The following is a 56,607-nucleotide window of genomic DNA, read 5'->3' as shown; positions in this document are numbered from 1 at the left end:
CGCAAAGGCGCGTGGCGCGAAGATCTATGCCGAGGTCTTGGGCTATGGACTGTCGGGCGATGCCTATCACATCACCGCGCCGTCCGAAGATGGTGAAGGCGGCGAGCGGTCCATGCGGGCGGCGTTGCGCTCTGCCGGGCTGGAGCCGAAAGACATCGACTATATCAACGCGCATGGCACCTCGACCATGGCCGACACCATCGAATTGGGCGCGGTTGAGCGGATGATGGGCGCGGATGCGGGCAAGGTCACGATGTCTTCGACCAAATCTGCAACGGGCCACCTTCTTGGTGCGGCGGGCGCAATTGAGGGGATTTTCTCGATCCTTGCGATCCGTGATCAGGTCGCACCGCCAACGATCAACCTTGATAACCCCGCGGTGGAAACGCCCATTGATCTGGCCCCGAACAAAAAGGTCGAGCGCGAGATCAATGTGGCGCTGAGCAACTCGTTCGGCTTTGGTGGCACCAACGCAAGCGTTCTGTTCGGGAAAGTCAAATAATGTGGCGACACATTGCGTCTAACGCGGTCACGTTCCTGTCAGTATTGCTGTTCCTTGTCGGGGGCGTGATCCTCTGGGGCAAGGGCCAGTATCAGGCCGAGGGTCCGTTGACGCAGGCCATCTGCCTGCAGGTCGAACGCGGATCGAACATGCGCAAAGTGAGCCGGAGCCTTGCGGAGCAAGGGGCGGTAAGTTCTGCGGCGATCTTTCGGATTGGTTCCGATTACCAAGAGAAAACTTCCCAGCTAAAGGCGGGCAGCTTTTTGGTGCAGCCGGGCACGTCGATGGCGGAGATTGTCGATGTGATCACCAAGGGCGGAGCCAGCACTTGCGGCACTGAAGTGGTGTACCGGATCGGCATCAACCGGGTATCGGTGCAGGTCCGCGAGTTGGATCCAAACACGAACCGGTTTGTGGAACGGGTGGAGTTCACGCCCGGCGCGGATGAGGTTCCTGAGCTGTTTACCCAGACCACTGCCAAGGGTGACACGCGGTTTCGCATTGCGATAGCCGAAGGTGTGACCAGCTGGCAGGTGGTTGAGGCGCTGAAGGGGATTGAGGTGCTGGATGGCGAGATTGCAACGCAGCCGCCTGAAGGATCGCTGGCACCCGACAGTTATGAGGTGCGGCCCGGCGATGATCGGGCTGAGGTGATTGCCCAGATGCAGGATGCGCAAGAGCTGTTGGTTTCTGCCGCATGGGAGGCGCGTGATCCGGATTTGCCGATTGAAACGCCTGAGGATCTGCTGATCCTTGCATCGATCGTGGAAAAGGAAACCGGCGTGCCAGAAGAGCGGCGGCAGGTGGCCAGTGTTTTTGTGAACCGTCTGAACCAGGGCATGCGTCTGCAAACCGACCCGACGGTCATTTATGGCATCACCAAGGGGCAGGGCATCTTGGGGCGCGGCTTGCGCCGGTCGGAGCTGCGCAAGGCAACCCCTTGGAATACCTATGTGATCGAAGGCTTGCCGCCGACGCCAATTGCCAATCCCGGACGGGCCAGCCTGATGGCGGCAGCGCAGCCGGATGAGAGCCCGTTCATCTTTTTCGTGGCTGATGGTACGGGTGGACACGCCTTTGCCGAGACCTTGGATGAGCACAACCGCAACGTTGCGAAGTGGCGCGAGATCGAAGCGGAGCGCGGTGCAGCGGCAGCGGGTAATGCCTCGACGGGTGGGAACTAGGCGCGTGCGACCGCTTTGGCGTGCGTTTGGGTAAGGTGTTGTTAACACTGTTATTCTTGACTTTGCGCACGGTCTGATCTATAGATTTTGTCACGCTAGCAGACGTGAATGAACGGCCCCGAGGGACACCTCGCGGGCCGTTTTGCGTTTGATTGGTCGGGAATTCCTTACAAGAGGTTTGCGCGACAATGACAGTAATCACCCCGGACGAAGAAATTGCGCATGGTGTTGAGATCCTTGACGCCTTGCGGGCCGCAATTCGGGTGTTGCGGCAAGAGATCGAAGGCCAGGCACAAACGGCCCGATCTGGGGAGGATATCGACAAAACACAGATGGCGAAGCACCTGCGCGACATGCAGGGGCTGGTGACGCAATGCACAAAGGCGGAGATGTTTCTGAATGACTGTAGAAATCGACAAGCGGGGATCGCAAGGGCAGGCCATGCCCTCGATCTGGAGCAAGCAAGGGCTGACATCGGGTGCAAGCTGGATCGCTTGCGCAGATGCGGCGGTGCAAGCCGAGTTTCTGGATGATCTGAACGCGGGGGAATTGATGGCGCTGCCCTATTTGTTTGAGTTCTGGGCGATGTCTCATCAATTGCCGCCAGAGGGCGCGTGGCGCACCTGGGTTGTGCTGGGCGGACGCGGTGCGGGCAAGACCCGCGCGGGCGCGGAATGGGTGCGCAGCATGGTTGAGGGGGCGCGGCCTTTGGATAAGGGGCGGTGCCGGCGCGTGGCCTTGGTGGGCGAAACGATCGAGCAGGTGCGTGAGGTGATGATCTTTGGTGACAGCGGCATTCTGGCCTGTTCGCCAGAGGATCGCAGGCCCGACTGGGAGGCCACGCGCAAGCGGTTGATCTGGCCGAATGGCGCGGTTGCCACGGTGCATACGGCGCATGACCCTGAAGGGCTGCGCGGACCGCAGTTTGATGCCGCCTGGGTGGATGAGCTGGCCAAGTGGAAGCGCGGGCAGGAGGCTTGGGACCAGTTGCAATTTGCGCTGCGGCTTGGGGATGATCCGCGGGTCTGCGTGACGACGACGCCGCGCAATGTGGATGTCTTGAAAAAGCTGCTCAAATCCCCGTCGACGGTACAGTCCCATGCGCCGACGGAGGCGAATGCAGCCAATCTGGCAAGTTCTTTCATGGAAGAGGTGCGGGCAAGGTATCGCGGCACGCGGATGGGACGGCAAGAGCTGGACGGGGTGTTGTTGTCTGATGCGGAAGGCGCGCTGTGGACCTGCGAGATGTTGGAGCAAGGCCGTCTTGAAGCCCCGCCTGAGTTTGACCGGATTGTTGTCGGGCTTGACCCCTCCATCAGCAGCGGTGCCAGCGCCGACGAATGCGGGATCGTCGTGGTCGGCGCGACAACACAGGGGCCAGTTCAGGATTGGCGGGCGGTTGTCTTGGCAGATTGTACGGTGCAGGGGGCCAGTCCGGGCGCATGGGCCAAGGCCGCCATTGCCGCGATGGAGCGGTTTGGCGCGGACCGTCTGGTGGTCGAGATCAACCAGGGCGGGCAGATGGTCAGCGAGGTTTTGCATGGCGTGGATCCGATGCTGCCCATCAAGGCGGTGCATGCCAGCCGCGGCAAGGCAGCGCGGGCGGAACCGGTGGCCGCCCTTTATGAGCAGGGGCGGGTGCGCCACCTGCGCGGGCTGGATGCCCTAGAGGACCAGATGTGCCGGATGACGGCGCGGGGCTATGAGGGTGGCGGCAGCCCGGACCGGGTGGATGCGCTGGTCTGGGCCATTCACGAGCTGATGATCGCGCCTGCGGCCAAGTGGCGGGCACCGGGGGTGCGGACCTTGTGAGGGCACTCTGTGCGGCGGGTGCCGCGCAGGAGTTTTTCTTGCCAAATGAAGTGGGGGGGGAGGCGCGAAACGAGGTGTTGCGCCAAGCGGCGCACGGTCTGGTTTCGCGGTCTTAACCTTTTGTTGGCAGGTTCTGTTTGCGCCGGTTGGGGCAGAGCGAATGAGGAGTGACGTGATGGTTTTGGATTTCCTGCGGCGCGGGGCGGCGGCAGAGGCACCGGCGCAGAAGGCATCGGCCACCGGACCGGTTGTGGCCTATCAGACCTCGGGCCGGGTTGCCTGGAGCCCGCGTGACACGGCGAGCCTGACGCGGACCGGGTTTTGCGGCAATCCTGTCGGGTTCCGGTCGGTCAAACTGATTGCGGAGGCGGCGGCGGCCTTGCCGTTGGCGGTGCAGGATAAAGCGCATCGCTACGAGGCGCATCCGATTGCCGACTTGCTGGCACGGCCCAATGGGGCGCAGGGGCGGGCCGAGCTGCTGGAGGCGCTATATGCGCAGTTGCTCTTGAGCGGCAATGGCTATGTTGAGGCGGCGGGGGATACCGGGGTTCCGGCAGAGCTGCATGTGTTACGCTCAGACCGTATGTCGGTGGTGCCGGGGGCGGATGGCTGGCCGATGGCCTATGAATATGCTGTTGGCGGGCGCAAGCACCGGTTTGATCTGCGGGGTGGCCGCGATGCGATATGCCATATCCGCAACTTCCATCCGCAGGACGATCACTATGGCTTTAGCCCGATGCAGGCCGCGGCGATGGCGCTGGATGTGCATAATGCTGCATCGCGTTGGTCAAAAGCCTTGTTGGACAATGCCGCCCGGCCATCGGGGGCGATTGTCTACAAGGGCGCGGAAGGTCAGGGCAAGCTGAGCGAAGATCAGTATGACCGGCTGGTGAGCGAGATGGAGAGCCATCATCAAGGCGCGCGCAATGCAGGGCGACCGATGTTGCTGGAGGGCGGTTTGGACTGGAAGCCCATGGGCTTTTCCCCCTCCGACATGGAATTTCAGAAGACCAAGGAGGCGGCAGCGCGGGAGATTGCTTTGGCCTACGGGGTGCCGCCGATGCTGATCGGGGTGCAGGGGGATGCGACCTATGCCAACTATCAGGAGGCCCATCGCGCGTTTTACCGTTTGACCGTACTGCCACTGGCGACGCGTGTCACAGCGGCCCTGGGGCATTGGTTGTCCGGCCTTTCCGGCGAGATCGTGGAGGTCAAGCCGGATCTGGATCAGGTGCCCGCCCTGTCAGCGGAGCGGGATGCGCAATGGGCGCGGGTGGCACAGGCGGAGTTTCTGAGCCAAGCTGAAAAGCGCCGGATGCTGGGGCTGCCTGCGGTGGTGGCCGATGAGTGAGCTTCCGGCATATGAGCGGTTTGAATGCGCACCGGGGCTGCGGTTGCAAGCGCATGAACGGGTGAGCGCGATCCATCATGAAAACCTGCTGCGCCGGCTGGACCGTCTGGAGGATATGATGGAACGGATGGAACGGCGGCTTTGGCTGACGGTTTACGGGGTGGTTGCGGTGATCCTGGCGCAGGCGGTGCAGAGCTTTCTGGTGGTCACGCCTTAAGGCGCAAAATTCTAAGGAGTTGTCATGGAATATGATGCAATGCGCTTTGGCTGCGGGCCAGAGCACGGGGAGATTTTGCCCGCTGAACGGTGCGGGCTTGAACGCAAGTTTGCGCGGTTTGGCAGCGCTGAGGTGGTTGAAGGCGGCGTGCAGGTCAGCGGATATGCCAGCCTGTTTGATGCGGCAGACCAAAGCGGCGATGTGGTGCAACGCGGCGCCTATGCGCAGAGCTTGAAGGGGCTGCGGGAGGCGGGGCGCAGCGTCAAGATGCTGTGGCAGCATGATCCGTCCGAGCCCATTGGCGTTTGGGATGAGGTGCGCGAGGACGCCCGCGGCCTCTGGGTCAAGGGGCGCATTCTGGACAGCGTGGCCAAGGGCCGCGAAGCCGCTGCACTGATTGCGGCGGGTGCGATTGACGGGCTGTCGATTGGTTATCGCACTGTAAAGTCCAGCAAGACGGCCAAGGGGCAGCGTCTGTTGGCGGAGTTGGAGCTTTGGGAGGTGTCATTGGTGACCTTTCCGATGCTGCCGAATGCGCGGGTCGCCGCGAAAGCGGAAGACAGGCAAAGCGCTGCGGAGATGCGGCAAATGGCGGGGATCTTTGAAGGGGCGCGGCAAGATCTGCGCCGGATGAGGCAACAAGGGATCGAGGGAAACAAATGAGCGAGAGCAAGACGATGGGCGGCGATCTGCCCCCGGCGGAGGAAGTGCGGCAGGCCGTGAATGGGTTTGTCACGGAATTCAAAGGCTTCCAGTCCGAAATCGAAACGAAACTGCAACAAACAGAAGAGCGAATGACCATGTTGGACCGCAAGATGACACTGCCTGCACGCACCCCGCTAAGCGCGGCGAATGACACTGCCGCGCCGCATCAGGTGGCCTTTCAGGCCTATCTGCGCAATGGCGATGATGATGGGCTGCGCGGGCTGGAACTGGAGGGCAAATCCATGTCCACCGCTGTCAACTCTGACGGGGGCTATCTGGTCGATCCGCAGACGTCGGACCGTGTGCAGTCGGTGTTGAACACCACGGCGTCGATCCGGGCGATTGCGGCGGTGGTTCAGGTTGAGGCGACATCCTATGACGTACTGGTGGATCATACGGATGTCGGCGCAGGATGGGCGACGGAGACAGATCCGACGGCAGAGACCAGCACGCCGCAAATCGACCGGATCACCATTGCGCTGCATGAACTGAGCGCCCTGCCGAAGGCGTCGCAGCGATTGCTGGATGACAGTGCATTTGACATCGAGGGCTGGCTGTCGGGGCGGATCGCGGACAAGTTTGCGCGGGCCGAGGCCGATGCCTTTATCAACGGCGATGGGATCGACAAGCCCAAGGGGATGCTCGCTCATACGGCGGTAGACAATGCCGCGTGGACCTGGGGCAATCTGGGTTATGTGCCGACGGGTCTGGACGGAGATCTGACAGCGGATGCGATCGTTGATCTGGTCTACGCCCTGGGGGCACAGTATCGGGCCAACGGGTCTTTCGTGATGAATTCCAAGACCGCCGGTCTGGTGCGCAAGCTGAAGGACGGCGATGGCCGGTTCATGTGGTCTGACGGTCTGGCGGCGGGGGAGCCTGCGCGGTTGATGGGCTATCCGGTGTTGGTGGCTGAGGATATGCCGGATGCCACAAGTGACCAGATGGCGATTGCCTTTGGTGATTTTAACGCAGGCTACACCGTGGCGGAGCGCCCTGACCTGCGCATTCTGCGTGATCCCTTTAGCGCCAAGCCGCATGTTCTGTTTTATGCGACAAAGCGTGTTGGCGGCGATGTGAGCGATTTTGCGGCCATCAAGCTGTTGAAATTTGGTCTGGTGTAAGCCGGAGCCAAAAGCGGGGCCGGGGCATTTGCCCCGGTCCGGGCGCGTGACCAATGGCCCTGCATTGCCTAGCTGTTCCCTTCCGACCAAGCGGTGCGGGCGGCCGCGCGTCCGGGCACCAGATCGGTTGTGCCAATTGCGATTTTTCGGAGAATTTCCATGATGTTGATCGAAGAGACACCTGTCGCGGATGCGGCCTTGCCGGTGGAGGCCTTCAAGGCGCATTTGCGGCTTGGCAGTGGCTTTGGTCAGGACGGGTTGCAAGATGTGGTGTTGCTATCCTTTTTGCGCGCTGCCTTGGCGGCGATTGAGGCCCGCACTGGCAAGGCATTGTTCACACGGGGGTTCGTGTGGACAGTGAGCCATTGGCGCGACGACGCGGCGCAACCGCTGCCGATTGCGCCGGTTTCTGCACTGTCCCAAGTGACGGTGATTGCGGGCAACGGGACCGAGATTGCGGTTGGTCCAGCGCTTTACTGGTTGGAGCAGGACATGCATCGCCCGCGTTTGCGCAGCACCGGAACGGCGTTGCCGGGTATTCCGACGGGCGGTTCGGTACGGCTGCGGTTCGAGGCGGGTATGGCCGCGGAATGGGCGGATTTGCCGCCGGACATGCAGCAGGCCGTCCTGATGTTGGCGGCACATTATTACGAGTATCGCAATGACACCGGGCTGAGCGAGGGCTGCATGCCCTTCGGCGTCAGCAGCTTGATCGAGCGTTACAAATCCATCCGCATCGGGGCAGGCGCATGAGCATGCCGGTTCTATCCCATGCCCTGATCCTTGAGGGGCCGGAGCGGGTGAGTGATGGCGCGGGAGGCTACACGGAGGGCTGGGTCGCCCTTGGCACGCTTTGGGCGCAAATCACCGCCCGCACGGGCCGGGAAACAGCGCAGGGCGGCGCACCGGTGAGCCGGGTGTCGCACAAGATCGTGGTGCGCGGTGCGCCCTATGGCAGCCCGGACCGGCCCAAGCCGCAGCAGCGTTTGCGCGATGGCGAGAGGATCTTTGTCATTCAGGCGGTGGCCGAGTGGGACGGCGCGGGGCGCTACCTGACCTGCTTTGCCGATGAGGAGGTGGTGGTATGAGCTTTGCACTTTCCGGGCCGTTGCAGGCCGCGATCTTCGACGCGTTGCGCGGTGATCCGGCGTTGACGGCGCTGGTGGGCGATGCGGTTTATGACGCGGTGCCCTCGGGTGCGTTGCCGGAGCTTTATGTTCGGCTGGGCAGTGAAACGGCTGAGGACGCCTCCGACTGCAGCGGCGCAGGCGCGGTGCATGTGGTCACGGTTTCGGTGATCACGACGCGGCCGGGATTTGCGGACGCCAAGGCGGCGGCGGGCGCGGTCAGCGATGCATTGCATGAGGCGGATCTGGCGCTGAGCCGGGGACGGTTGGTGGGCCTGTGGTTTGAAAAAGCAAAGGCGCACCGGATCGACGCGGTATCTGCACGGCAGATTGACATGCGGTTTCGGGCAAGGGTCGAAGACGGCTAGGGCCGCCCATCGGAAAATTCACGGAAAATCACAGGAGATACGACATGGCTGTTCAAGCAGGCAAAGACCTATTGGTCAAAATCGATATGACAAGTGACGGGCAGTTCGAGACCGTCGCAGGCCTGCGGGCCACACGGATCAGCTTCAACGCGGAAACGGTGGATGTGACCGCGCTTGATAGCGAAGGGGGTTGGCGCGAGTTGCTGGTCGGGGCGGGCGTGCGATCTGCAGCAATCAGCGGGTCAGGTGTGTTCCGCGATGCGGGTACGGATGAGCGGGCACGGCAATTGTTCTTTGATGGGCTGACGCCGGATTTTCAGATCATCATCCCCGATTTCGGCGTGGTGCAGGGCCCGTTTCAGGTGACGGCGCTGGAATATGCTGGGGCGTTGAACGGCGAGGCTACTTATGAGCTGAGCTTGCAATCGGCGGGCATGCTGACCTTTACCGCAGATGTGGTGGTGGTCTGAGCATGGCGAACCGGTGGCGCGGGGAAGTGGCCCTGACGGTCAATGGCCAGCGCCACCTGGCGCGGCTGTCTTTGGGCGCCTTGGCGGCGTTGGAGGAGACGCTGGAGGTCGGATCGCTTGTGGCGCTGGTCGAACGGTTCGAGACGCGGGCGTTCTCAAGCCGTGATGTGCTGGCGCTTTTGGGAGCTGGGTTGCGCGGCGGCGGCGCGGAGATCAGCGACGCGGAACTGGCTGGGGCCGAAATCGAAGGCGGTCCTGTTGCGGCGGCGAAGGCGGCAGCAGAGTTGCTGGCGCGCGCCTTTGTGGTGCCGGAGTGAGCGAGCCAGTGGCATGGCCTGCGTTGTTGCGGGCCGGGTTGCACCAACTGGGGTTGGCGCCGGATGTGTTCTGGAACCTGACCCCGGCAGAGCTGCAGGTGATGCTGGGTAAGGCCGGATCGCGCCAGCCCATGACGCGGGACGGGTTGGACGCCTTGATGGATGCCTATCCTGACCAAGCAAAAGGAACACAAGATGGCGGATGAAAACAGCTTTGATCAGTTGAACGGCAAGGCGGCCGGGCTCAACGGGACATTGGCGCAGACCAGTGTGCTTGTCAGCGGCTTCGACAGCGAGCTGCGCCGGATGCGGGTGTCCTTGGCGGCGACGGGCAAGGATATGGCGACGATGGAGCGTGGGCTGAGCCGGGGCTTGCGCAAGGCGTTTGATGGCGTGGTGTTTGACGGCATGAAATTGACCGATGCGTTGCGCAGTGTGGCGCAGACGATGGCGAACACCGCCTACAACGCTGCGATCAAGCCGGTGACGCAGCATATTGGCGGTCTGATTTCACAGGGCGTGGGTGCGTTGGTCCAGAATGTTCTGCCGTTTGAGCAAGGCGCGCCGTTTTCGCAAGGGCGCGTGATCCCCTTTGCGAGGGGCGGCGTGGTGAGCGCGGGGCGTGTGCAAAGTGGTGGCGGCGGCATCGTGGCCGGGCCAACCCATTTCCCGTTGCGCGGCAGCTATGGGTTGATGGGGGAAGCGGGACCGGAGGCGATTATGCCACTGGCCCGCGGCGCGGACGGGAAGCTGGGGGTGCGTGGCGGCGTGGGCGGCGGCGATGTGCATGTGGTGATGAACATCACGACGCCTGATGTTCAAGGATTCCAGCGATCCCAGAGCCAGATCGCGGCGCAGATGAGCCGGGCACTTTCTGTTGGCAAGAGAAACCGCTGAGCGAGGGAACAGCCATGACATTTCACGAAATCAGATTTCCGGCCAGCCTCAGTTTTGGGTCCGTGGGTGGGCCGCAGCGGCGCACCGATGTGGTCACGCTTGCCAATGGATTCGAAGAGCGCAACACCCCCTGGGCGCATTCGCGGCGGGTCTATGATGCCGGGCTTGGCATGCGGTCGATTGATGATCTGCAGGTGCTCATCGGGTTCTTCGAGGCCCGGATGGGACAAATGCATGGATTTCGCTGGAAAGACTGGGCGGATTACAAGTCTGGCGCGGTATCGGCTGAGGTGGCTTTTGATGACCAGACCATCGGCTTCGGGAATGGCGAAACGGTCGATTTTCAGCTGATCAAGACCTACAGGTCCGGCGCACAAAGCTATGCCCGTCCGATCAAGAAACCGGTCTCTGGCACGGTGCGTGTCGGGGTTGAGCAGGACAGCCTGCAAGAGGGCGTGGACTATGAGGTGGATCTGGTCACGGGCATGGTGCGTTTCGCCCATCCGCCTGATCCGGGGATGGAGATACTGGCCGGCTATGAGTTTGACGTGCCGGTGCGGTTTGACACAGACCGGATCCTGACGTCGGTGGCCAGCTTTCAGGCCGGTCAGGTGCCCAATGTTCCCGTGATCGAGGTGCGGATCTGATGGGCGGGGCAAAGCAGGGGGTGTTGGACCATCTGGCAGGCGGGTTGACCACGCTGTGCCACGCCTGGGCGATTGAGCGGGCGGATGGCAAGACGTTTGCCTTTACCGATCACGATATGCCTTTGGCGTTCGAGGGGTTCGTGTTTGAGGCTGATGCGGGGCTGAGCGCACGGGCGATTGCCCAGACCACAGGGTTGGCCGTGGACAACACCGAGGCGCTGGGTGCGTTGAGCCATGCGTCCATCCGCGAGGATGAGATCGAGCAAGGCCGTTTTGACGGGGCTGCGGTCAAGGCATGGTTGGTGAACTGGCAGGATCCGGATCAGCGGATGCTGAAGTTCTCGGGCAGCATTGGTGAGTTGCGGCGTATTGATGGTGCATTTCGGGCCGAGTTGCGCGGCTTGACCGAGGCGTTGAACCGGCCAATGGGGCGGGTCTATCAAAAGCCTTGCACCGCGGTTCTGGGCGATAAGAATTGCCGGTTTGATCTCAGCCAACCGGGCTATCGCGAGACCCGTGCGGTGGAGCAGATCGAGGATCGTCGCAGGCTGATCTGGGATGCCTTCGAAGGTTACGGCGAGGGGTGGTTCGAGCGGGGCCGCCTTGAGGCACTGGATGGCGCGGCGGCGGGGCTTTGGTCGGTGATCAAACATGACCGGATCAAGGACGGCAATCGGGTGATTGATCTGTGGGAGCCTTTGCGTGCGGTGCTGGCACCCGGCGACACTGTGCGGCTGGTTGCGGGTTGTGACAAGCGATTGGAGATTTGCCGGCTCAAATTCGACAATCTGATCAACTTTCAGGGGTTCCCCGATATTCCGAGTGAGGATTGGGTGGTTGCGGTGCCGAAATCCAAAGGGGCCAACACCGGAGGGTCGCGGCGATGACAGTTCAGGGCGATCAGGTGGTTCACGCTGCAAGAGACTGGATTGGCACGCCTTATGTGCACCAGGCAGCGGCCAAGGGGGCGGGGTGTGATTGTCTGGGGCTGATCCGGGGCATTTGGCGCGAGCAATTTGGTGCAGAACCCGAAGCGGTGCCTGCCTATTCGATGGATTGGTCCGAGCCGCAAGGTGAAGAGCGGCTTTGGGCGGCGGCGCTGCGGCATTTGCGGGCCAAACCCTTGGGGGATGCAGCGCGCGGTGATGTCGTGCTGTTCCGGATGCGGCAGGGATCGGTGGCAAAACATCTGGGGCTGCAATCCGAAACTGGGGCGGACGCGCGTTTCATACATGCCTATGCGCGGCATGGCGTGACCGAAAGCCCGCTTGCAGGTCCATGGCGCAGGCGCATTGTCGCGCGGTTTGAATTTCCTCAAGGAGCGTTGTGATGGCGACATTGTTATTTTCCGCAGCCGGCGCTGCGCTTGGCGGTTCTATCGGGGGCACATTTGCAGGGCTGTCATCCGTGGCAATCGGCCGTGCGGTCGGCGCAACACTGGGACGGGTGGTGGATCAGCGCCTGCTGGGTCAGGGCGGTGAAGCGGTCGAGACTGGCAAGGTGGATCGCTTTCGCCTGACCAACGCCGGAGAGGGTGCAGCGATTGCACAGGTTTACGGCCGGATGCGCATGGGTGGGCATGTGATCTGGGCGTCTGACTTCATCGAAACTGTCTCAGTGTCGGGGGGCGGTAAGGGCAGCAGCCCTTCGCCGGAGGTGTCCGAGTACAGTTATGCGGTCAGTCTGGCGATTGGGATTTGCGAAGGTGAGATCACCCGCATTGGCCGGGTCTGGGCGGATGGCGAAGAGGTTGCGCCAAAGGATCTGAACATGCGGGTTTATCATGGCACGGCAGACCAGTTGCCGGATCCTGTCATGGAGGCAATCGAGGGCGCGGGCCGGGTGCCTGCCTATCGCGGAACGGCCTATGTGGTTATGGAAGATCTGCCCTTGGGGCAGTTTGGCAACCGGATACCGCAGTTTTCCTTTGAGGTGATCCGCCCCGAACAGCCGGGCGCGCCGGGCTGGGAACATACCCCTGCGTTCAGCGTGCGCGGTGTGGCGATTATCCCCGGCACGGGGGAATATGAACTGGCAACCTCGCCTGTGAACTACGACCTGGGTGATGGGGTGCTGCAAAGCGCCAATGTCTCTACTCCGGCGGCACAGCCGGACTTTGCCCAATGTGTGAATGCCGTCACCGAAGAACTGCCAAACCTTCAAGCGGCGTCGCTGGTTGTGTCCTGGTTCGGCGATGATCTGCGGTGCGGGGCGTGCACAGTGCGGCCAAAGGTTGAGCAGCTTGAAGTGGACAGCCCGGAAATGCCCTGGACCTCAGGCGGGATTGACCGGTCGGCAGCGCAGGTGATCGTGCAGGACGACGGGCGTCCGGTTTATGGCGGCACGCCCACTGATGCTTCGGTCATCGAGGCCATTCAGGCGCTGAACGCGGCGGGAAAGGCGGTGATGTATTACCCCTTTATCCTGATGGACCCATTCAAGGGCAACGAGTTGCCAGACCCCTACAGCGACAACGGGTTTCAGCCTGATCTGCCGTGGCGCGGACGGATCACCCTGTCTGAGGCACCGGGGCGGCCGGGCAGCCCTGATGGCACGGCACAGGCGGTTTCCGAGGTCGATGCCTTCTTTGGAGCGGCGACAGCGGCGGATTTTACGGTGGAAGACGGGGCCGTGATCTATAGCGGCCCTGCAGAATGGGGGATGAACCGGTTTATCCTGCACAATGCGGCGCTGTGCCTTGCTGCAGGCGGTGTTGAGGCATTCTGCATCGGATCAGAGATGCGCGGTCTGACGCAGATCAGGGGGCCGGGAAACAGCTTTCCGGCAGTGGCGCATTTGCGCAGCCTGGCGGCGGAGGTGCGCAGCCTTTTGGGGCCAGATACCAAGCTGAGCTATGCGGCGGACTGGTCTGAATATTTTGGATACGCGCCGCAGGATGGATCGGGCGACCGATTCTTTCATCTTGACCCTTTGTGGGCGGATCCGAATATCGATTTCATTGGCATCGACAACTACATGCCTTTGGCCGATTGGCGCGATGAGGAGGGACATCTGGATGGGCTGGATTGGGATGCGATCTATGATCTTGATTACCTGAAGTCCAATATTGAGGGCGGAGAAGGTTTCGATTGGTATTATCATTCCGAGACCGCCCGCGCCGCGCAGATCCGCACGGATATCACCGATGGGGATTATGGCGAACCTTGGGTGCATCGTTACAAGGATTTGCGCGGCTGGTGGGAGAACACGCACCACGACCGGATTGGCGGGGTGCGCGCAGCGAGCCCGACCAGTTGGTTGCCGAAATCAAAGCCGATCTGGTTCACCGAATACGGCTGCGGCGCGGTGGACAAAGGGGCGAACCAACCCAACAAGTTCCTTGATCGCAAAAGCTCTGAAAGCTTGCTTCCCCGGTTTTCCAACGGGGCGCGGGATGAGCTGATCCAGATGCAATATCTGCGGGCCATGTCGGAATATTGGACAGAGCCTGACAACAATCCGCTTTCTTCGGAATATGAGGAGCGGATGCTGGATATGTCGCGGGCCTTTGTTTGGGCCTGGGACAGCAGGCCCTATCCGTTTTTCCCAAATGATATCGAACGCTGGAGCGATGGCGAAAATTATGCGCGGGGGCATTGGATCAATGGGCGCACCTCGTCGCGCAGCTTGGCCTCAGTGGTGCGGGAGATCTGCGAGCGGGCGGGGTTGACGGCCTTTAGCACCGAAGGGCTCTACGGTTACTTGCGCGGCTATGCGGTGGAGCAGGTCGGCGATGCCCGTGCCGCGTTGCAGCCATTGATGATCCGATACGGATTTGATGCGGTTGAACGGGAAGGCGCTTTGGTGTTCCGGTCCCGCGATGGGTTGACCCCGGAGGCGATCGATGTGGGTCGATTGGCGGTGAGCGATGAGCTGGACGGTGTGACAGAGCAAAGCCGTGAGGCCGAGGCCGAAGTGTCCGGGCGGGTGCGTTTGCGTTTTGTGCAGGCGGATGCCGATTTTGACGTGATCGCGGAGGAGGCCGTTCTGGCCGATGAGGCGACCCATGCGGTCACGGGGTCGGAATTGAACATGTCCCTGACGCGCAGTGAAGGGCGCCAGATTGCAGAGCGTTGGCTGACCGAAGCGCGGGTGGCGCGGGAGACCTTGCGCCTTGCGTTGCCGCCGTCGCGGATGGATCTGGGCGCGGGTGATGTGATCGAACTGCCCGGTCAGGGCAATGAAGGCGCGGGGCGATACCGCATTGATCGGGTTGAACAATCCCTGACACAACTGGTGGATGCTGTGCGCATTGAGCCGCAGGTTTATGACACCGCTGACCTGAGTGAGGATCCCGTCCCAATCAAGCCATTTGTTGCGCCGGTTCCGGTGATCTCGCACTTTCTGGACCTGCCATTGTTGCGCGGCGATGAAGTGCCCCATGCGCCACATATCGCCATCACGGCGGATCCCTGGCCGGGGGCGGCGGCGGTGTTCCAGTCGGGCGTGGATGCCGATTATACGCTAAACAGACTGATCAATGCCCGCGCCACCATCGGCATAACCAAGACGGCGCTGCCCGCAGCCTGTGCCGGGGTGATGGATCATGGGCCGGTCTTGGAGGTCAAGCTGATCTCTGGGCAACTGGAGAATGTGCAGGCGCAAGCCCTTCTGAGCGGAGCAAATACCGCAGCGATTGGGGATGGTACGCCCGGCAATTGGGAGATCTTCCAGTTCGCCGAGGCAGAGTTGATCGGGCAGGATACCTATTGGCTGCGTGGACGGCTGCGGGGGCAGGCGGGGTCTGATGCGCTGATGCCGGAGGTTTGGCCGGAAGGGTCGGTTTTTGTCCTGCTCGACGGTATCCCAAAACAGATTGAGCTGAGCCCGAACCTGCGCCGTGTTGCGCAACATTTCCGGATCGGACCGGCGGGGCGTGGATATGATGATCCGTCGTATCGGCATGTGGAAGTCGCATTTGACGGCAACGGGCTGCGCCCCTTCAGCCCCTGCCATCTGCGCGTTGATTTGCAGATGGGCGGCGACGCCCGACTGGAATGGATCAGGCGCACTCGGATAGGGGGGGATGGCTGGGAAGCGGCAGAAGTGCCACTGGGTGAAGAAAGCGAATCCTATCTGGTGCAGGTGCGCAAGAACGGCGCGACATTGCGCCAAGAGATCGTAGCTCAGCCAAATTGGACCTATTCAGCCGCTGCACAGTCCGCAGATGGGGCGGTGCGCCCCTTTGATGTTCAGGTGGCGCAAATCTCGGCGACCTACGGGGCAGGGCTTTTCGCGGCGGTGGTGGTTTCTGCATAATGCGCCGCGTGCTTTGGTCGGATGTGACTGCTGCGGCGCGGGCGGTGATGGCGGCAAGACCTGATCGCCGGGAAAGCTTTGCCGCGGCATTGATTGTGCAGGCCAGCCATGCGGACAAATATACGCGCCGGTTGGGGCGCGATCATCCCGAATGGGGCAACGGGACGCTGTTGGCGGCGGCACAAAAACACGCCTTGGCCGCCGAGCGCAGTTTTGATGATCGCGATTATGCAAAGTGTTGCCTGGTGGTTCTGACCGCATTGAGCCGCTTTCGGGCAACAAAAAACTTGTAAGTAGAACTTTCATGACCACATGATTTTATGTACCACATCACAGATTTGCGTTTGGGCATCAGATGTTGCATGGGCTAGGGTAGAGCCAACAAAGGACGGATATTATGGCTGAACTGCGCACAAAGATTGCACCTATGGACCCTGTTTGGGACCAGATCCAGAAAGAGGCACAGCAAGCTGTGTCGGACGAGCCCCTGATTGGCGGGTTTGTGCATGCCTGTATTCTGCACCACCAGTCTATCGAAAAGGCTCTGTCTTACCGGATCGCGGCCAAGCTTTCGTCGAATGAAATGTCGATGATGGTCGTGCGCGAGATGGTTGAAGAAGCCTATGCCGAAAACCCCGAGCTTATTCAGGCCGGGCGGGCCGATCTGGTGGCGATCTATGAACGCGACCCGGCGTGCCACAGATTGCTTCAGCCGATTTTGTATTTCAAAGGCTATCAGGCGGTGCAGGCCTACCGCGTCGGGCATCACCTTTGGCAAAAAGGCAAGCGCGACCTCGCCTATTTTGTGCAGATGAGGGTGAGTGAGATCTTTGGCGTTGATATTCATCCGGCGGCGAAAATCGGGCGCGGCATCATGATAGACCATGCCCATTCCATCGTGATCGGCGAAACCGCCGTGGTTGGAGACAATGTGTCGATGTTGCATTCGGTCACTCTGGGCGGGACGGGCAAGGAAGAAGAGGACCGTCATCCGAAGATTGAAGATGGTGTTCTGATCGGAGCCGGGGCCAAGGTTTTGGGCAATATCACTGTGGGCCATTGCAGCCGCATTGCGGCGGGGTCTGTGGTGTTGGAGGCTGTGCCGCCGTGCAAGACCGTTGCGGGAATTCCGGCGCGGATTGTGGGCGAGGCGGGCTGTGATCAACCGGCGGTGTCGATGAACCACATGCTGGGACCGCAGGACTAAACTCTTGGCCGAACATATTGTTAGGAAATGAAAAAAGCCGGGGAAGTCCCCGGCTTTTTGTGTGATTGTGGCCATCCCTGCGGGCTGGCGATGAGGGGCTGGCGGCCCCTCATGCTCCCCGCGAGTATTTGGGGCCAAAAAGGGATCAGGCCAGCATGGTCATTGGCGCTTCGAGATTGTCTTTGATTGCGTTGAGAAGATTGGCCCCCAGCGCACCGTCAATCACCCTGTGATCTACGGACAGCGTCACGGACATCACGGTGGCCACGGCCATTTCGCCGTCTTTGCCGACAATGGGTTTCTTGACGCCAGCGCCAACAGCAAGGATGGCGCCGTGGGGCGGGTTGATCACCGCGTCAAAATTTTCGATGCCGAACATGCCCAAGTTGGATATGGCAAAGCTGCCGCCCTGATATTCATGGGGGGCGAGTTTGCGATCCCGGGCACGGGCGGCGAGGTCTTTCATTTCCGCTGAGACGGCCGAAAGCGATTTCATCTCGGCGTCTTTCAGGACCGGGGTGAACAGGCCACCTTCGATGGCGACTGCGACTGCCACGTCCGATGGCTTGAGCCGCAACGTGCGATCACCGGCCCAGACCGAATTGGCCTCGGGCACCTGTTGCAGGGCCAGAGCGCAGGCCTTGATGATGAAATCGTTGACCGACAGTTTGATGCCGCGCGGCTCAAGCTGTTTGTTCAGATCGGCGCGGAAATTCATCAACGCATCCAGTTGGATATCGCGGCGCAGATAGAAATGCGGGATGCTTTGTTTGGCTTCGGTCAGGCGGGCGGCGATCGTCTTGCGCATTCCGTCGAGTTTGACCTCTTCGAATTCGCGTCCCTCGTAGATTTTCAGAACCGCGTCCGTGGACGGGCCTTGCGCGGCGGCGGCTGGCGCTGCCGGTGCGGCGGCGTCTGCAGCAGGTTTGGCCGCTGGAGCATCAGAGGCGGAAAGCCCTTCAACGTCGGACTTGACGATGCGGCCATGGGGGCCGCTGCCGGTGACATTGGCCAGATCCAGCCCCTTGTTCGCAGCGATGCGCCGGGCCAGCGGGGAGGCAAAGATGCGCGTGCCATCGGCGCCTTTGGGGGCGGCGGGGGCGGGTGCCGCTGCAGCGGTTGCGGCGGTTGCGGCAGGCGCGGCATCAGGCGTTGCGGAGGGTTCGGCCTCTGCCTTGGGGGCAGGAGCGGCGGAGCCGATGTCATCGGCGCTTTCTCCGTCTTCGAGCAGAACCGCGATGGCGGTGTTTACCTTGACGCCTTCGCTGCCTTCGGGGATCAGGATCTTGCCGATGACACCTTCGTCCACGGCTTCGAATTCCATGGTGGCTTTGTCGGTTTCGATCTCGGCCAGCAGATCGCCGGAGGAGACCGTGTCACCCTCTTTGACAAGCCATTTGGCCAGCGTGCCTTCTTCCATGGTGGGGGACAGGGCGGGCATGAGGATTTCTGTGGGCATCGGGCCGCTCCTTATTTGTAGGTTACTTTTTTCACGGCTGCGATGACCTCATCGGTGGTCACCAGTGCGTGTTTTTCAAGGTTGGCGGCATAGGGCATGGGCACGTCCTTGCCAGTGCAATTGATCACCGGTGCGTCGAGGTAATCAAACGCCTCCTGCATCACCACGGAGGAGATGTAGCTGCCGACAGAACCCTGCGGCCAGCCTTCTTCGACGGTGACCAAGCGGTTGGTTTTCATCACGGAATTGATGATCGCGGGGGTGTCCATCGGGCGCAGGGTGCGCAGGTCGATGACCTCGGCGTCGATACCCTCTTCGGCCAGTTTCTCGGCCGCTTCCAATGCGTAGCTCATACCGATGCCAAAACTGACGATGGTTACGTCCTTGCCTTCCCGCCAGATCCGGGCCTTGCCGAATGGCACGGTGTGATCGTCGATGTCCGGCACATCAAAGCTGCGGCCATAGAGGATCTCGTTCTCGAGGAAGATCACCGGGTTGGGGTCGCGGATCGCGGTTTTCATCAGACCTTTGTAGTCCGAGGCCGAATAGGGCATCGCGACCTTGAGGCCGGGCACCTGCATGTACCATGCGGCGTAGTCCTGGCTGTGCTGGGCGCCGACGCGGGCCGCCGCGCCATTGGGGCCGCGGAAGACCATGGGCGCACCCATCTGGCCGCCGGACATATAGAGCGTCTTGGCGGCGGAGTTGATGATATGGTCAATCGCCTGCATGGCGAAGTTGAAGGTCATGAATTCGACAATGGGACGCAGACCGCCAAAGGCTGCGCCTGTGGCGATTCCGGCAAACCCGTGTTCGGTGATCGGGGTGTCGATCACACGCTTTTTGCCAAACTCGTCCAGCATCCCCTGGGAGATTTTATAGGCGCCTTGGTATTCGGCCACCTCTTCGCCCATCAGGAATACATTTTCATCGCGGCGCATCTCTTCGGACATGCCGTCGCGCAGGGCTTCGCGGACGGTTTGTTGTTTCATCGGCGTGCCTTCGGGCCAATCCGGTGTCAGGTCCACTTTGGGCGCTTCGGGCGCGGATTGCGCGGCGGCCGGCGCGGGCGCGGCCTCTGCCGTGGTTTCGGCCTTGGCTTGAGGCGCAGGGGCCGATGCGGCGCTGTCGATGTCATCAGCGCTTTCGCCATCTTCGAGGAGCACGGCAATCGCGGTGTTGACCTTGACCCCTTCAGTGCCTTCTTCGATCAGGATCTTGCCGATGGTGCCTTCGTCCACGGCTTCAAATTCCATGGTGGCCTTGTCGGTTTCGATCTCGGCAAGGATATCGCCGGACGACACGGTATCGCCTTCCTTGACCAGCCATTTGGCCAGCGTGCCTTCTTCCATGGTGGGCGAGAGGGCGGGCATGAGAATTTCAGTAGCCATCTATCAAGCCTCCTGCGGGATTTCTGTTGCGTAAATATCTGTCCAAAGTTCCTCAAGCGCTGGCTCGGGGCTGTCTTTGGCAAATTCCGCGCTTTCGTTCACGATGGCCTTGATCTCTTTGTCGATGGATTTGAGATCGTCCTCGGTGGCGTGTTTGCCGGTCAGCAGCAAGGCGCGCACAGCTTCGATCGGATCACGTTCTTCGCGCATTTTCTGGACCTCTTCGCGGGTCCGGTATTTCGCGGGGTCGGACATGGAGTGGCCGCGATAGCGGTAGGTTTTGACCTCAAGGATGTAGGGCCCTTCGCCTGAGCGGCAGTGCGCAACGGCCTTTTCACCAGCCTCTTTGACGGCCAGAACATCCATGCCGTCCACAGCTTCACCGGGGATGCCGAACGCCTTGCCGCGCTCGTATATCTCGGCAGAGGAGGTCGAGCGTTGCTGCGAGGTGCCCATGGCGTATTGGTTGTTTTCGATCACGAAGATACAGGGCAATTTCCACAGGGCGGCCATGTTGAAGGTTTCATAAACCTGACCCTGGTTTGCCGCGCCATCACCGAAGTAGGTGAAAGTGACACGGCCATTTTCCTTGTATTTGTCGGCAAAGGCGAGGCCCGCGCCCAGGGGCACCTGCGCTGCGACGATACCGTGGCCGCCGTAGAAATGCTTCTCTTTCGAGAACATGTGCATGGAGCCACCCTTGCCCTTGGAATAGCCACCCTCGCGGCCCGTCAGCTCGGCCATCACGCCGTTGGGGTCCATGCCGCAGGCCAGCATGTGACCGTGATCGCGGTAGGATGTGATGCGCTTGTCGCCTTCCTCTGCGGCGGCCTCAAGGCCAACCACAACGGCCTCCTGGCCGATATAGAGGTGGCAGAAACCACCGATCAAACCCATGCCGTATAATTGACCGGCCTTTTCTTCAAATCGGCGGATCAAAAGCATGTCACGATAGTATGCTTTGAGCTCCTCCGCTGAGACATTGGGTTTCTTACTAGGTTTCTTCGCTGCCATGGGCATGTCCTCCGTCTGCGCAGATCAGATGTCCGCAGATAGTTTAGCGTTAAACTATCTTCTAATGGATTCGAGAACATAATGGTAGTGAGATTTGACGTTGGGGCAAGAAGTCACACCCAAAAACCACCCAAATGTGGTCAAATCGTTGATTTTAGCGGATTACAATCTCGTCTGAGCGGATCATACCAAGCACCTTACGGGCCTGTTCGTCCAAAAGATCAAGGTCAAGGTAATCATCTGACATACGTTTGGTCAGGTTTTCCATCCGCGCCACATCGGCACGTACCCCATCCAGCTGTGCCCGAAGATCCTGCGTTTCGGCGAGGATTTCCGCCCGGCGGAAGAGGCCAAAGTCACCCTGCACAGCGGCAAAGGTGAAATACAGGCTCAACGCGAAAGCGATGGCGAAAAAGAACAGCGTGCCAAAGGCCGGGCGTGCGGTGCGGGTCATTCTATCTGCCTCAAATCGTCTCTTGATGGACGTAAAGGCAATATGACACAGGTGATTCGCCGTGTGAATCCCCCCGTGCCCTATTGTGCAGGTTAATTTTCCGAATTGCCCGCAGCGTGGCCTTTTTACCCGTTTCGGGTGAAGCCTTCCCGTTTTCAGGCGGAAAGCGCCGCAACCCCCGGCAATTCCTTGCCTTCCATCCATTCCAGAAACGCGCCGCCCGCGGTGGAGATATAGGTGAAATCCTCCGCGGCACCCGCCTGGTTCAGGGCGGCAACGGTGTCACCGCCACCTGCCACGGAAATCAACGCGCCATCGCGGGTCTGCCGCGCGGCGGTTTTGGCGGCGGCGACGGTTGCGGTATCAAAAGGTGCAATCTCGAATGCGCCCATGGGGCCGTTCCAGATCAGGGTTTTCAGCCCTTCAAAGGCAGCAGCGGTCACTGCGATGCTGTCTGGCCCTGCGTCCAGAACCATCTGATCTGCGTCAAGTTTGGCGTCGGGGCCAAGCTGAACAACTTCGTGATCGGCACCTGCCGCAAATTCCCGCGCAACCAGCCCATCAACAGGCAGGATCACCCGGCACCCGGCCTTATCGGCCTGCGCCATGATGTCTTTGGCGGTGTCGAAAAAATCTGGCTCCTGCAAAGACGCGCCCAAATCCGCGCCGAGGGCAGCGAGAAAGGTGTTGGCCATGCCGCCGCCGATCACCAGCACATCAAGGCGATTCACGAGATTTTCCAGCAGCTCGATCTTGGTGGAGACTTTCGCCCCGCCCACAACAGCGCCAACCGGGCGCTCTGGCGTGGCAAGGGCGGCCTCAAGCGCGCTGAGCTCGGCCTGCATCAACCGGCCCGCGCAGGCAGGCAGCAGTCGCGCCAGCGCCTCGGTCGAGGCATGGGCGCGGTGAGCGGCGGAAAAGGCGTCGTTGCAATAGACATCGCCAAGGCCGGACAGGCGGCGGGCAAAGTCCTGATCATTGGCCTCTTCACCGGGGTAAAATCGAATGTTCTCCAAAAGCAGCACATCTGCCGCGTCGGCCTCTGCCGTCAGGTTCTCCGCACCTTCCAGCGTTTCGATCAATACAACCTTGCGGCCTAGCGCATCGTTCAACGCGGGCAGCACCTGCGCAAGGCTCATCTCAAGGTTCACGCGGCCTTTGGGGCGGCCAAAGTGGGCGATCAGCATCGGTTTGCCGCCTTTGGCCAGAATATCGGTGATTGTCGGCACGATACGTTCAATCCGCGTGGCATCTGTGACCACGCCATTTTCCACCGGAACATTGATATCCACCCGCACCAGCACACGTTTGCCTGACAATTCCATGTCATCCAGCGATTTCCAGCCCATGTGATACTCCTGTCCTTTGGTTTGGCCCCGTGTTTTGCCTTTCTGGGGCCTCAGGTCAATGCAGCAGCTTGGCAATTGCGCTTATCCAACCTAGTTAGAGGCAAACCAGTTTAAAGGAGCGCGGCATGGCCGAGATCAAAGACCCAGAAAACACCATCCTGATGGAGCTCAAAGGCGGCACCGTCGTTATCGAGCTGTTGCCCAAGGTGGCCCCAAAGCACGTAGAGCGGATGAAAGAACTGACCCGCGCGGGCAAATACGACAACGTGGCCTTTCACCGGGTGATCGACGGCTTCATGGCGCAAACCGGCGACGTGGAACACGGCAACATCGAAAAAGACTTCAACCTGCGTCTGGCAGGCACGGGCGGTTCCGATCTGGGCAATGTTCCGGCTGAATTTTCCAAGGTGCCACATGCACGCGGCTCCATCGGCGCGGCGCGCTCTGCCAATCCGGACAGCGCCAACAGCCAGTTCTTTATCAACTTCAAAGACAACGACTTCCTCAACGGTCAATACACCGTTTACGGTCAGGTCATTTCCGGCATGGAACATGTCGATGCGATCAAACGGGGCGAGCCTGCGCCGGAGCCGGACCGCATGATCAGCATGAAGGTGGCTGCGGATGCGTAAGTTACTTGCAGGTGCTTTTGCGTTTGCCCTGATGGGCACGGCGGTCGGGGCCACCGGCCTGAAGATCGAGATCGAGGGCGAGGCCAATGGCACCGTGATGATCGATCTGCTGGAGGACGTCGCGCCCCAGCACGTGGAGCGGATCACCACCTTGGCCGAGGCAGGCGCCTATGACGGCGTGGTGTTCCACCGGGTGATCGACGGCTTTATGGCGCAAACCGGTGACGTGCAGTTTGGCCGGGAAGGCGGCGATCTTGGCCGTGCAGGCATGGGCGGCTCTGATATGCCGGATGTGCCGGCGGAGTTTTCCGATGTGCCCTATGACAAGGGCGTTGTGGGCATGGCCCGCAGCCAGAACCCCAACAGCGCCAACAGCCAGTTCTTTATCATGTTTGACGCCGGTCACTTTCTCAACGGGCAATACACCGTTGTGGGCCGCGTGACTGAAGGGCAGGACGTGGTGGATGCGATCAAGCGCGGCACCGGCGGCAATGGTGCGGTGGTCGGAACACCCGATCTGATGCGCAAAGTGACCGTGACCGAGTAACGCCGGCCATCATCATTGATCAAGATTGCGTGGGGCCTGCTGGATTGCGGGCCCCATTTGCGTCAGGGTGGGGCATGATCAAAGCTTTGACCGCCGCCCTCGCTTTTTGTCTCTCACTGGCCGCTGCCCATGCCAGCCCTGAGTTCTGGCGCAGTGAATGGCCAGACACGGATTTCGAAAACACTTCGGTGGACAGTTGGACCGAGATCCTTTCGGGCGGGCCGCCCAAGGATGGCATTCCTGCGCTGGATGCCCCGCAATTTGTCCATGCCAGCAAGGAAACCCGGATCGCGGACCGCGAGCCGGTGATCACCGTGGTCCTGGACGGGCATCAGGCGCGCGCCTATCCGATCCGGTACCTCACCTGGCATGAGATCGTGAATGACCGCATTGGCGGATCACCTGTGACGGTGACCTTCTGCCCGCTGTGCAATTCGGCCATGGTGTTTGATGGCCGGGTGAAGGGGCGGGTGCTGACCTTTGGCGTCACAGGCAAGCTGCGCAATTCGGATATGGTGATGTATGACCGCGAAACCCAAAGCTGGTGGCAGCAGGCGCAAGGCGTTGGGATTGTGGGTGAAATGACCGGTACAGAGCTGCGCCAGTTGCCAAGCTGGATGGAAAGCTGGGCGGAATTCAAGGACGCGCATCCGCAGGGGCTGGTGATGGCCGAACCGACCTATCCCCGCGATTATGGGCGCAATCCATATCGTGGTTATGACAGCCTGACGCGGCCCTTCCTTTATTCCGGTGATCCGCCGCCCCATGGCATTCCGGCGCTGGAACGGGTGGTGCGGGTCGGCAATCGCGCCTGGCCCATGACGCGGCTAGCCGAAGCGGAGCAGTTAACAGAGGCGGGCGTAACGATCCGCTGGCGGGCCGGGCAGGCCTCCGCCCTCGACACGGCCCAGATCGCCAAGGGCCGCGACGTGGGCAGCATCCGTGTGCAGGACGGGCAGGGGCGTGATCTGGCCCATGATGTGATGTTTGCCTTTGCCTTTCACGCCTTCTGGCCGGATGGCACTTGGATGCTGGGGCGGTAGGGGCGCAAGCCCGGCCGGCGCGCCCCTCCCTTTGCCTCTATTCAGCAAAGCAAAGCTTGTTGCCGTCCAGATCCCTTACATAGGCCGAAAACTTTGGGCCGCGCTGGCCCGGCGCACCTTCACATGTGCCGCCAAGCTCAAGCGCCAGGGCATGCAGGCGTTCCACCTCTGCCTGGCTGCCAACGGCAAAACCCACCATCGTGCCATTGCCGCTGGTCGCGGGCTTGGTATCGAAGGGAATTGCGGCGGCAAAGGCGAAGGCCTCAGCCAGCCAATAGGTCATTCTGTCCGAAGGCGACATGCTGTGCAGGCCCGCCTCTAAGAACAGGGCGTCATAGAAGGTTTTGGAGGCGTTCAAGTCGTTGGTTCCAACGACAGCGTAGTTTAGTTTCATGGCTTTTTCCTTGTTTCAGCCGCGATGCAATCGCAGGCTTGCGGACATCCATATTGCCAAATAAGACAGTTTATGTCCTATTTGTGCGATGGCACGCGCAGATACCCCAGGCAGACTCAGACGGCTCGAAATGTTGGCGGTCCAGCTCAAGCAGGACAGCCATTGCACCGTCAGCGATTTGGCCCGGCAGCATGGCGTCAGCCCGCGGACGATTGCGCGTGATCTGGCGTTGATGCGCGACCACCACGGCATGCAGATCGACGCGGACAGGGGGCGCGGCGGCGGCTTGCGTCTTGACCGGAACTGGGGCGTTGGCCGGTTGAACCTGACCTATGGTGACGCGGTCGATCTGTTGATCAGCATCGCGGTGGCCCAGCAGATGAATTCGCCGATGTTTCTGGCCAATCTGGACAGTGTCCGGCGGCAGTTGGTGGCGTCTTTCTCTGCGGAGAAGCGCAAGAAGGTGAATGAGTTGAAATCCCGCATTCTGGTGGGGGTGACCGCCTCGACCTACGTGCAGGCCAGCGCAGATGCGCCGCCCAAACGGGTGGTCCAGGCGCTGCATCAGGCTTTCATCAATCAGGAGTTGCTTGAGATTGCCTATCGACGTGAGGACGGAGAGACCTCCGAGCGCCGGATCGAGCCGCATTACCTATTGCTGAAATATCCGGTTTGGTACGTGGTTGCGGTCGATCACCTGCGGGGCGGGCCAAGGACCTTTCGCTGTGACCGGATTCTGTCTGCGGCACGGACGGACCAGACGTTCCGTTTGCAAAAGCCAGAAGCCTTTGGTCCGGGCTTGGCCAAGGGGGAACTTTCTGTCTGAGAGAGCCGAGGCCACTGCGTGCCGCTGGACTGTGTTGCGTTCACATTCCATTGAGTTCAGTGGTATTCCGATACATGCTTGAGTAGGCTCTCGCGCAACAGCATCGCCTATACCGGCAGGAACTCCTCATGGCAGACACCCAGATCTCCACAACCAACCGATACGACATTGCCGCCCCGCGTTGGGGCGACAAGATGCGGACGCTTGGCTACTACGATGGGTACTTGGGCTTTCTGTCTGCGCCATCTGATCTTGATGGCCGCAACAAGCGGGTCATCGACGTTGGTTCAGGCACCGGCGCATTTGCCGAAGCATGGGTGGCCATTCATGGCCCGCCGCGCGAATTGACCCTGCTGGAGCCCAGTTCAGCCATGCTTGAACGGGGCAAAGCGGCCTTGAACCGGCGCGGGGTGGAGCCGCGGATGCTAAAGTCATTTCTCGGGCAGACGACGGAAACGGAGCCTGTCGATGTGGTCTTGGCGGCGCATGTCCTGGAACATTGCGATGATCCGCTGACCGCACTCGGGCAAATGCGGGATCTGCTGGTTCCCGGGGGGCAACTGCGCCTTGTGGTGTCAAAGCCGCATTGGTGCAATGCGATCATCTGGTTGCAGTGGCGGCACCGGACATTTCAAAGGGCTGAGATTCTGGCACTGGTAGCCGAGGCCGGTTTTGAGGTTGAGCAGGTCTACGCGTTTCCATCCGGCCCTCCGTCACGCACCAGCCAAGGGATCGTGGCAAGGCGAAGGGGCTGATGATCCGCCGCTCATAAGGGTCTGAAGACTTGCCGCGCAGCTGGTCCCTTTTCGCAGGCCAGACCCAAAACAAAAGGCACCGCCCGATGGCGATGCCTTTCAATTCTTGGACTGTTGCGCCACTTAGCTGGCTGGATTGGCCTTGGCCGCCGGTGCGGATTTGGCGCCGGGGTTCAGGGGATCGTCCTGCCGCTGCACGGAACCCTCGAAATGGGCGCCGGATTCGATGGCGATGGTCTTGTGGATGATGTCGCCCTCAACACGTGCCGTGGAGGTCAGGCGCACCTTGAGGCCGCGTACACGGCCCACGATGCGACCGTTGATCACAACGTCATCCGCAACCACTTCGCCTTTGATCGTGGCGGTCTCGCCAATGGTCAGCAGATGCGCGCGAATGTCACCTTCCACCGTGCCTTCTACCTGAATGTCGCCGGTGGTCTTCATATTGCCTGTCACATGCAGGTCGGATGACAGCACGGAGGCGGGAGGTTTTGCCTTTGGGGCGCTGGCCTTGAACTCGCTCGACGTGGTTTGTGTCGAAGCGGATGGCGCTTGCGGTGCCGCAGGTTTGGGCGCATCGGCGTCCTTGGATGGTGCGGGGTCGTTGATTTTGCTTTTAGAAAACATCGTTTGCAGCCTTGATATAGATCATGGGGTTAACAGCTTTGCCGCCCACACGCACTTCGTAGTGCAGGTGTACGCCAGTTACGCGTCCAGATGCCCCCATATCACCGATACGCTGTCCGCGCGAGACCCTTTGGCCTACTTTTACGCGAAGCCGGGACAAATGGGCATAGCGGGTCTCGATGCCGAACTCGTGCTGGATCTTAACAAGACGGCCATAGCCGGACTGCCATCCGGCATGAACCACGACGCCATCGGCGGTGGCATAAAGCGGTGTGCCAAGTCCGGCGGCGAAATCAACACCCGAATGCATGCGGCGTCCGCCGGTCTTGGGATCGCGGCGATAACCGAACTGGCTGGTGAAACGGAAGGCGGATTTAACAGGGTTGGCGAAGGGCGCCTTCTGCGCGGCGATCCGGTAAAGGTTCAGCTTGTCCATCTGGTTGAGCAGACGGTTGGCACGCAGGGTATCGGCGGTGGGTTCCTCGCCGCGGGTGGTAAAGGACAGCGGCGTCATAGGTCCGCCCTGGCCGGAATAGCCCCGGCGCACCTGTTCGATGATCCGGTCCGGCGGCATGCCGGCGTTGCGGAACATTTTATCAAGCGGGGCCACAGAGACGGTCATTGCCTCTTCAAGCTGGCGGAAGATCGCATCGTTTTGATCACGCATCAGGGCAATCTGCTGGGCCATGCGGTCCGCCTCAAGCAGGGCATCCTGCGCATCGGCCACAACCTGATCGCGTTCCTTTGCCGTCCGCTCAAGCGCTTCGGCCAGGAAATCCATCGGGGCGTTGCTGGCGGCGACCTGCACCTGTCCGGCTCCGTCCTCCAGCGTGTCTTTCAGCTCTGCCAGGGTGCGGCGCGCGGTTTCACGGTCTTTCATGGTGTCGCGCAGGGTGGACTGGATCACGTCGATGCCGGTCTCAAGCTCGCGGCGACGGGTCTCGGATTGCAAAAGCTCTGACTGCATCAGCGAGATCTGCTTGAGCGCGGCGTTGAACCGTTCCTGCGCGGCCAACGCCTCTTCGGCACGGCTGTCGCGCTGGCCGGACAGATCGTTCAGACGCGCCTGGTAGGTGCGCTGATCGCGTTTGGCCTGTTCGCGGAAATTGCCGGAGCCGATGCTGTCCATCAGGATAATGGCTGTGGCGACGATCGCCCAGGCGACCAGCGCGGCGGAGCCTGCGAAGGCAACAATCTGTGTGCCGGGGCGCAAGCGGATAAATCGTGTGTCGTTGTCGGATTTGAGAAAAACACGGCGTTCAGGAAAATACTGTTCCAGAATGGCGTTCACTTTGATGGCGAGCCTTGTACGCACAATGTTGTCCTTTTTATCGTCCCCCGACCAAAGGTGCAGGTTCCCCCCCGGCACATTTTGGTCCAGATTTCATTATCCAGTGACCGGCCATGGGGCAACCCTGTTGACCGATACTGCGACATCAAACCACCGGAACTGACCAAATGGGCAAAAAACCGCCTATTCCAAATGCTTGGCAGGCGAGGTTCAACTCAAGGTTCGCCTGTCTCGGTCAGCGGCCAATAGAAATCGGGGGGAATGCCTGCCTCGGCGCGTTTCTCTTCGTTGAAGGGCGGTTTGAGATGACCGTGGAAATATTTGCGCACCAGAGCGTGAAACCGTTCCTTGGGATCCTCGTCAAAACGTCCGCAGAGGAAGTGGAACCATTTGCTGCCATAGGCCACATGGGCAACCTCTTCGGCATAGATGGTTTCAAGCGCTGTAACCGCGCCATCTGCCTTGGCGCGTTTGAAAATCTCGATCATGCCGGGGGTCACATCCAGCCCGCGTGCCTCAAGCACCATGGGCACGACGGCCAGGCGGCCCATCAGATCATCCACTGTGTCCTCGGCGGCCCGCCACATGCCGGCATGGGCAGGCAAGGCGCCATAAAAGCTGCCTTCCGCTTCAAGGCAGTCACACATCAGATTGAAATGTTTGGATTCTTCATCCGCCGCCTTGACCCAATCGTCATAGAACCCCATTGGCAATTTGGTGTCCGTGAACCGTGCAATGATGTCCCAATGCAGATCAACGGCGTTCAATTCGATATGCGCCACCGCATGCAACAGCGCGATGCGGCCCTCGGGCGTGCCGGGGCGGCGGCGCGGCACATCGCGGGGGTTCAACAGCTCTGGCGCGGCGGGGCGAGAGGGATGCAGGGGCGGATCGGCACGGCCAATCCGGGGCGTGTCGCCCGCATCGCGGGCCCCCTGCCACTGCGCGGCAAAGCTGCGCGACATGGCGGTTTTCTCGCGGCCATCTGCGCAGCGCAGAACTGCCTCGGCCATCTGGGCAAGGGGTTTCACAGGGCTTTCACCACATCCAGAACCTCTTCGACATGGCCTGGCACTTTGACCTTGCGCCAGATCCGGGCGATGTTGCCCTGTGCGTCGATCAGATAGGTGGCCCGCTCGATCCCCATCGACTTTTTGCCATACATGTTCTTTTCAACCCAAACGCCATAGGCCTCGGTCATCTCGCCATTCTCATCAGACAAAAGCGGCACGGTCAGATCATGTTTGGCAGTGAACTTGTCATGTTTCGCCATGGTGTCGCGGGAGATGCCAAACACCTTGGCGCCTGCGGCTTTGAAATCTTCAAGATGCTCCGAAAAACCGATGCTTTCCTTGGTGCAGCCCGGCGTGTCGTCGCGTGGGTAAAAGAACAGAACCACGGGTGCGCCGCGCAGTTCAGACAGCGAAACATTGCCGCCGCCAGTCACGGGCAGGTTGAAATCGGGGGCAGGCTGGGACAATTCGGGCATGGCTCACTTTCTATTCACTTGGAAGCGGGATTATGGACTGTCATAGTAGGCCGAAATTGGCAACGGCCAAGCCTGCAACACCAAAACCGGATAGCGATGAGCGACGCCGCGCCCGCCTCACCTACTGGGGGAACAGCCCCCAAACGCCGCCGCCGGTGGCATCGCTTTGTTTTGCGAAGCGTGTCTTTGGTTGTGATCCTGACGTCATTGGCGCTGGTGGGTGCGGCGGTGATCAAAGGGCTGCCGATTGCCGCGCCGCCGTGGTTGCAGGCCCGGATCGAAGGACGGATCGCGGAAATGGTGCCAACTGCGCGGGTGCGCTTTGGCGAGATGGTCTTTGTGGTGGGCGAGGGCTGGCGGCCCAAGGTGCGGCTGCGCGATGTTGTGATCAGCACCCCTGCAGGGCGGGAGATCGTCAGTTTCAATGAGTTCAAGGCGACCTTTGCCACGCGGCCGTTGCTCAAAGGGAAGATCCAGCCCAAGGTTTTGTCGCTGTCAGGCGTTGTGGCGCGGCTGAAGCGGGATGCCGAAGGGCGGGTGTCGATCCGCGGCGGGCAGGCCGCCGAAGCCCCGGCGCGCGAGGCGGCAACCTTGCCGCAACTGATCGGCCAGATGGACGAGATACTGCAAAGCCCGTCGCTCAACGCGCTGCGCACGGTCGAAGTGAGGGCGCTGACCCTGCGCTATGACGATGAACGTGTCGGGCGCGGCTGGACGGTGGATGGCGGGCGGCTGATCCTGCAACGGGACGGGCGCGATCTGGCGCTTTCGGCGGATCTGGCGGTGCTCAGCGGCGGCGCGGGCGTGGCGACCCTTGCGGCCAACTACAACAGCCGCATTGGCGAAACCGCCGCCGATTTTGGTGTCAGCTTTGACGGGGTCGCCGCCCGCGATATTGCGGCGCAGGGTCCGGCTTTTGCCTGGCTCGACGTGCTGCGGGCGCCGATTGCGGGGTCGGTGCGCAGCGGCCTGAACAGCGATGGCCGCTTTGCCCCGTTGAACGCCACATTGCAGATCGGCAAGGGCGCGGTGCAGCCCAATGCCCTGACCAAACCGGTGCCCTTTGACGGCGCACGCAGCTATTTCAGCTATGATCCGGCCAAGCGGTTGCTGCGGTTTGACGAATTGTCCGTGCGCAGCCCGTGGATCACCGGACAGGCTACGGGCACGGCCTCTCTCACCACCGACGGCGCACAGGGGCCGCTGACCGAACTGATCGGCCAGATCACCCTGTCGGATCTGGTTGCCAATCCCTTTGAGCTTTATCCCGAAGCGGTTGATCTGTCCGAAGCGGATATGGATTTCCGGCTGGAGCTGAACCCGTTCCGCATCACGCTGGGGCGGCTGCAGATCTCGGACCGGGGCAAGACCCTGCTGGTGGATGGGGAATTGGCGGCCGATCCGGGCGGCTGGCGTTTGGCGCTGGATGGCCGGATGGACGGGCTCGACCCGGATCGCTTGCTGGAGTTGTGGCCCGCAGGTGTGAAACCCAAGACCCGCAAATGGTTGGGCGACAACCTGATTGACGGGCGGGTGCATAATATTGATCTGGCGTTCCGGTCCGCGCCGGACAAAGCCAGGCATAGCTTTCTCGCCTTCGATTTTGAGAAATCGACAGTTCGGTTCTTGAAAACCATGCCGCCGATCACCGGTGGGCAGGGACATTTCAGCCTTGCGGACGACCGGTTGGTCGTCACCGTGGATCAAGGCGAAGTCGCGCCGCCTTTGGGGGGCAGCATTCGTGTGGACGGGTCATCCTTCATCATACCGGACGTGCGCGTCAAAGACGGCGCTCCGGCGGTGATCCGGTTGCAAACCCGCTCCAGCATCACGGCGGCGCTGTCGCTGATCAACTTTGCCCCGCTCTCGGTGATGGACAAGGTCAAGATGCCCGTGCGGCTGGCCGAGGGCCTGGCGGATGTTCAGGGAACCATTGCGGTGCCTCTCAAAAAGGGCGGCAAGGTGCAGGACGTGAACTATCACTTCACCGGTGCCTTGAGGGCGGTCCGCAGTGACGTGTTGGTCAAAGGCCGGCGACTGGAGGCGACAGAGCTGGACGTGACCGTGGACAACACCGGCCTTCGGATCAGCGGGCCGGGGCGCATTGACGGTGTCGCCTTCAACGGCGCGTGGGAGCAACCCATCGGCAAGGGCGCGGCGCAATCGGCCTTGCGCGGGCAGGTGACATTGGATCAGGCTGCGCTGGATGCCTTTGGCGTGGCCTTGCCGGAGGGGACGGTCTCGGGGCAGGCGCAGGCCGATATCGCACTGGATTTTGCCCGCGGTGAAACGCCCAGATTTGCGCTGACCTCGGCACTGCAAGGGGTACGTCTGCGGGTGCCTCAATTGTCATGGACCAAAGCCGCTTCAACCCGTGGTCAGCTCAACATCAGCGGCCGGTTGGGCGATCCGGCGCAGATTGACAGCCTATCGGTGGGCGGTCCGGGATTGTCGGCCAAGGGCACGGTTGACCTGAACGCGGGAGGATCACTGGACCGCGTCCGGTTCACCAGCCTGTCAGCGGGGCAATGGCTGAACGCGCCGGTGGATCTGATCGGGCAGGGCGCGGGCAGGCCGGTCAAGGTGGCGGTGCGCGGCGGCTCGCTCGATCTGCGCCGCGCGGAATTTGGCCCCTCGCAGGGGGGCAGCGCCGGACCGCCGATGCAGATCACGCTGGACCGGTTGCAGATCACCGACACCATCGCGTTGACCGGGCTGACGGGGACATTTGACACCCGCCGAGGCCTTGATGGCGCGTTTCAGGCGCGTCTTAACGGGCAGACGCCGGTCGCAGGCCGGGTGGTGCCGCAGAACGGGCGCAGCGCGGTGCGGATGACCTCCGAAGATGCGGGCGGCGTGTTGCGTTCGGCCGGTTTGCTCAAACAGGTGACGGGCGGAACGCTGGGCCTGACGCTTTTGCCCGTTGGCACCGGCGGGGCCTTCGACGGAGAGCTGACCATGGATGGGATCCGTATCAAACAGGCACCGGGCATCGCGGCCTTGCTGAATGCGGTGTCGGTGGTGGGCCTGATCAACGAACTCAACGGTGACGGCATCTATTTCGACAAGGTCGAGGGACGATTTCGCCTGACGCCCGACAGCCTGACCTTGACGGAAGGATCGGCGGTGGGGGCGTCCATGGGGCTGTCGATGGACGGGGTCTATGCACTCAACTCCGGGTTGCTCAATATGCAGGGCACGATCACGCCGGTGTACCTGCTCAATGGGATCGGATCGGTGCTGACCCGCAAGGGTGAGGGGTTGTTTGGGTTTCACTACACACTCAAAGGGCAGGCGAAAGACCCCTCTGTGTCGGTGAACCCGCTGTCGGCCCTGACCCCCGGCATGTTCCGCGAGATTTTCCGCGCGCCCAAACCCGAATTGCCAGCGGTGGAGGGCAACACCCAATCCATTCTGCCCGCCAAACCGCCAGTGGCGGAAAAACCGGTTGTTCCTGATTATGATGGGCGTTAGGGCGCGGGCATGAAACTTTCTGACTTTGATTTTGACCTGCCCGACGACCTGATTGCCACCCGTCCGGCGGTGCCGCGATCGGCAGCGCGGTTGCTGGTGGCCGAAGGCGATGTGATCCATGATCAACAGGTCACGGACCTGACCAAATGGCTGCGGCCCGGAGACCGGCTGGTGCTGAACGACACGCGGGTGATCCCGGCACGCCTGAATGGTCTGCGCTTTCGCGACAGTGCGCAAGGCCGCGTACAAGCCAAGATCGAAGTGACCCTGCTTGAGCCGCGTGGCAACGGCACATGGGGCGCGTTGATCAAACCGCTGCGCAAGCTGAAGATCGGCGAGGAGGTGGTTTTCTCTGACGACCTGCGGGCCACCTTGAAAGGGGTCGAAAACGGGCAGGGGCATCTGGCATTCAATTGCACGGGCGATGATTTTGACGCGGCGCTGAATGCGGCGGGCGCAATGCCGCTGCCGCCCTATATCGCCGCCAAACGCGCCGCCGATGCGCAAGACAAAACCGATTATCAAACCGTCTGGGCCCGCAACACCGGTGCCGTGGCTGCACCCACTGCGTCGCTGCATTTTGATGAGCCGTTGCTGGCGGCCCTGCGCGACAAGGGCGTGACCTTCACCCATGTGACCTTGCATGTGGGCGCGGGCACCTTCCTGCCGGTCAAAGTGGACGATATATCGCAGCACAAGATGCATTCCGAATGGGGACAGGTCAGCGCCGGAGCTGCCGCCGAAATGACCGCGACCAAGGCGGCGGGTGGCCGGGTGATCCCCGTGGGCACCACCGCATTGCGCCTGATCGAGACCGCCGCAAAAGGCGGCACGATCCGCGCGTGGGAAGGCGACACCGATATTTTCATCACGCCGGGGTTTGAATTCCAGATCGCCGATGCCTTGATGACCAACTTTCACCTGCCCAAATCCACGCTGATGATGCTGGTCTCTGCCTTGATGGGGCAGGACCGGATCAAATCCATCTACGCCTATGCGATTGCCGAACGTTATCGCTTCTTTTCTTACGGGGATGCGTCACTGCTGCTGCCCTAGCCGGAAAATCACGCCATCTTGTCGCAGAAGGGCGTGACCTCACGGCGATCCGCAGGCAGGCAGGGGCAAGAAACAAAAAGGATTCGCGCCATGCTTCAGGTTCTTTCCAGCGCTTGGGCGCTTTTGCTGGGTATGTGTTTGCTGATGGTTGGCAACGGCATGCAAGGCACGCTGCTGGGCATCAGGGGCGGAATCGAAAACTTCTCGACCTTTGAGATGTCGATTGTCATGTCGAGCTATTTTGTCGGGTTTCTGGGGGGCTCCCGCATGGCACCGGGCATGATCCGGCGTGTCGGCCACGTGCGGGTCTTTGCCGCGCTGGCCTCGCTCATCTCGGCAGTGATGATCCTTTACCCGACGTTCCCCAATGTCATCGTCTGGTCTTTGGGCCGGGTGTTGATCGGATTCTGTTTTTCTGCCGTATATGTCACCGCCGAAAGCTGGCTGAACAACGCGGCCACCAACGACAACCGGGGGCAGGCGCTGTCACTTTATATGATCGTGCAAACATTGGGCATCGTGATTGCCCAAGCCCTGCTGCTGACTGCCGATCCGTCCGGCTTTGTGCTGTTTGTGATCCCGTCGGTTCTGGTGAGTATCGCCGTGACGCCGATCTTGCTGTCGATCAGCCCGACGCCGGCCTTTGACACCACCAAACCCATGCGCATCCGCGAGCTGGTCAGCTACTCTCCGCTGGGCTGTGTGGGCATGTTCCTCTTGGGTGGCGTCTTCTCTGCGCAGTTCGGCATGGCCTCGGTCTATGGCGCAGAAGCCGGGCTAACTGTTGCACAAATCTCACTTTTCGTGGCGATGTTCTTTGTTGGCTCCGTGATCCTGCAATATCCGATTGGCTGGATTTCCGACCGGATGGACCGGCGCGGATTGATCGTGGTTGTCTCGCTTATCGGGGCGGGGGGATCGGTGCTTGGTATGATGCTGGGCCATGTTTTCCCGGTGCTTCTGGTCTCGGCCTTTGTGGTGGGGGGGATGTCGAACCCGCTCTATTCACTGCTGATCGCCCACACCAATGACTTTCTTGAGCACGAGGATATGGCCGCAGCTTCCGGTGTTTTGGTCTTTATCAACGGCTTAGGGGCCATCCTTGGGCCTGTGATCACCGGCTGGATGATGGGCACCGCGCTTGGCCCTGGCGGGTTTTACCTGTTCACTGCCGGGCTCTTTATTGCGCTTGCCAGCTATGCCGCCTACCGCTCCACCCGCCGTGCGGGCGTGCCTGTGGATGAGACCGGCAACTACGTCGCGATTTACCCATCCGCGACCACCGTCGCAGTCGAAGTCGCGCAGGAAGTTGCCATCGAAGCAGACCATGATGACGAAAATGATACGTGATAGCGATAACTATGTCGCATTTGATACAATTCGTGAGTAGGCACCGTGGTTAAATTCCTCTTAGCATGGAATGACTTAACCGTGCAGCACGATAAAGGGAGCGCACCATGGTAGGGCCTGAAGAGATCCTTGAGTTCTGGTTGGATGAAATCGGACCCAAGGGCTGGTATGAAGCAAGCGATGCTTTGGACAGTCAGATCCGGGACCGGTTTCACGAAACCTGGCAAGCCGCCTGTGAGGGCAAATTTTCACTATGGCTGACCTATCCGTCGGGCGCATTGGCCTATATCATTTTGATGGATCAGTTTCCCCGCAACATGTTCCGCGGCAGTGGCGAGGCCTTTGCAAGTGATCGGATCGCGCTGACGGCGGCCAAGGCGGCGATCAACAAGGGCTGGGATCTGCGCATTGATGAACCCGCGCGGCAGTTCTTTTACCTGCCGCTGATGCATTCGGAGAACCTTTGCGATCAGGAGCGTTGTGTGCGGCTGATGTGTGAACGCATGCCCCAGAACCGCGAAGGCAATCTGCTGCATGCCCGTGCGCATCGCGAAGTGATCCGCAAGTTTGGTCGCTTCCCATATCGCAACGATGCGCTGTCTCGCACGCCGACCCAGCTTGAAACGGCCTATGTGGCAAATGGCGGCTACGGTGCTACAGTGCGGGAACTACAGGCCGACATGCAGGCGGCCTGACCCTGCGGCAATCTCGCGGTTGTGGCGGGTGGGAATATAGTTTAATGGTAAACTATATTCTGCAATCGTCACACAGTGAGGAAGTTCTATGGCCGCGAAATCCTTTGATTTGATTGTTATCGGGGCTGGCCCCGGTGGCTATGTTGCCGCGATTCGCGGTGCCCAACTGGGCATGAATGTCGCGATTGTTGAGCGTGAACATCTGGGCGGCATTTGCCTCAACTGGGGATGCATCCCGACCAAGGCCTTGCTGCGCTCTTCCGAAGTGTTCCACCTGATGCACCGTGCCAAGGAATTTGGCCTCAAGGCAGACGGCATCGGCTATGATCTGGATGAGGTTGTCAAACGCTCGCGCAAAGTGGCGGGGCAATTGTCAGGCGGCATCGGCCACCTGATGAAAAAGAACAAGATCACCGTCTTTATGGGGGCCGCGAAACTGGCCGGCAAGGGCAAGGTACACGTCAAAACCGACAAGGGCGAAGAAGACCTGACGGCCAAGAACATCGTTGTCGCCACCGGTGCCCGCGCCCGCGAACTGCCGGGGCTAGAGGCCGACGGCAAACTGGTCTGGACCTACAAACACGCGCTGCAGCCAGCGCATATGCCGAAAAAGCTGCTGGTCATCGGATCAGGGGCCATCGGGATTGAATTTGCCAGCTTCTACAACACCTTGGGTGCAGATACGACCGTGGTTGAAGTGATGGATCGTGTCCTTCCGGTTGAAGATGCCGAGATTTCGGCTTTCGCCAAAAAGGCGTTTGAAAAGCAGGGCATGAAGATCATGCAAAAGGCGATGGTCAAACAGCTTGATCGCGCCAAAGACAAGGTGACCGCGCATATCGAGGTGGGCGGCAAGACTGAGAAACACGAGTTTGACACCGTCATTTCCGCCGTTGGGATTGTCGGCAACGTCGAAGGGCTGGGCCTTGAGGAGTTGGGCGTCAAGATCGACCGCACCCATGTGGTGACCGATGAGTACTGCCGCACCGGTGTGGACGGTCTCTATGCCATCGGCGACATCGCTGGCGCGCCATGGCTGGCGCACAAGGCCAGCCACGAAGGGGTTATGGTTGCCGAACATATGGCGGGTCAGAAGGTCCATGCGATCAAGCCGGAATCCATCGCGGGCTGCACCTATTGCCATCCGCAGGTTGCCTCGGTCGGCTATACCGAGGCCAAAGCCAAGGAACTGGGCTATGACATCAAGGTGGGCCGCTTCCCCTTCATCGGCAACGGCAAGGCGATTGCATTGGGTGAACCCGAAGGCATGATCAAGACCGTCTTTGACGCCAAAACCGGCGAACTTCTGGGTGCGCATATGGTCGGGGCCGAAGTGACCGAGCTGATCCAAGGCTATGTTGTGGGCCGCCAGCTTGAGACCACCGAAGAAGACCTGATGAACACCGTCTTCCCGCATCCGACACTCAGCGAGATGATGCATGAGGCGGTGCTGGATGCCTATGGGCGCGTGATCCACATGTAAACCAAGCCGGGGGGCTGGAAGGCCCCTCGCGTTTCGGGCAAGGTGGGCCACTAGCGGCCCATCTATTGCGTGCCGGTTCCCAAGGCAGTGCAAGCGTGACCGACAGAACTTCTTTTCCTCTTGTGTTCGCCCTCTGGGGTGCGGGCCTTGGCGCGGCCGCGCAATATGGCAAGGTCAGCGTGATTTTTGATTTGTTGCCAGAGGTTTATCCCAATGCGGGTGCCGCCCTTGGCTTTGTCGTATCACTGGTCGGTTTCATTGGCATCCTTTTTGGTGTGGCGGCTGGCCTGTTGGTGGCGCGGATCCGCTATCGGCGGGCGTTGCTGTCGGCCCTGTGGCTGGGCGCGGCGGTATCCTTGACCCAAGCCCTTTTGCCCCCTTTGCCGTGGATGTTGCTCAGCCGGGTGGCCGAAGGCCTGTCACACCTGGCCATCGTGGTCGCCGCGCCCACCTTGATCGCCCAGATCAGCGCCCCCAAACATCGCGGTTTCACGCTGACCCTCTGGGGCACCTTCTTTGGCGTCGCCTTTGCGGTGCTGGCCTTTGCCGGGCGACCCTTGGCGATCTCATGGGGGCTGCCCGCGCTCTTTGCCGCGCATGGCCTCTACATGGCGGGTTTTGCGCTGTACCTGTCCGCGCGGTTGCGGGCCTTGCCCGCCGAAGCCGCCCAGCCCGCATTTTCCCTGACAGGCCTGTTGCGCGATCATGGTGTGATCTACCGTTCCGCCAGTTTAGCCGCGCCAGCAGCAGGTTGGCTTTTCTATACCTTCAGCTTTGTCTCCGTTCTGACGGTCCTGCCGCCCTATCTGGACCCCGACCTGCGCAATTTGATCATGGGTGCGATGCCACTGACCAGTATCGCGGTGTCCATGACGCTTGGCGTGGCTCTTTTGCGGCGCCTCACGGCGGTGCAGGTGGTCGAACTGGGCTTTGCCCTGTCCGCGTTGGCGGTGCTCTGGCTTTGGGCGGAGCCGGGTGCGCCCTTGGCCTGTCTGGCGCTTGCCGGGGCGATGGGGCTTATCCAGGGGGCCAGCTTTGCCGCAGTGCCGCAACTCAACGATACCGCCGCAGGGCAAGCCCGCGCCAACGGCGCGATGGCGCAAATGGGCAATATCGGCAACACCATTGGCACCCCGATCATGGCAGCAGGCCTTTCGATTGCGGGCTACACCGCGCTGCCGCTGCTGGCAGGTGGCGCCTTTGCGCTGGGTCTTGCGGCGCATTTGTGGTTGACGCATCTGCGCGCAAACTAAAATGTTCGCCTTTAGTTCTCATTTTTTCGTTGGAGAATCCCTGGAGGACAACTATGTACAAACCGTTAATGGGGGTGCTGCATGGCAGAGCTGAAACATATCGAGGTCCGCGGCGCACGCGAGCATAATCTCAAGAGCATCGACGTGGACATTCCGCGCGATAAGCTGGTGGTGATCACCGGCCTGTCGGGCTCGGGCAAATCCTCGCTTGCCTTTGACACGATCTATGCTGAAGGCCAGCGCCGCTATGTGGAATCGCTTTCGGCTTATGCCCGGCAATTCCTTGATATGATGCAGAAACCTGATGTGGATCACATCGCAGGTCTCAGCCCGGCAATCTCGATTGAGCAAAAGACAACGTCAAAAAACCCGCGCTCCACCGTGGGGACGGTGACCGAAATTTACGACTACATGCGTCTGCTGTTCGCCCGTGTCGGCACACCCTACAGCCCGGAAACCGGCAAGCCCATTGAGGCGCAACAGGTGCAAGATATGGTCGACCGGATCATGGCGATGGAGGAGGGCACACGCGCCTATCTTCTGGCCCCGATCATTCGCGACCGAAAAGGCGAATACCGCAAGGAATTCATCGAGTTGCGCAAGCAAGGCTTCCAGCGGGTCAAGGTCGACGGTGCGTTCTACGAGCTGGACGAACCGCCGACGCTGGACAAGAAATTCCGCCACGACATTGACGTGGTGGTGGACCGGATCGTGGTCCGCGAGGGGCTTGAGACACGGCTGGCGGACAGTTTGCGCACGGCGCTGGATCTGGCAGATGGCATTGCCGTTATGGAAACCGCGCCCAGCGAAGGCGATCCGGAACGCTATACCTTTTCAGAGAAATTTGCCTGCCCGGTCAGTGGTTTCACCATTCCCGAGATTGAGCCGCGGCTGTTTTCTTTCAACGCACCCTTTGGCGCTTGCCCCTCCTGTGACGGTCTGGGGGTTGAGCTGTTTTTTGACGAACGGTTGGTGGTACCCGACCAGAACCTGAAGATCTATGACGGCGCATTGGCCCCGTGGCGCAAGGGCAAGAGCCCCTATTTCAAGCAGACCATTGAGGCCATCGCAAAACACTACGGGTTTAATCAGAACACCAAGTGGAAAGATCTGGACCCGAAGGTGCAGCAGGTTTTTCTCTATGGCTCCGGTAAGGAAGAGATCAAGTTCCGCTATGACGAAGGCGGCCGTGTCTACGAGGTGACGCGAGTGTTTGAGGGGGTGATCCCCAATATGGAACGCCGTTACCGCGAGACCGACAGCAACTGGATCCGCGAAGAGTTTGAGCGCTACCAGAACAACCGGCATTGCGGCACCTGCGGGGGCTATCGTCTGCGGGCCGAAGCCTTGGCCGTGAAGATTGGCCCCAGCGACGGTCCAGCGGATCAATTGCTGCACGCGGGTCAGGTTGTTCAGATGTCCATCCGCGAGGCTTTTGACTGGTGCAACACAGTGCCGGAGCATCTGACGGTTCAGAAGAACGAGATCGCCAAGGCGATTTTGAAGGAGATCCGAGAGCGTCTTGGGTTCCTAAATAACGTTGGATTAGAATACCTTACGCTTGCGCGTTCAAGTGGTACATTAAGTGGTGGGGAAAGTCAGCGTATCCGTCTGGCCAGCCAGATCGGCTCTGGCTTGACGGGCGTTCTCTATGTGCTGGATGAGCCATCGATCGGCCTGCACCAGCGCGACAATGATCGTCTGCTCCTGACCCTCAAGAACCTGCGTGATCAGGGCAATACCGTGATCGTCGTTGAACATGACGAAGAAGCGATCCGCGAGGCCGACTATGTTTTTGACATCGGGCCGGGTGCCGGCGTGCATGGCGGACAGGTTGTGTCTCATGGCACGCCGGACGTTGTTGCAGCAGATGAAAATTCCATCACCGGGCAGTATCTGACCGGCAAACGAGAGATTGCCGTGCCCGCCACGCGGCGCAAGGGCAACAAGAAAAAGGTGCAGGTGGTCAAGGCCACGGGCAACAATCTGCAAAACGTTACTGTCGATTTCCCCTTGGGCAAATTTGTCTGCGTGACGGGGGTATCGGGGGGCGGCAAATCCACGCTGACCATCGAAACCCTATTCAAAACCGCATCCATGAACCTCAATGGCGCACGGCAAACACCGGCCCCTTGCGAAACCATCAAGGGGCTGGAACATCTGGACAAGGTGATCGACATTGACCAGCGGCCCATCGGGCGCACACCACGATCCAACCCTGCCACATACACTGGCGCCTTCACCCCGATCCGCGATTGGTTTGCCGGACTTCCCGAAGCCAAGGCAAGGGGTTACAAGCCAGGGCGGTTCTCGTTCAACGTCAAGGGCGGCCGCTGTGAGGCCTGTCAGGGCGATGGTGTGATCAAGATCGAGATGCACTTTCTGCCGGACGTTTACGTGGAGTGCGAGACCTGCAAGGGTGCCCGTTACAACCGCGAAACCCTGGAGATCAAATTCAAAGGCAAAAGCATCGCCGATGTGTTGGATATGACCGTGGAAGATGCGCAGAGCTTCTTTCAGGCGGTGCCGTCGATCCGCGAGAAAATGGACGCGCTGATGCGTGTTGGACTTGGTTATATCAAGGTCGGTCAGCAGGCGACAACGCTGTCCGGCGGTGAGGCGCAGCGGGTGAAGCTGTCCAAAGAGCTGTCAAAGCGGTCGACCGGACGCACGCTCTATATTCTGGATGAACCGACGACGGGCCTGCACTTCGAAGATGTGCGTAAGTTGTTGGAAGTGCTGCATGAACTGGTGGATCAGGGCAATTCCGTTGTGGTGATTGAGCATAATCTCGACGTGGTGAAAACCGCCGACCATATCATCGACATCGGTCCCGAAGGCGGCGATGGCGGTGGCCGTGTCGTGGCGACTGGCACACCAGAAAAGGTCGCCGAAGTCGCGGAGAGCTACACCGGCAGATACCTCAAGCCGATGCTCGAAAAACGCACCAAAGTCGCGGCGGAGTGATCCGTCCGCCGCGCTTGGGCTAAGGGGCAGTAAGGCTCAAATCCAGCAGGCGGGTGAAATCGGACGCGTTCAGGCTGTCGAAATTATCGCTTAGCTGTTCCAGCTCTTTTGCGCGATTGCTGCCGATGACCGGGTCGGCAAACAGGTGAAATTTCTCCGATATTTCCGCGTCTGACAGCGGCAGGTCATTGTCACCCTTGGGTGTGCGCGGCTGGTCCTGAAGGCTGCGCCCATCGGTGGTGTGGATCGTCACCTGCGCCCAACGTTTGCCGTGAGAGATTTTGGTGAAATGGTCGTCGTCGATCAAGTTCACCAGATTGCTAATTCTTTTGATTTCGGGGTCTTGCAGGGTGCTTGCCCCCAATTCAGGCACCCCGATCTGGCCGCGCACGATCATCGTGGCGACAGGAAATGCAATGCCATAGGCAAACTCGTCCGGGGTGGCCGGATTGTGCCCGGCAAGGCGTGTGGCGTTGTGGAATGTGGCGATATCGATGCCCGCGATGTCCTGTGGTGTCAGGCCGTATTCTGCCATCAAATGCGCCACGGCATCGATGCTCGGATGGGCCCAGCGGCAGCAAGGATAGGCCTTGTAGGACGTGTCTTCGACCGTGCGCCATTTGCTGCCCAGATCCTCCCAGAACTCTGGCGCTTGCTCGCACGTCAGGGCAGGGGCGCCGGTGAACCCTTCACGCGCCAGATAGGCCGCCACAACGCCGGAGGGCGCACCCCAGCCGACGCCGTCACGCACCATGGTGGGATAATCGATGCAGCGCATCATCTGGCTGCGCGGGCCGTGGTATTCGGCGATACCTGCCGCCTGTCGCAAGGCTTCCGCATCGCATCCCAGCATCCGCGCGGCAGCCACAGCCACGCCAACGGCGGTCCAGGAGCCGGAGGTGTGATAATCAGGACAGGTCGCGTGCTGGGCAAGGCCGGCGCGGCAGCTGATCTCGTAGCAGACCGCAAGATATACCGCAAAATCCTGTCCAGTCAGGGGTTTATCCACCACTTCTGCCATCGCCAAAAGCGCCGGAAACGCGGCGGATCCGACGTGGCCTTTGCAAGGTGAGGTGGTGTCATGGGCGTCGATCGCATCCACGGTAAACCCGCCCGCCATCGCCGCGCCCGCAGGGGAGAGCAGACTGCCGTCCATCAATGCCCGTGCGCCGCCCGCCGTGCCGGGGCCGAAGGTTGCCCGCGCCCCGCGCACCGCATATTTTGCCATATCCGTGGTAGACGCCACGGCCGCCACGCCCAAAGTGTCGGTAAAGGATCGCCGCAACACCGCCAGCAGGTCTGCAGGCAGGTCGGCATAGGTCAAACTGGCGGAAAATTCGTGAAAAGGGACAGGCATATCAGGCTCCAGCGCTGTGGTATCCTGTCAGCCTATCCCTCCAAATGTGGCAGAAATGCCTGTTTGCGACCTCAGGAGTCGCGCCCGCGTGAAGCAAACCGTGGCAACATCGCGGAGAAATCCTTGCCTTTGCCATCTTCGTTCTCAACGAATTGCGCATAAAGCTGCCGTGCCAACGCGCCCATCGGCGTGTCGGCGTCGACCATTTCGGCGGCTTGCTGGCTCAGGCCCAGATCCTTGAGCATCAGTTCAGCTGCAAATCCAGGTTTATAGTCGTTATCCGACGGTGAGGTCGGCCCGACGCCCGGCGCGGGGCAATAGGCGTTCATCGACCAGCTGTAGCCCGACGAAGTGCTGACCACGTCAAACATCTTCTGGCGATCAAGGCCCAGTTTGTCGGCCAGGGCAAAGGCCTCGCAGGTGGCGATCATGGTTGCGCCCAGGATCATGTTGTTGCAGATTTTCGCGGCTTGCCCCGCGCCTGCATCGCCGCAATGCACGGCTTTTTGGCCCATGATGTCAAACAGCGGTTTTGCGGTATCAAAGGCCTTGTCAGACCCGCCCGCCATAAAGGTCAAGGTGCCGCCCGCGGCCCCGCCGATGCCGCCCGATACCGGAGCGTCAACAGCCATAACGCCAGCATTTTCAGCAGCTTGCGCGGCGTACCTCGCGCTTTCCACGTCAACGGTCGAGCAATCAATAAACACCGCGCCACTGCGCATATGCGGGATCAATTCATCTGCCACCTGGCGCAGGATGGCACCGTTCGGCAACATGGTGATGACCACATCCGCGCCCTGCGCCACCTCTGCGATGCTGGCGGAGGGGGTGACACCCTCGGCGGTGGTTCCGGCCACGTCAAAGCCGCGGATCCGATGACCCGCTTTGGCCAGATTTGCGGCCATGGGCGCGCCCATGTTGCCAAGTCCGATAAATCCGATGTTCAGGGCTGTCATAGGGCCTCCTAGAGTTTTAACGCATCCGCCCCCAGCGGGCGCAGCATTTGGGACACCGCGGCAAGCGGCACATTCATATCGGCATATTGCCAGGATGGGTTGCGGTCCTTGTCGATGATCGCGGCGCGGACACCTTCGAGGAAATCACCATGCTCCATCGCGCGGAAGGTAAAGCGGTATTCCAGATCAAGGGCTTTTTCCAAGGTCAGGGAAGGGCCGCGCAACCGGTGCATCATCTCGACAGTGCAGGCCATCGAAAGCGGCGAGGAACGTCCCATTTTCTTGAGCGTGTCCTGCGCAAATTCGCTTTCGTCGCGGCGCAGGTCGGTAAGGATATCGCCAAGGGTCTCACCGCCCAGAAGCGCATCAATTTGTGGCTGTGCGGCCCGAAGCGGGCCCGGCTCGGGGGCTTCGGATACCGTATCGATCACAGAAGGATCGCCGGTTTCCTCCAAAGCCTCTATCAAAGTTATCCACTTGAACTGTGAAACGTAAGTATCTGCAAAGCCGCACAGAATGGCATCATCCGCGTTCATTCGGCTGGCAGTTATCCCCAGGTATTCCCCAAGACGGCCCGGGGCCAGAGCAAGCATCAATGAGCCGCCCACGTCAGGCACAAGCCCAATGTTGCATTCGGGCATTGCGATCTGGCTGGTTTCACCGACAATCCGGTGCGATCCATGGCAGCCAATGCCAACGCCGCCGCCCATGGTAAAACCTTGCAGGAAGGACACCACTGGTTTGGGGTAGTTGAAAATCTTGTTGTTCAGACGGTATTCATCCGTCCAGAACTGACGACCATAGGCATAATCGCCCTTGGATCCGGTGGCATAAAGCTCGGCGATGTCACCGCCCGAGCAGAAGGCGCGGTCGCCTTCCGCATCGAACACGACCAGCAACACGTTGTCATCTGCCGCCCATGCGTCCATGGCTTTTTCGATCGCCAGACACATCTCATAAGTCATCGCATTGAGCGCCTGCGGGCGTTGCAGGGTGATGCGTCCCGCCCGCCCAACTATCCGTAAGCTTATGTCTTTCATCGGTTTTTCAGCATCTCGCGGGCGACAATGACACGCATAATCTCGTTTGTGCCTTCCAGAATTTGATGCACACGCAGATCACGCACCAGCTTTTCAATGCCATAATCGGCCAGATAACCGTATCCGCCGTGCAGCTGCAGACATTGATCCACAACCTTGCTGCCGGTCTCAGTAACAAACTTTTTCGCCATCGCGCAGAACTTGGTTGCGTCGGGCGCGCCGTTGTCCAGCTTCCATGCAGCCTGCCGCAAGAAGGTGCGGGCGGCCTGCAATTCGATTTCCATATCCGCGAGACGGAATTGAAGCCCCTGAAACTGGTCGATGGGTTTGCCAAAGGCCTGACGCTCGCCCATATAGTTCAGTGTTGCGGTCAATGCGGTCTGGGCCGCGCCCAAGGAACAGGCCGCGATGTTCAGACGGCCGCCATCCAGCCCCATCATCGCATATTTGAAACCTTTTCCTTCTTCACCTACCAGATTTCCCGCAGAAATGTTGCAATTGTCAAACTGCACTTGCGCAGTTGGCTGGCTGCGCCAACCCATTTTGTCTTCCAAACCACCAAAGGAAAGTCCCTCGGTGCCGTCCTCGACGTATACGGTGGACACGCCCGCCGCGCCATCATCGGAAGTGCGCACCATGCAAACATAAGCGTCGGAATAACCTCCACCGGAGATGAACGCCTTGGTGCCATTGAGGGTGTATCCCTCATTTGTGCGCTCCGCGCGGGTCTTGAGGGCAGCAGCGTCAGAGCCAGATCCCGGTTCGGTCAAACAATAGGACAGCACGGTATTCATGGAGAGCACATCTTCCATGATCCGACCTTTGAGTTCGTCACTTGCGAATGTGTCCAGCATTTTGGCGCACATGTTGTGGATCGACAGGAAAGCCGCAACGGAGGGGCAAGCCATCGACAGTGCCTCGAACACCAGCGTTGCGTCCAGACGGGTCAGACCAGAACCGCCAGCCTCTTCAGATACATAAAGCCCGCCAAAGCCTAGCTCGGCGATGCGCGGCCACAGATCCTTGGGGATGGTTTCGTCCTTTTCCCATTGTTGGGCGTAGGGGGCGATGTGTTCTTGCCCAAAGGCATAGGCCATGTCGAAAATGGCGGTTTGTTCTTCGCTGAGTGCAAAATCCATCACGTATCTCCCGAGGTGCGCGTTATTGAACGGATGTTAAATTCCAATCTTTGCGAGAGTATTGCAAGAGCTCATCGTAAGATCGGGATCGCGGGCAGTTTCGGGCGCCGCGTGGCCCAAGGGGCAGGGTGCGCCGCAACGGCGCACCCCTGATTTTTATTCCATCACCGGAATGGAGAATTCGCCGCCTTCTTTGATGCCCGACGGCCAGCGTGCGGTCACGGTTTTGGTGCGTGTGTAGAATTTGAACGCATCCGGCCCGTGCTGGTTCAGATCGCCAAAGACGGATTTTTTCCAACCGCCAAAGGTGTGATAGGCCAGCGGCACAGGGATCGGCACGTTGATGCCGACCATGCCGATGTTGATCCGGTTGGCAAAATCACGCGCCGCATCGCCATCGCGGGTATAGATCGCGGTGCCGTTGCCGTATTCGTGATCCATCGCCAGGCCAATTGCCTCTTCGTAGGATTTCGCACGCACACAGGTCAGCACAGGTCCAAAGATCTCCTGCTTGTAGATATCCATGTCTTTGGTCGCTTTATCAAACAGATGCGGCCCGACAAAGAAGCCGTCCTCATAGCCTTGCAGTTTGAAATCACGGCCATCGACAACCAGTTCCGCGCCTTGGTCGATACCGGTTTGTACCAGACGTTCGATATTGGCTTTCGCGGCGGCGGTCACGACGGGGCCGTAATCCACATCATTGCCAGCGGTGTAAGGGCCAACCTTCAGCTTTTCGATGCGCGGAACCAGCTTTTCGATCAGGCGGTCGGCTGTTTCCTCGCCCACGGGCACCGCAACCGAGATCGCCATGCAGCGTTCGCCCGCCGCGCCGTAACCGGCACCGACCAGCGCATCGGCGGCCTGATCCATGTCGGCGTCCGGCATGATGATCATGTGGTTCTTGGCGCCGCCGAAACACTGGACCCGTTTGCCCTGTGCGCAGCCTGTGCCATAGATATATTCGGCAATCGGGGTAGAGCCGACAAAGCCAACCGATTGAATAACATCATGATAAAGGATCGCGTCGACGGCTTCTTTGTCGCCGTTCACAACCTGCAGGATACCCTTTGGCAGCCCCGCTTCTTCGGCCAGTTCCGCCAGCATCAGCGGCACCGAGGGATCACGCTCGGACGGTTTGAGGATAAAGGCGTTGCCGCAGGCGATGGCCGGGGCAAACATCCACATCGGGATCATCGCAGGGAAGTTGAAGGGCGTGATGCCCGCCGTCACACCCAAAGGCTGGCGCATGGAATACATGTCGATGCCGGGGCCGGCGCTGTCGGTAAATTCACCTTTCAGCATCTCGGGCGCACCGATGCAATATTCCACAACCTCAAGGCCTCGCTGTACGTCGCCTGCGGCATCGGGGAGGGTTTTGCCGTGCTCACGGGACAGGGCCTCGGCCAGTTTGTCCATGTCGCGGTTCAGCAAGCCCACCAGCTTCATCAGCACCCGTGCGCGGCGCTGTGGGTTGGTCGCGGCCCAGCCGGGCTGTGCGGCGGCGGCATATTCAACCGCTTTGTCCATCTCTTCCTTGCTGGCCAGCGGGCATTTTGCCTGCACTTCGCCGGTCGCGGGGTTCATCACATCGGCAAAACGGCCCGACGTGCCTTTGACATGTTCACCGTTCAGATAGTGGGTAAGCTCTTGCATTATGTCCTCCATTGGCATTTGCCGCAGGATAGGCTTGCAAAAAGACATGTAAAAGAGGCAAGATTTCAAAATGGTTTTGCAATTTTGCAAAATGTAAGCTGGGAAATATCGCTGCAATGCAAAACTGGGATGACCTGCGGCTGTTTCTGGCCGTCGCACGGGAACAAAGCCTGTCTGGCGCGGGCAAACAACTGCGGCTTGATCCGGCAACGTTGGGGCGGCGCGTGGCGCGGCTGGAAAAGAATCTTCAGGCGGTTCTGTTTGTAAAATCTCCGCAGGGCTATGCGCTGACCGAAGCGGGCAGTCAGTTGATGGAGCGGGCCGAAACGGCAGAGCAGGCGATGCGTGTCGCCACGGCAGGTGTTTCCGCGCCCAGCGACCGGTTGAGCGGCCAGATTCGCATCGGTGCGCCCGATGGCTGTGCCAATTTCCTGTTGCCGCAGGTCTGTGCGGGGATCGTGGCCGAAAACCCCGGTCTGGATATTCAGATTGTGGCCCTGCCGCGCGTGTTCAACCTGTCGCGGCGGGAGGCGGACATGGCCATCGGGGTCAGCGCCCCGACGGCAGGGCGGCTGGTTGTCCAGAAAATCACCGACTACCACCTGCATCTGGCGGCCTCTGTCCAGTATTTGCAGGACCACCCCAAGATCACTGAACAGGCCGATCTGCGATCGCACCGGCTGGTTGGTTATATCCCCGACATGATCTTTGACCGTGAGTTGGATTACCTGGGCGATCTGGGTGAGGCGCGCGTGCCTTTGGCCTCCAATTCCGTATCCGTACAGGTGCATATGATCCAGCAGGGCGGCGGTGTTGGAGTGGTGCATGATTTCTCGCTGCCCTTTGCGCCGGGGGTTCAAAAAATTCTGGAACATGACGTCAGCCTGACACGGTCCTTCTACCTGATCCGACACGCCGACGATCAACGTAACCTGAGATTGAGCCGCTTTGCCGATCAATTGATCACCGCCCTGCGCTCTGAGGTCGCAGCGCTTGAGGCAAAAGCTTGACTCAATTGCCCAATCTGGTGACGCTGGTGTTAGGGATGAATTAATTGGAGGTCCTGCCATGCTGGTGTCACAAATTCTCAAGACCAAACCTGACGATGCGGTGGTGACGTCCCCCCCAAGTTTATTGATCTCCGAAGCGGCCAAAATCCTGTCGGAAAAACGGATCGGGACCTTGGTGATTTCCAAAGACGGCAAAGCCCCCGATGGCATCCTGTCAGAGCGGGATATCGTGCGTGAGCTGGGCAAATCCGGCAGTGGTTGTCTGACCCTGACGGTGGACAAATTGATGACGTCGAAACTGGTCACATGTTCGCGGGACGACCGCGCCGATGAAGTGCTGCAAAAAATGACCGAAGGGCGGTTCCGGCACATGCCGGTGCTCGAGAATGGCAATCTGGTTGGCCTGATCTCGCTTGGGGATGTGGTCAAGGCACGCCTGATGGAACTGTCGATGGAAAAAGACGCCCTGCAAGGGATGATCATGGGGCATTAAGCCGCTTGCGCCTTTGGGCAAGCCATGTTTGCTTGCCCGCCAAAGATTCTAACTGAGGATTGCCTCATGCGCGTTGGCCTGTATCCCGGCACTTTCGATCCCATCACATTGGGCCATATTGACATTATTCGCCGCGCGACAACGTTGGTGGACAAGCTGGTGATCGGCGTTGCGATCAACCGTGACAAGGGGCCGCTCTTCAGTCTGGAAAAGCGGGTCGAGATGATAGAGGCCGAATGTGCCGAGCTCAGCCGCCAAACCGGGGTCGAAATCGTTGCCCATCCGTTTGAAAACCTTTTGATTGATTGCGCCCGCGATGTGGGCGCCCAGATGATCGTACGTGGCTTGCGGGCTGTGGCGGATTTTGAATATGAATATCAGATGGTTGGTATGAACCGCCAGCTTGATAATTCAATTGAGACCGTGTTCCTGATGGCCGAAGCGCAGCATCAGGCGATTGCCAGTAAACTGGTCAAGGAGATCGCGCGCCTTGGCGGTGACGTCAGTAAATTTGTCACCCCGAGCGTGAACAACGATCTTCTTGAGAAGTTTCCGCGCAAGGTCTAACCGCCCCGAAGTTGGGGCGGTGCGGAACAGTTTGGGGGCAGGGCTTACAGATAGCCGGCCATCACGCCGGCTGTGTCCAGCATCCGGTTTGAGAATGCCCATTCGTTGTCATACCACGCCAAGACCCGCAGCAGATTGCCTTGCTGCACTGAGGTTTGATCGCTGGCAAAGATCGTGCTGCGCGGATCGTGGTTGAAATCAATCGACACCAATTTGCGGTCGGTCACGCCCATCACACCCGCCAGGGGACCGTCCGCGGCGGCCTGCATCGCGGCATTTACCTCCTCGGCGGTTACGTGCCTTTTCAGCTCCACCACCAGATCCACGCAGGACACATTGGGCGTCGGCACGCGGATGGCGGTGCCTGTGATCAACCCGTCCAGATGTGGCAGCACCACGCCCAATGTCTCGGCCGCACCCGTGGTTGTCGGGATCATCGAAAGCGCTGCGGCACGGGCACGATAAAGATCTTTGTGGTCCCGATCATGCACCGGCTGGGTGCCGGTGTAGCTGTGCACGGTGGTCATATGGCCGCGTTGGATGCCGAAGGCCTCATGCAGCGCATGGGCAAGGGGGGCGAGACAATTTGTGGTGCAGGAGGCATTGCTGATCACCGCTTCGGAGCCATCGATAAGCCCGTGGTTCACCCCGTAAACAACTGTTTTTATGTCGCCTTTGCCGGGGGCAGAGATCAGCACCCGCTTTGATCCGTTCTTGAGGTGCAGCCCGGCCTTTTCCGGGCTACGGAAATGACCGGTGCATTCCAGCACGATATCCACATCCCCCCAGGGCAGCTGATCCGGTGCCCGTTCAGCCGTGACCCGGATCGGGCCACGCCCCACATCCAGCGTATCTTTGCCAAGGGTCACAGGGCGGCCAAAGCGGCCATGCACGGAATCAAATTCAAACAGATGCGCGTTGGTCTCCAGTGGGGCCAGATCATTGATCGCCACCACTTCAAACATATCATCGCCGCGTTCCATAATCGCCCGCAGCACATTGCGTCCGATGCGCCCAAAGCCATTGATGGCCAGTTTCACAGTCATGGCATCACCTTTTGATCAAATTATCTGTGCTGAAAATGCGCTCTTGCGGCGCAGTGTCAACGCCCTGAGAGGGAATAAAAAGTACCGATACAATGTTCTGCGATGCAGCAATCGCAGCAGGGCATCACCGCCAGAAGGCGACCCATTCGATCAGTTCGAGGAACTTTTGGGCAAGGAAAATAATATGTTCGGTGCCAAACAGGATCATATCAATCACCAAAGCGGTGATCAGGAATGACCCCAGAATAATGGCAAGGCGGTTTGTCACGTCTTATTCGTCCAGATGATGCGCCCCCGATATGACAGGGGCACATCTCGGATGCAAGGATCAGCCCAACTGGCCCATGGCGACGGCCACGTCGGCCATGCGCACCGAAAACGCCCATTCGTTGTCATACCAGCCCAGCACGCGCACGGTGCGGTCGGCCACAACGATGGTCTGGTCCGGGGCAAAGATGCAGCTTTCCTCGGTATGGTTGAAGTCAATGCTGACCTTCTGTTCCGGGTCATAGCCCAGCACACCTTTCATATGGCCCTCTGCGGCGGCCTTGGCGGCGGCGTTGACCTCTTCGACGGTCACATCGCGCGAGGCGGTGAAGGTCAGGTCAACCGCACTGACGTTTGGTGTCGGAACACGCATCGCTGTGCCGTCCAGCTTGCCTTTGAGGGCGGGCAGAACCTCACCCAATGCCTTGGCCGCACCGGTGGAGGTCGGGATCAGGGCCATCGCTGCGGCGCGGGCGCGGTAAAGGTCAGAGTGGCGACGGTCCAGCGTCGGCTGGTCGCCGGTGTAGCTGTGGATCGTCGTCATCAGCCCGCTTTCGATGCCGATCGCCTCATGCATCACCTTGGCCAGGGGCGCAAGGCAATTGGTGGTGCAAGACCCGTTTGAGATCATCCGGTCCGATTTTTGCAACGTGTCGTGATTGACCCCGTAAACCACGGTGCGGTCTACGTTTTTGCCCGGCGCAGACAGCAGAACCCGCTTGGCGCCCTGTTCCAGATGCACGCCGGCCTTGTTGCCGTCGTTGAACTTGCCGGTACATTCCAGAACCACGTCACAGCCGGACCAGTCGAGTTCCTCAAGGTTATAGGTCGACATCACTTCGATGTCGTTGCGGCCCAGATTGATATAGCCGTCATCAACTGTGATCTCGCCTGGAAAGCGGCCATGCACGGAATCGTACTTGATCAGATGCGCCGCCGTGGACAGCGGCCCGGTGGCGTTGATTTTGACCACTTCGATATCTTCACGCGCAGAGGCGGAGATATGGCTCAGCGTGCAACGGCCAATCCGGCCAAATCCGTTAATACCAACTTTGATGGTCATGGCGGCAATCCTTTATGGGGGCTTTGGGCGCTCTATATCTGGGGCGTGCCCAAAGGTTAAAGGGGCAATCCGGCCTGATAAGGGACTGTTAGCGATAAACTTTTGTGTTAGCGATAACCCAGAGGTTTTGCCGGGGGCGGTTTCCGCGCTAGCTTGGGCAGGTAATAAGAAGGATGGGGTTATGAGTGGTCTGATTGCATTGCTGGACGATGTGGCGGCGATTGCCAAAGTGGCGGCGTCATCGGTGGATGATGTGATCGGGCAGGCGGCCAAAGCCGGGTCCAAGGCCGCAGGCGCGGTGATTGATGACGCGGCTGTGACGCCCAAATATGTGCAGGGATTCGAGGCGAGCCGCGAATTGCCGGTGATCTGGCGGATCACCAAGGGATCGTTGCGCAACAAGCTGTTGTTCCTTCTGCCCGTTGGCCTTGCCCTGTCAAATTTTGCCCCCTGGGCCATTCCGCCGCTGTTGATGCTGGGTGGAGCCTACCTGTGTTTTGAGGGGGCGGAAAAGGTCGCGCATGCGCTGGGTCTCAGTCACGGCCATGAGGATTTTCCCGGCCATGATGTGATCCCCGATGATCCGGCACATCTGGAAGAACAGAAAGCCGCCGGGGCGATCAAGACCGATTTCATTCTTTCCGCCGAGATCATGACCATTGCACTGGCCGCCATTCCGCCCAGCAATTTCTGGATGGAGGCCGCGACGCTGGCGGCGGTGGCGGTGATGATCACGGTTGCGGTCTATGGATCGGTTGCGGTGATCGTCAAAATGGACGATCTGGGCCTGCTGATGGCCAACAAGGGGCGGCTCGGATTGACCCGGTCTATCGGGCGCGGTTTGGTCAAAGGCATGCCGGGGTTTCTCAAGGCGCTTACGATCATCGGCACCGCCGCAATGCTCTGGGTGGGTGGATCCATCATCATTCACGGTCTGGAAGAATTGGGCTTTGGCACCCTCGGCCACTGGGTGCATGACCTGGCCTATGCCATCGGGCACAGCATGCCTGACCGGTTTGTCGGCATCGTTGAATGGGCATCAAAGGCCGTGATGGACGGGGTGTTCGGTTTGGCGCTTGGGCTGATCCTGATCCCCATCGGGGAAAAGGTGATTACACCGCTTTGGCGTGGGATTTTTCACCGCCGCGCGGCGTAACCGCCCGGCGCTGATTGCGCAGGTAGGCCAGGCAGATCACAGTTACCATTACCAGTTGACCGAACAATACGGCCAACCCAAACGCGCCCGCCGCAGAGCCGCCGTTGGCCAGATGGTAGATACCGGACGCAAGGCCAGACATCACTGCAATCAAGAGATACGCAATCGCCACTGTTGTCCTTTCCCATCCGTTTTGCAGCCAGAATAAACCGATCCGGAATAACAACTCGTTAACGTTACAGCCACAACCCTAAGTTAAGTGGCGCACATTGCAACAGGTTTGTGAACCGGCAATAGATTGCGCCGTTTCCTGCTGTCGCACGCGCGGGGTTTGGCAAGAAAGAGCCCCGCCTGACAAGGATCAGACGGGGCTTTGATTTTACGTTTGCTTTGGGTGCTTTAGAGCAGCGCCTTGGCCTTTTCGGCAACATTCGCAGCCGTAATGCCGAATTTCTCAAACAGCTCTTCCGCCGGGGCTGAGGCACCGAAACGATCCATTCCAACAAAATCGGCCTTGCCGAATTTGCCGCGCTCGCCCAGCAGCCATTGATCCCAGCCCTGACGCACACCGGCCTCGACACCGACACGCACCGCGCCGCCGGGCAAAATCCGCTTGCGATAGGCTTCGTCCTGCTCTGCGAACAGTTCCATACACGGCATGGACACAACCCGCACACCAATGCCTTCGGCTTGCAGAATGTCACGCGCGGCCATGGCCACCGACACTTCGGAGCCGGTCGCGATCAGGATCACCTGACGTTTGCCTTCAGCATCGGCCAGAACATAGGCACCCTTGGAGGACATATTGTTGTTCTTGTGCTCGGTCCGCACGGTCGGCAGCCCCTGACGGGTCAAGGACAGAACCGATGGGGTTTCTTTTGAGGTCAGCGCGATTTCCCAAGCCTCTGCCGTTTCCACGGTGTCTGCGGGGCGGAACACATAGGTGTTGGGTGTGGCGCGGCTGATCGCGAGATGTTCGACCGGCTGGTGGGTTGGGCCATCTTCGCCCAGACCAATGCTGTCATGGGTCATCACAAACACTGTTGGCACCTTCATCAGCGCCGCCAGACGCATGGAGGGACGCGCATAATCGGTGAAACACATGAATGTGCCGCCATAGGGGCGCACACCGCCGTGCAGCGCCATGCCGTTCATCGCAGCCGCCATGCCATGCTCACGGACGCCCCAATAGACATAGCGCCCGCCGCGGTTGTCCACGTCAAACACACCCAGATCGGCGGTTTTGGTGTTATTGGAGCCTGTCAAATCAGCAGAGCCGCCCACGGTTTCCGGCAGGATCGGGTTCAGCACTTCCAGCACCTTCTCCGAAGAGGCGCGGGTGGCCAGCTTGGGTGCGGATTCTGACATCTGCTTTTTGAATGCTTTGACGGTCGCGCTCAGTTTCTTGGGGGCGTCGAAGGCCCATGCACGGGTGAAGTTCTCACGTTTGGCGCGGGGCAGAGCCTCAAAACGGGCCTCCCACGCAGCACGCTCGGACGCGCCACGCTTGCCGATCTCTTCCCATGCGGATTTCACATCTGCAGGCACCTCGAACGGGCCGGTGGTCCAGCCATAGGCCTCTTTCGCGGCGGCCATCTGCGCGGGGTCGGTCAGGGCGCCGTGACCTTTGGAGGTGTCCTGCGCCGCGTGGCCAAGGGCAATGTGGGTCTTGCATGCGATCATGCTGGGCAGATCGGATTTGCGGGCCTCAGTCAGCGCCGCGTCAATCTCATCGGGGTTGTGACCGTCGATTTCAATGGTGTGCCAACCTGCGGCCTTGAACCGTGCCACTTGATCAGTGCTGTCGGACAGGGACACCGGGCCATCAATGGTGATGTTGTTGTTGTCCCACATCACGATCAGCTTGCTCAGCTTGTGACGGCCCGCAAGGGTGATCGCCTCCTGGCTCACACCTTCCATCAGGCAACCGTCACCGGCGATGACATAGGTGAAGTGATCCACGACCTTCTTGCCATAGCGGGCGCGCTGGATTTCCTCCGCCATGGCAAAGCCGACGGAATTGGCAATACCCTGACCCAGTGGGCCGGTGGTGGTTTCAATCGCATCCGCGAGGAAGTTTTCCGGGTGGCCTGCGGTGCGGGCGCCCATCTGTCGGAAGTT

At 60.2% G+C, this 56,607-nt stretch carries 56 protein-coding genes (2 of these 56 cut by a window edge); 36 read left to right on the top strand and 20 right to left on the bottom strand.

The features are described 5' to 3' along the window. The 20 genes from fabF to cysE form a co-directional block, all read left to right on the top strand. Positions 1–502 carry the final stretch of a beta-ketoacyl-ACP synthase II gene (gene fabF, locus K3754_RS11410; protein WP_203210952.1) on the top strand. Its footprint begins 758 nt before the window's first position, so only the last 502 of its 1,260 coding nucleotides appear in the window; the start codon falls outside the window, past its left edge; its stop codon occupies positions 500–502. Continuing rightward, positions 502–1,686 carry an endolytic transglycosylase MltG gene (gene mltG / locus K3754_RS11405; RefSeq protein ID WP_203210953.1) on the top strand — a complete coding sequence of 395 codons (1,185 nt, stop codon included), beginning with the start codon at positions 502–504 and terminating at the stop codon, positions 1,684–1,686. Before fabF ends, mltG begins: the two co-directional genes overlap by 1 nt. 585 nt (positions 1,687–2,271) lie before the next feature. Further along, positions 2,272–3,498 (top strand): DNA-packaging protein, encoded by a 1,227-nt coding sequence (locus K3754_RS11400; protein WP_409202387.1) that lies wholly within the window; start codon positions 2,272–2,274, stop codon positions 3,496–3,498. A 175-nt stretch (positions 3,499–3,673) separates the two neighbouring features. Next, positions 3,674–4,849, top strand: a complete 1,176-nt coding sequence (locus K3754_RS11395) for a phage portal protein (protein WP_259937343.1) — start codon at positions 3,674–3,676, stop codon at positions 4,847–4,849. Beyond that, on the top strand, positions 4,842–5,066 hold the full coding sequence (locus K3754_RS11390) for a hypothetical protein (protein ID WP_203210955.1): 225 nt from the start codon (positions 4,842–4,844) through the stop codon (positions 5,064–5,066). Before K3754_RS11395 ends, K3754_RS11390 begins: the two co-directional genes overlap by 8 nt. A gap of 39 nt (positions 5,067–5,105) precedes the next feature. Continuing rightward, entirely contained in the window at positions 5,106–5,729 is a 624-nt protein-coding gene (locus K3754_RS11385) for an HK97 family phage prohead protease (protein ID WP_259943332.1), read from the top strand. Beyond that, complete coding sequence (locus K3754_RS11380; protein ID WP_203210957.1) at positions 5,726–6,895, top strand: phage major capsid protein; 1,170 nt, start codon at positions 5,726–5,728, stop codon at positions 6,893–6,895. The genes K3754_RS11385 and K3754_RS11380 overlap by 4 nt, the downstream gene beginning before the upstream one ends. A gap of 159 nt (positions 6,896–7,054) precedes the next feature. After that, a complete protein-coding gene (locus K3754_RS11375) occupies positions 7,055–7,648 on the top strand; it encodes a head-tail connector protein (protein ID WP_203210958.1) in 594 nt (197 codons plus the stop codon). A 2-nt stretch (positions 7,649–7,650) separates the two neighbouring features. After that, complete coding sequence (locus K3754_RS11370) at positions 7,651–7,983, top strand: head-tail adaptor protein (RefSeq protein ID WP_409202354.1); 333 nt, start codon at positions 7,651–7,653, stop codon at positions 7,981–7,983. Beyond that, the gene (locus K3754_RS11365; RefSeq protein ID WP_259937338.1) at positions 7,980–8,390 is read left to right on the top strand and encodes a DUF3168 domain-containing protein; all 411 of its coding nucleotides are present in this window, start codon (positions 7,980–7,982) and stop codon (positions 8,388–8,390) included. The genes K3754_RS11370 and K3754_RS11365 overlap by 4 nt, the downstream gene beginning before the upstream one ends. 44 nt (positions 8,391–8,434) lie before the next feature. Further along, positions 8,435–8,860, top strand: a complete 426-nt coding sequence (locus tag K3754_RS11360) for a phage major tail protein, TP901-1 family (protein ID WP_120505133.1) — start codon at positions 8,435–8,437, stop codon at positions 8,858–8,860. 2 nt (positions 8,861–8,862) lie between these two features. Next, positions 8,863–9,177: a gene transfer agent family protein gene (locus K3754_RS11355; protein WP_259937334.1), complete on the top strand. Its 315-nt coding sequence runs from the start codon at positions 8,863–8,865 to the stop codon at positions 9,175–9,177. After that, positions 9,174–9,383 carry a rcc01693 family protein gene (locus tag K3754_RS11350; protein ID WP_231024128.1) on the top strand — a complete coding sequence of 70 codons (210 nt, stop codon included), beginning with the start codon at positions 9,174–9,176 and terminating at the stop codon, positions 9,381–9,383. Before K3754_RS11355 ends, K3754_RS11350 begins: the two co-directional genes overlap by 4 nt. Next, positions 9,373–10,074 (top strand): phage tail tape measure protein, encoded by a 702-nt coding sequence (locus K3754_RS11345; protein ID WP_203210962.1) that lies wholly within the window; start codon positions 9,373–9,375, stop codon positions 10,072–10,074. Before K3754_RS11350 ends, K3754_RS11345 begins: the two co-directional genes overlap by 11 nt. 14 nt (positions 10,075–10,088) lie before the next feature. Further along, on the top strand, positions 10,089–10,721 hold the full coding sequence (locus K3754_RS11340; RefSeq protein ID WP_259937331.1) for a DUF2460 domain-containing protein: 633 nt from the start codon (positions 10,089–10,091) through the stop codon (positions 10,719–10,721). Further along, positions 10,721–11,608 carry a DUF2163 domain-containing protein gene (locus tag K3754_RS11335; protein WP_259937330.1) on the top strand — a complete coding sequence of 296 codons (888 nt, stop codon included), beginning with the start codon at positions 10,721–10,723 and terminating at the stop codon, positions 11,606–11,608. The genes K3754_RS11340 and K3754_RS11335 overlap by 1 nt, the downstream gene beginning before the upstream one ends. Continuing rightward, positions 11,605–12,051, top strand: a complete 447-nt coding sequence (locus K3754_RS11330; protein WP_203210965.1) for an NlpC/P60 family protein — start codon at positions 11,605–11,607, stop codon at positions 12,049–12,051. The genes K3754_RS11335 and K3754_RS11330 overlap by 4 nt, the downstream gene beginning before the upstream one ends. Next, positions 12,051–15,980 carry a glycoside hydrolase/phage tail family protein gene (locus K3754_RS11325; RefSeq protein ID WP_259937328.1) on the top strand — a complete coding sequence of 1,310 codons (3,930 nt, stop codon included), beginning with the start codon at positions 12,051–12,053 and terminating at the stop codon, positions 15,978–15,980. The genes K3754_RS11330 and K3754_RS11325 overlap by 1 nt, the downstream gene beginning before the upstream one ends. Then, the gene (locus K3754_RS11320) at positions 15,980–16,273 is read left to right on the top strand and encodes a hypothetical protein (protein ID WP_259937326.1); all 294 of its coding nucleotides are present in this window, start codon (positions 15,980–15,982) and stop codon (positions 16,271–16,273) included. Before K3754_RS11325 ends, K3754_RS11320 begins: the two co-directional genes overlap by 1 nt. 104 nt (positions 16,274–16,377) lie before the next feature. Beyond that, positions 16,378–17,187 (top strand): serine O-acetyltransferase, encoded by an 810-nt coding sequence (gene cysE, locus K3754_RS11315; RefSeq protein ID WP_203210968.1) that lies wholly within the window; start codon positions 16,378–16,380, stop codon positions 17,185–17,187. A gap of 145 nt (positions 17,188–17,332) precedes the next feature. On the opposite strand, the gene K3754_RS11310 is transcribed toward cysE, so the two are convergent. From K3754_RS11310 to K3754_RS11290, 5 genes are all read right to left on the bottom strand, one after another. After that, positions 17,333–18,646: a pyruvate dehydrogenase complex dihydrolipoamide acetyltransferase gene (locus tag K3754_RS11310; RefSeq protein ID WP_259937325.1), complete on the bottom strand. Its 1,314-nt coding sequence runs from the start codon at positions 18,644–18,646 to the stop codon at positions 17,333–17,335. An 11-nt stretch (positions 18,647–18,657) separates the two neighbouring features. Next, positions 18,658–20,037, bottom strand: coding sequence for a pyruvate dehydrogenase complex E1 component subunit beta (locus K3754_RS11305; RefSeq protein ID WP_259937324.1), 1,380 nt, complete (start codon positions 20,035–20,037; stop codon positions 18,658–18,660). 3 nt (positions 20,038–20,040) lie between these two features. Further along, complete coding sequence (pdhA, locus tag K3754_RS11300) at positions 20,041–21,051, bottom strand: pyruvate dehydrogenase (acetyl-transferring) E1 component subunit alpha (protein WP_259937323.1); 1,011 nt, start codon at positions 21,049–21,051, stop codon at positions 20,041–20,043. Between the two features lie 154 nt (positions 21,052–21,205). Next, positions 21,206–21,505, bottom strand: coding sequence for a septum formation initiator family protein (locus K3754_RS11295; RefSeq protein WP_025048324.1), 300 nt, complete (start codon positions 21,503–21,505; stop codon positions 21,206–21,208). A gap of 155 nt (positions 21,506–21,660) precedes the next feature. Next, complete coding sequence (locus K3754_RS11290; protein ID WP_259937320.1) at positions 21,661–22,854, bottom strand: phosphoglycerate kinase; 1,194 nt, start codon at positions 22,852–22,854, stop codon at positions 21,661–21,663. 125 nt (positions 22,855–22,979) lie between these two features. On the opposite strand from K3754_RS11290, the gene K3754_RS11285 reads away from it, so the two are divergent. The 3 genes from K3754_RS11285 to K3754_RS11275 all read left to right on the top strand — a co-directional run bounded on the left by K3754_RS11285 (position 22,980) and on the right by K3754_RS11275 (position 25,076). Beyond that, complete coding sequence (locus tag K3754_RS11285) at positions 22,980–23,486, top strand: peptidylprolyl isomerase (protein WP_203210973.1); 507 nt, start codon at positions 22,980–22,982, stop codon at positions 23,484–23,486. Further along, entirely contained in the window at positions 23,479–24,033 is a 555-nt protein-coding gene (locus K3754_RS11280; protein ID WP_203210974.1) for a peptidylprolyl isomerase, read from the top strand. The genes K3754_RS11285 and K3754_RS11280 overlap by 8 nt, the downstream gene beginning before the upstream one ends. 74 nt (positions 24,034–24,107) lie before the next feature. Continuing rightward, positions 24,108–25,076 (top strand): DUF3179 domain-containing protein, encoded by a 969-nt coding sequence (locus K3754_RS11275; protein ID WP_259937319.1) that lies wholly within the window; start codon positions 24,108–24,110, stop codon positions 25,074–25,076. A gap of 37 nt (positions 25,077–25,113) precedes the next feature. Here the strand turns inward: K3754_RS11275 and K3754_RS11270 are convergent, their stop codons facing one another. Then, positions 25,114–25,470 carry a VOC family protein gene (locus K3754_RS11270; RefSeq protein WP_259937318.1) on the bottom strand — a complete coding sequence of 119 codons (357 nt, stop codon included), beginning with the start codon at positions 25,468–25,470 and terminating at the stop codon, positions 25,114–25,116. A gap of 88 nt (positions 25,471–25,558) precedes the next feature. On the opposite strand from K3754_RS11270, the gene K3754_RS11265 reads away from it, so the two are divergent. Together K3754_RS11265 and K3754_RS11260 are read left to right on the top strand one after the other, a co-directional pair. Further along, a complete protein-coding gene (locus K3754_RS11265; protein ID WP_259937309.1) occupies positions 25,559–26,296 on the top strand; it encodes a YafY family protein in 738 nt (245 codons plus the stop codon). A 128-nt stretch (positions 26,297–26,424) separates the two neighbouring features. Further along, positions 26,425–27,051 carry a bifunctional 2-polyprenyl-6-hydroxyphenol methylase/3-demethylubiquinol 3-O-methyltransferase UbiG gene (locus tag K3754_RS11260; RefSeq protein WP_231024129.1) on the top strand — a complete coding sequence of 209 codons (627 nt, stop codon included), beginning with the start codon at positions 26,425–26,427 and terminating at the stop codon, positions 27,049–27,051. Positions 27,052–27,174: 123 nt separating this feature from the next. Here K3754_RS11260 and K3754_RS11255 read toward each other — a convergent pair whose 3' ends face one another. The 4 genes from K3754_RS11255 to K3754_RS11240 form a co-directional block, all read right to left on the bottom strand. Then, on the bottom strand, positions 27,175–27,678 hold the full coding sequence (locus K3754_RS11255; protein ID WP_203210978.1) for a polymer-forming cytoskeletal protein: 504 nt from the start codon (positions 27,676–27,678) through the stop codon (positions 27,175–27,177). Beyond that, the gene (locus K3754_RS11250; RefSeq protein ID WP_203210979.1) at positions 27,668–28,993 is read right to left on the bottom strand and encodes a M23 family metallopeptidase; all 1,326 of its coding nucleotides are present in this window, start codon (positions 28,991–28,993) and stop codon (positions 27,668–27,670) included. Before K3754_RS11250 ends, K3754_RS11255 begins: the two co-directional genes overlap by 11 nt. Positions 28,994–29,184: 191 nt before the next feature. Next, complete coding sequence (locus K3754_RS11245; RefSeq protein ID WP_409202386.1) at positions 29,185–29,982, bottom strand: ferritin-like domain-containing protein; 798 nt, start codon at positions 29,980–29,982, stop codon at positions 29,185–29,187. 14 nt (positions 29,983–29,996) lie between these two features. Continuing rightward, complete coding sequence (locus K3754_RS11240) at positions 29,997–30,458, bottom strand: peroxiredoxin (protein ID WP_259937307.1); 462 nt, start codon at positions 30,456–30,458, stop codon at positions 29,997–29,999. Between the two features lie 180 nt (positions 30,459–30,638). Between K3754_RS11240 and K3754_RS11235 the strand changes: the two genes are divergently transcribed. The 7 genes from K3754_RS11235 (at position 30,639) to uvrA (ending at position 42,736) form a co-directional block, all read left to right on the top strand. Next, entirely contained in the window at positions 30,639–33,932 is a 3,294-nt protein-coding gene (locus K3754_RS11235; RefSeq protein ID WP_259937306.1) for a DUF3971 domain-containing protein, read from the top strand. Positions 33,933–33,941: 9 nt separating this feature from the next. Next, on the top strand, positions 33,942–34,988 hold the full coding sequence (queA, locus tag K3754_RS11230; RefSeq protein WP_259937305.1) for a tRNA preQ1(34) S-adenosylmethionine ribosyltransferase-isomerase QueA: 1,047 nt from the start codon (positions 33,942–33,944) through the stop codon (positions 34,986–34,988). A 90-nt stretch (positions 34,989–35,078) separates the two neighbouring features. Beyond that, a complete protein-coding gene (locus tag K3754_RS11225) occupies positions 35,079–36,338 on the top strand; it encodes an MFS transporter (RefSeq protein ID WP_259937297.1) in 1,260 nt (419 codons plus the stop codon). A 107-nt stretch (positions 36,339–36,445) separates the two neighbouring features. Next, positions 36,446–37,033 carry a DUF924 family protein gene (locus tag K3754_RS11220; RefSeq protein ID WP_203210985.1) on the top strand — a complete coding sequence of 196 codons (588 nt, stop codon included), beginning with the start codon at positions 36,446–36,448 and terminating at the stop codon, positions 37,031–37,033. 88 nt (positions 37,034–37,121) lie between these two features. After that, on the top strand, positions 37,122–38,516 hold the full coding sequence (gene lpdA / locus K3754_RS11215) for a dihydrolipoyl dehydrogenase (protein WP_259937290.1): 1,395 nt from the start codon (positions 37,122–37,124) through the stop codon (positions 38,514–38,516). Between the two features lie 95 nt (positions 38,517–38,611). Next, complete coding sequence (locus tag K3754_RS11210) at positions 38,612–39,769, top strand: MFS transporter (RefSeq protein ID WP_259937288.1); 1,158 nt, start codon at positions 38,612–38,614, stop codon at positions 39,767–39,769. An 81-nt stretch (positions 39,770–39,850) separates the two neighbouring features. After that, the gene (gene uvrA, locus K3754_RS11205; RefSeq protein WP_259937279.1) at positions 39,851–42,736 is read left to right on the top strand and encodes an excinuclease ABC subunit UvrA; all 2,886 of its coding nucleotides are present in this window, start codon (positions 39,851–39,853) and stop codon (positions 42,734–42,736) included. 19 nt (positions 42,737–42,755) lie between these two features. On the opposite strand, the gene K3754_RS11200 is transcribed toward uvrA, so the two are convergent. From K3754_RS11200 to K3754_RS11180, 5 genes are all read right to left on the bottom strand, one after another. Beyond that, complete coding sequence (locus tag K3754_RS11200; RefSeq protein ID WP_259937278.1) at positions 42,756–44,093, bottom strand: MmgE/PrpD family protein; 1,338 nt, start codon at positions 44,091–44,093, stop codon at positions 42,756–42,758. Positions 44,094–44,164: 71 nt separating this feature from the next. Continuing rightward, positions 44,165–45,040 (bottom strand): 3-hydroxyisobutyrate dehydrogenase, encoded by an 876-nt coding sequence (gene mmsB, locus K3754_RS11195; protein WP_259943330.1) that lies wholly within the window; start codon positions 45,038–45,040, stop codon positions 44,165–44,167. Positions 45,041–45,057: 17 nt separating this feature from the next. Beyond that, positions 45,058–46,089, bottom strand: a complete 1,032-nt coding sequence (locus tag K3754_RS11190) for an enoyl-CoA hydratase/isomerase family protein (RefSeq protein WP_259937275.1) — start codon at positions 46,087–46,089, stop codon at positions 45,058–45,060. Then, positions 46,086–47,228 (bottom strand): acyl-CoA dehydrogenase family protein, encoded by a 1,143-nt coding sequence (locus tag K3754_RS11185; RefSeq protein ID WP_203210991.1) that lies wholly within the window; start codon positions 47,226–47,228, stop codon positions 46,086–46,088. The genes K3754_RS11190 and K3754_RS11185 overlap by 4 nt, the downstream gene beginning before the upstream one ends. 156 nt (positions 47,229–47,384) lie before the next feature. Further along, positions 47,385–48,884, bottom strand: coding sequence for a CoA-acylating methylmalonate-semialdehyde dehydrogenase (locus tag K3754_RS11180; protein ID WP_259937272.1), 1,500 nt, complete (start codon positions 48,882–48,884; stop codon positions 47,385–47,387). 116 nt (positions 48,885–49,000) lie between these two features. On the opposite strand from K3754_RS11180, the gene K3754_RS11175 reads away from it, so the two are divergent. From K3754_RS11175 to coaD, 3 genes are all read left to right on the top strand, one after another. Beyond that, complete coding sequence (locus K3754_RS11175; protein WP_259937271.1) at positions 49,001–49,894, top strand: LysR family transcriptional regulator; 894 nt, start codon at positions 49,001–49,003, stop codon at positions 49,892–49,894. 58 nt (positions 49,895–49,952) lie between these two features. Beyond that, positions 49,953–50,387, top strand: coding sequence for a CBS domain-containing protein (locus K3754_RS11170; RefSeq protein ID WP_203210993.1), 435 nt, complete (start codon positions 49,953–49,955; stop codon positions 50,385–50,387). A 66-nt stretch (positions 50,388–50,453) separates the two neighbouring features. After that, positions 50,454–50,954, top strand: coding sequence for a pantetheine-phosphate adenylyltransferase (coaD, locus tag K3754_RS11165; RefSeq protein WP_203210994.1), 501 nt, complete (start codon positions 50,454–50,456; stop codon positions 50,952–50,954). A gap of 44 nt (positions 50,955–50,998) precedes the next feature. Here coaD and gap (K3754_RS11160) read toward each other — a convergent pair whose 3' ends face one another. The 3 genes from gap (K3754_RS11160) to gap (K3754_RS11150) form a co-directional block, all read right to left on the bottom strand. Next, a complete protein-coding gene (gene gap / locus K3754_RS11160; protein WP_259937267.1) occupies positions 50,999–52,000 on the bottom strand; it encodes a type I glyceraldehyde-3-phosphate dehydrogenase in 1,002 nt (333 codons plus the stop codon). Positions 52,001–52,124: 124 nt separating this feature from the next. After that, positions 52,125–52,268 (bottom strand): hypothetical protein, encoded by a 144-nt coding sequence (locus tag K3754_RS11155; protein ID WP_259937265.1) that lies wholly within the window; start codon positions 52,266–52,268, stop codon positions 52,125–52,127. 60 nt (positions 52,269–52,328) lie between these two features. Then, complete coding sequence (gene gap, locus K3754_RS11150) at positions 52,329–53,330, bottom strand: type I glyceraldehyde-3-phosphate dehydrogenase (protein ID WP_203210997.1); 1,002 nt, start codon at positions 53,328–53,330, stop codon at positions 52,329–52,331. A 181-nt stretch (positions 53,331–53,511) separates the two neighbouring features. Between gap (K3754_RS11150) and K3754_RS11145 the strand changes: the two genes are divergently transcribed. Next, entirely contained in the window at positions 53,512–54,486 is a 975-nt protein-coding gene (locus tag K3754_RS11145; RefSeq protein WP_259937264.1) for a DUF808 domain-containing protein, read from the top strand. On the opposite strand, the gene K3754_RS11140 is transcribed toward K3754_RS11145, so the two are convergent. Next, entirely contained in the window at positions 54,443–54,658 is a 216-nt protein-coding gene (locus K3754_RS11140; RefSeq protein WP_259937263.1) for a hypothetical protein, read from the bottom strand. The genes K3754_RS11145 and K3754_RS11140 overlap by 44 nt on opposite strands. A 227-nt stretch (positions 54,659–54,885) precedes the next feature. Next, a protein-coding gene (gene tkt, locus K3754_RS11135; protein WP_259937262.1) for a transketolase crosses the window boundary here: on the bottom strand, positions 54,886–56,607 show its 3' portion. It continues 294 nt past the right edge of the window; the window shows 1,722 of its 2,016 coding nt (coding positions 295–2,016); the start codon falls outside the window, past its right edge — the gene reads right to left on this strand; its stop codon occupies positions 54,886–54,888.

This window comes from Sulfitobacter sp. M368 (assembly GCF_025141875.1).
Taxonomy (GTDB): domain Bacteria; phylum Pseudomonadota; class Alphaproteobacteria; order Rhodobacterales; family Rhodobacteraceae; genus Sulfitobacter; species Sulfitobacter mediterraneus_A.
Note: the sequence above shows the minus strand (reverse complement) of the source record. Positions and strands in the feature narration are given on the sequence as shown.

Bases quoted from the DNA above. Each gene is read 5' to 3' on its own strand.
- mltG (WP_203210953.1), top strand. From the start codon at position 502: ATGTGGCGACACATTGCGTCTAACGCGGTCACGTTCCTGTCAGTATTG.
- K3754_RS11400 (WP_409202387.1), top strand. From the start codon at position 2,272: ATGTCTCATCAATTGCCGCCAGAGGGCGCGTGGCGCACCTGGGTTGTG.
- K3754_RS11395 (WP_259937343.1), top strand. From the start codon at position 3,674: ATGGTTTTGGATTTCCTGCGGCGCGGGGCGGCGGCAGAGGCACCGGCG.
- K3754_RS11390 (WP_203210955.1), top strand. From the start codon at position 4,842: ATGAGTGAGCTTCCGGCATATGAGCGGTTTGAATGCGCACCGGGGCTG.
- K3754_RS11385 (WP_259943332.1), top strand. From the start codon at position 5,106: ATGCGCTTTGGCTGCGGGCCAGAGCACGGGGAGATTTTGCCCGCTGAA.
- K3754_RS11380 (WP_203210957.1), top strand. From the start codon at position 5,726: ATGAGCGAGAGCAAGACGATGGGCGGCGATCTGCCCCCGGCGGAGGAA.
- K3754_RS11375 (WP_203210958.1), top strand. From the start codon at position 7,055: ATGATGTTGATCGAAGAGACACCTGTCGCGGATGCGGCCTTGCCGGTG.
- K3754_RS11370 (WP_409202354.1), top strand. From the start codon at position 7,651: ATGCCGGTTCTATCCCATGCCCTGATCCTTGAGGGGCCGGAGCGGGTG.
- K3754_RS11365 (WP_259937338.1), top strand. From the start codon at position 7,980: ATGAGCTTTGCACTTTCCGGGCCGTTGCAGGCCGCGATCTTCGACGCG.
- K3754_RS11360 (WP_120505133.1), top strand. From the start codon at position 8,435: ATGGCTGTTCAAGCAGGCAAAGACCTATTGGTCAAAATCGATATGACA.
- K3754_RS11355 (WP_259937334.1), top strand. From the start codon at position 8,863: ATGGCGAACCGGTGGCGCGGGGAAGTGGCCCTGACGGTCAATGGCCAG.
- K3754_RS11345 (WP_203210962.1), top strand. From the start codon at position 9,373: ATGGCGGATGAAAACAGCTTTGATCAGTTGAACGGCAAGGCGGCCGGG.
- K3754_RS11340 (WP_259937331.1), top strand. From the start codon at position 10,089: ATGACATTTCACGAAATCAGATTTCCGGCCAGCCTCAGTTTTGGGTCC.
- K3754_RS11335 (WP_259937330.1), top strand. From the start codon at position 10,721: ATGGGCGGGGCAAAGCAGGGGGTGTTGGACCATCTGGCAGGCGGGTTG.
- K3754_RS11330 (WP_203210965.1), top strand. From the start codon at position 11,605: ATGACAGTTCAGGGCGATCAGGTGGTTCACGCTGCAAGAGACTGGATT.
- K3754_RS11325 (WP_259937328.1), top strand. From the start codon at position 12,051: ATGGCGACATTGTTATTTTCCGCAGCCGGCGCTGCGCTTGGCGGTTCT.
- K3754_RS11320 (WP_259937326.1), top strand. From the start codon at position 15,980: ATGCGCCGCGTGCTTTGGTCGGATGTGACTGCTGCGGCGCGGGCGGTG.
- cysE (WP_203210968.1), top strand. From the start codon at position 16,378: ATGGCTGAACTGCGCACAAAGATTGCACCTATGGACCCTGTTTGGGAC.
- K3754_RS11310 (WP_259937325.1), bottom strand. From the start codon at position 18,646: ATGCCCACAGAAATCCTCATGCCCGCCCTGTCCCCCACCATGGAAGAA.
- K3754_RS11305 (WP_259937324.1), bottom strand. From the start codon at position 20,037: ATGGCTACTGAAATTCTCATGCCCGCCCTCTCGCCCACCATGGAAGAA.
- pdhA (WP_259937323.1), bottom strand. From the start codon at position 21,051: ATGGCAGCGAAGAAACCTAGTAAGAAACCCAATGTCTCAGCGGAGGAG.
- K3754_RS11295 (WP_025048324.1), bottom strand. From the start codon at position 21,505: ATGACCCGCACCGCACGCCCGGCCTTTGGCACGCTGTTCTTTTTCGCC.
- K3754_RS11290 (WP_259937320.1), bottom strand. From the start codon at position 22,854: ATGGGCTGGAAATCGCTGGATGACATGGAATTGTCAGGCAAACGTGTG.
- K3754_RS11285 (WP_203210973.1), top strand. From the start codon at position 22,980: ATGGCCGAGATCAAAGACCCAGAAAACACCATCCTGATGGAGCTCAAA.
- K3754_RS11280 (WP_203210974.1), top strand. From the start codon at position 23,479: ATGCGTAAGTTACTTGCAGGTGCTTTTGCGTTTGCCCTGATGGGCACG.
- K3754_RS11275 (WP_259937319.1), top strand. From the start codon at position 24,108: ATGATCAAAGCTTTGACCGCCGCCCTCGCTTTTTGTCTCTCACTGGCC.
- K3754_RS11270 (WP_259937318.1), bottom strand. From the start codon at position 25,470: ATGAAACTAAACTACGCTGTCGTTGGAACCAACGACTTGAACGCCTCC.
- K3754_RS11265 (WP_259937309.1), top strand. From the start codon at position 25,559: ATGGCACGCGCAGATACCCCAGGCAGACTCAGACGGCTCGAAATGTTG.
- K3754_RS11260 (WP_231024129.1), top strand. From the start codon at position 26,425: ATGGCAGACACCCAGATCTCCACAACCAACCGATACGACATTGCCGCC.
- K3754_RS11255 (WP_203210978.1), bottom strand. From the start codon at position 27,678: ATGTTTTCTAAAAGCAAAATCAACGACCCCGCACCATCCAAGGACGCC.
- K3754_RS11245 (WP_409202386.1), bottom strand. From the start codon at position 29,982: ATGGCCGAGGCAGTTCTGCGCTGCGCAGATGGCCGCGAGAAAACCGCC.
- K3754_RS11240 (WP_259937307.1), bottom strand. From the start codon at position 30,458: ATGCCCGAATTGTCCCAGCCTGCCCCCGATTTCAACCTGCCCGTGACT.
- queA (WP_259937305.1), top strand. From the start codon at position 33,942: ATGAAACTTTCTGACTTTGATTTTGACCTGCCCGACGACCTGATTGCC.
- K3754_RS11225 (WP_259937297.1), top strand. From the start codon at position 35,079: ATGCTTCAGGTTCTTTCCAGCGCTTGGGCGCTTTTGCTGGGTATGTGT.
- K3754_RS11220 (WP_203210985.1), top strand. From the start codon at position 36,446: ATGGTAGGGCCTGAAGAGATCCTTGAGTTCTGGTTGGATGAAATCGGA.
- lpdA (WP_259937290.1), top strand. From the start codon at position 37,122: ATGGCCGCGAAATCCTTTGATTTGATTGTTATCGGGGCTGGCCCCGGT.
- uvrA (WP_259937279.1), top strand. From the start codon at position 39,851: ATGGCAGAGCTGAAACATATCGAGGTCCGCGGCGCACGCGAGCATAAT.
- K3754_RS11200 (WP_259937278.1), bottom strand. From the start codon at position 44,093: ATGCCTGTCCCTTTTCACGAATTTTCCGCCAGTTTGACCTATGCCGAC.
- K3754_RS11190 (WP_259937275.1), bottom strand. From the start codon at position 46,089: ATGAAAGACATAAGCTTACGGATAGTTGGGCGGGCGGGACGCATCACC.
- K3754_RS11185 (WP_203210991.1), bottom strand. From the start codon at position 47,228: ATGGATTTTGCACTCAGCGAAGAACAAACCGCCATTTTCGACATGGCC.
- K3754_RS11180 (WP_259937272.1), bottom strand. From the start codon at position 48,884: ATGCAAGAGCTTACCCACTATCTGAACGGTGAACATGTCAAAGGCACG.
- K3754_RS11175 (WP_259937271.1), top strand. From the start codon at position 49,001: ATGCAAAACTGGGATGACCTGCGGCTGTTTCTGGCCGTCGCACGGGAA.
- K3754_RS11170 (WP_203210993.1), top strand. From the start codon at position 49,953: ATGCTGGTGTCACAAATTCTCAAGACCAAACCTGACGATGCGGTGGTG.
- coaD (WP_203210994.1), top strand. From the start codon at position 50,454: ATGCGCGTTGGCCTGTATCCCGGCACTTTCGATCCCATCACATTGGGC.
- gap (WP_259937267.1), bottom strand. From the start codon at position 52,000: ATGACTGTGAAACTGGCCATCAATGGCTTTGGGCGCATCGGACGCAAT.
- gap (WP_203210997.1), bottom strand. From the start codon at position 53,330: ATGACCATCAAAGTTGGTATTAACGGATTTGGCCGGATTGGCCGTTGC.
- K3754_RS11145 (WP_259937264.1), top strand. From the start codon at position 53,512: ATGAGTGGTCTGATTGCATTGCTGGACGATGTGGCGGCGATTGCCAAA.